This is a genomic window from Burkholderia sp. SJZ089 (assembly GCF_007828315.1).
GTDB classification, from domain to species: domain Bacteria; phylum Pseudomonadota; class Gammaproteobacteria; order Burkholderiales; family Burkholderiaceae; genus Burkholderia; species Burkholderia gladioli.
Window position 1 is genome coordinate 1 of record NZ_VIUM01000009.1, and the last position, 56,375, is coordinate 56,375.

The 56,375-nt window shown below is 70.2% G+C and carries 49 protein-coding genes, 1 pseudogene and 2 riboswitches (1 of these 52 running past the window's edge); of the genes and pseudogenes, 14 read left to right on the forward strand and 36 right to left on the reverse strand.

All coding sequences use genetic code 11. From position 1 onward, the window contains the following. A partial coding sequence (locus tag FB600_RS17775) for an IS3 family transposase (RefSeq protein ID WP_145768427.1) occupies window positions 1-687 on the forward strand: 687 nt, incomplete at its 5' end. A 129-nt stretch (window positions 688-816) separates the two neighbouring features. Further along, window positions 817-1,521, forward strand: a complete 705-nt coding sequence (locus FB600_RS17780) for a glutathione S-transferase N-terminal domain-containing protein (protein WP_025098776.1) — start codon at window positions 817-819, stop codon at window positions 1,519-1,521. Window positions 1,522-1,594: 73 nt separating this feature from the next. On the opposite strand, the gene cobM is transcribed toward FB600_RS17780, so the two are convergent. The 3 genes from cobM to cbiE all read right to left on the reverse strand — a co-directional run bounded on the left by cobM (window position 1,595) and on the right by cbiE (window position 4,342). After that, on the reverse strand, window positions 1,595-2,329 hold the full coding sequence (cobM, locus tag FB600_RS17785; RefSeq protein ID WP_013697919.1) for a precorrin-4 C(11)-methyltransferase: 735 nt from the start codon (window positions 2,327-2,329) through the stop codon (window positions 1,595-1,597). Window positions 2,330-2,399: 70 nt separating this feature from the next. Continuing rightward, on the reverse strand, window positions 2,400-3,125 hold the full coding sequence (locus tag FB600_RS17790) for a cobalt-precorrin-6A reductase (RefSeq protein ID WP_105851296.1): 726 nt from the start codon (window positions 3,123-3,125) through the stop codon (window positions 2,400-2,402). Next, entirely contained in the window at window positions 3,125-4,342 is a 1,218-nt protein-coding gene (cbiE, locus tag FB600_RS17795; RefSeq protein WP_145757218.1) for a precorrin-6y C5,15-methyltransferase (decarboxylating) subunit CbiE, read from the reverse strand. The genes FB600_RS17790 and cbiE overlap by 1 nt, the downstream gene beginning before the upstream one ends. A gap of 347 nt (window positions 4,343-4,689) precedes the next feature. On the opposite strand from cbiE, the gene cobG reads away from it, so the two are divergent. Genes cobG through cobJ form a run of 4 tightly spaced genes read left to right on the forward strand, consistent with a single transcriptional unit; the run spans window position 4,690 to window position 9,306 of the window. After that, a complete protein-coding gene (cobG, locus tag FB600_RS17800; RefSeq protein WP_145757223.1) occupies window positions 4,690-6,126 on the forward strand; it encodes a precorrin-3B synthase in 1,437 nt (478 codons plus the stop codon). A gap of 5 nt (window positions 6,127-6,131) precedes the next feature. Next, on the forward strand, window positions 6,132-6,758 hold the full coding sequence (locus tag FB600_RS17805; RefSeq protein ID WP_013697915.1) for a precorrin-8X methylmutase: 627 nt from the start codon (window positions 6,132-6,134) through the stop codon (window positions 6,756-6,758). Then, window positions 6,755-7,525, forward strand: coding sequence for a precorrin-2 C(20)-methyltransferase (locus FB600_RS17810; protein WP_145757217.1), 771 nt, complete (start codon window positions 6,755-6,757; stop codon window positions 7,523-7,525). Before FB600_RS17805 ends, FB600_RS17810 begins: the two co-directional genes overlap by 4 nt. Further along, window positions 7,513-9,306 (forward strand): precorrin-3B C(17)-methyltransferase, encoded by a 1,794-nt coding sequence (gene cobJ, locus FB600_RS17815; protein ID WP_145757216.1) that lies wholly within the window; start codon window positions 7,513-7,515, stop codon window positions 9,304-9,306. The genes FB600_RS17810 and cobJ overlap by 13 nt, the downstream gene beginning before the upstream one ends. A gap of 80 nt (window positions 9,307-9,386) precedes the next feature. Here cobJ and FB600_RS17820 read toward each other — a convergent pair whose 3' ends face one another. The 3 genes from FB600_RS17820 to FB600_RS17830 are packed head-to-tail and all read right to left on the reverse strand — an operon-like array spanning window position 9,387 to window position 11,967. After that, window positions 9,387-10,184 carry an ABC transporter ATP-binding protein gene (locus tag FB600_RS17820; protein ID WP_145757215.1) on the reverse strand — a complete coding sequence of 266 codons (798 nt, stop codon included), beginning with the start codon at window positions 10,182-10,184 and terminating at the stop codon, window positions 9,387-9,389. After that, the gene (locus FB600_RS17825) at window positions 10,181-11,305 is read right to left on the reverse strand and encodes a FecCD family ABC transporter permease (protein ID WP_098154091.1); all 1,125 of its coding nucleotides are present in this window, start codon (window positions 11,303-11,305) and stop codon (window positions 10,181-10,183) included. The genes FB600_RS17820 and FB600_RS17825 overlap by 4 nt, the downstream gene beginning before the upstream one ends. Then, window positions 11,302-11,967, reverse strand: coding sequence for an ABC transporter substrate-binding protein (locus FB600_RS17830; protein ID WP_261383413.1), 666 nt, complete (start codon window positions 11,965-11,967; stop codon window positions 11,302-11,304). Before FB600_RS17830 ends, FB600_RS17825 begins: the two co-directional genes overlap by 4 nt. Between FB600_RS17830 and FB600_RS17835 the strand changes: the two genes are divergently transcribed. Beyond that, on the forward strand, window positions 11,938-12,219 hold the full coding sequence (locus FB600_RS17835; RefSeq protein WP_227742989.1) for a sensor histidine kinase: 282 nt from the start codon (window positions 11,938-11,940) through the stop codon (window positions 12,217-12,219). The two genes, FB600_RS17830 and FB600_RS17835, sit on opposite strands and share 30 nt — an antisense overlap. Window positions 12,220-12,261: 42 nt before the next feature. Here the strand turns inward: FB600_RS17835 and FB600_RS17840 are convergent, their stop codons facing one another. After that, window positions 12,262-12,855 (reverse strand): YbhB/YbcL family Raf kinase inhibitor-like protein, encoded by a 594-nt coding sequence (locus tag FB600_RS17840; protein ID WP_098180883.1) that lies wholly within the window; start codon window positions 12,853-12,855, stop codon window positions 12,262-12,264. Continuing rightward, window positions 12,843-13,775 (reverse strand): MBL fold metallo-hydrolase, encoded by a 933-nt coding sequence (locus FB600_RS17845; protein WP_145757222.1) that lies wholly within the window; start codon window positions 13,773-13,775, stop codon window positions 12,843-12,845. Before FB600_RS17845 ends, FB600_RS17840 begins: the two co-directional genes overlap by 13 nt. A gap of 405 nt (window positions 13,776-14,180) precedes the next feature. On the opposite strand from FB600_RS17845, the gene FB600_RS17850 reads away from it, so the two are divergent. Next, window positions 14,181-15,284: an aminotransferase class V-fold PLP-dependent enzyme gene (locus FB600_RS17850; protein WP_096748985.1), complete on the forward strand. Its 1,104-nt coding sequence runs from the start codon at window positions 14,181-14,183 to the stop codon at window positions 15,282-15,284. A gap of 30 nt (window positions 15,285-15,314) precedes the next feature. Here FB600_RS17850 and FB600_RS17855 read toward each other — a convergent pair whose 3' ends face one another. Both FB600_RS17855 and FB600_RS17860 read right to left on the reverse strand, forming a co-directional pair. Further along, window positions 15,315-16,580, reverse strand: a complete 1,266-nt coding sequence (locus tag FB600_RS17855) for a styrene monooxygenase/indole monooxygenase family protein (protein ID WP_096748986.1) — start codon at window positions 16,578-16,580, stop codon at window positions 15,315-15,317. A 427-nt stretch (window positions 16,581-17,007) separates the two neighbouring features. Beyond that, the gene (locus tag FB600_RS17860) at window positions 17,008-18,207 is read right to left on the reverse strand and encodes a fumarylacetoacetate hydrolase family protein (RefSeq protein WP_145757214.1); all 1,200 of its coding nucleotides are present in this window, start codon (window positions 18,205-18,207) and stop codon (window positions 17,008-17,010) included. Window positions 18,208-18,341: 134 nt separating this feature from the next. On the opposite strand from FB600_RS17860, the gene FB600_RS17865 reads away from it, so the two are divergent. Further along, window positions 18,342-19,091: an IclR family transcriptional regulator gene (locus FB600_RS17865; RefSeq protein ID WP_098154096.1), complete on the forward strand. Its 750-nt coding sequence runs from the start codon at window positions 18,342-18,344 to the stop codon at window positions 19,089-19,091. A 51-nt stretch (window positions 19,092-19,142) separates the two neighbouring features. On the opposite strand, the gene FB600_RS17870 is transcribed toward FB600_RS17865, so the two are convergent. The 15 genes from FB600_RS17870 to cobW all read right to left on the reverse strand — a co-directional run bounded on the left by FB600_RS17870 (window position 19,143) and on the right by cobW (window position 38,182). Then, complete coding sequence (locus tag FB600_RS17870) at window positions 19,143-19,385, reverse strand: hypothetical protein (RefSeq protein ID WP_096748989.1); 243 nt, start codon at window positions 19,383-19,385, stop codon at window positions 19,143-19,145. 17 nt (window positions 19,386-19,402) lie between these two features. After that, the gene (locus FB600_RS17875; RefSeq protein WP_098154097.1) at window positions 19,403-20,791 is read right to left on the reverse strand and encodes an FAD-binding oxidoreductase; all 1,389 of its coding nucleotides are present in this window, start codon (window positions 20,789-20,791) and stop codon (window positions 19,403-19,405) included. A gap of 62 nt (window positions 20,792-20,853) precedes the next feature. Next, complete coding sequence (locus FB600_RS17880) at window positions 20,854-21,621, reverse strand: SDR family NAD(P)-dependent oxidoreductase (protein ID WP_227742990.1); 768 nt, start codon at window positions 21,619-21,621, stop codon at window positions 20,854-20,856. Then, a complete protein-coding gene (gene rpiA, locus FB600_RS17885) occupies window positions 21,618-22,382 on the reverse strand; it encodes a ribose-5-phosphate isomerase RpiA (RefSeq protein WP_227742991.1) in 765 nt (254 codons plus the stop codon). Before rpiA ends, FB600_RS17880 begins: the two co-directional genes overlap by 4 nt. Before the next feature lie 58 nt (window positions 22,383-22,440). Continuing rightward, window positions 22,441-23,286, reverse strand: coding sequence for a MurR/RpiR family transcriptional regulator (locus FB600_RS17890; protein WP_186467871.1), 846 nt, complete (start codon window positions 23,284-23,286; stop codon window positions 22,441-22,443). Continuing rightward, window positions 23,286-24,032, reverse strand: a complete 747-nt coding sequence (gene gph, locus FB600_RS17895) for a phosphoglycolate phosphatase (protein WP_145757212.1) — start codon at window positions 24,030-24,032, stop codon at window positions 23,286-23,288. Before gph ends, FB600_RS17890 begins: the two co-directional genes overlap by 1 nt. Continuing rightward, window positions 24,029-25,597 carry a xylulokinase gene (xylB, locus tag FB600_RS17900; RefSeq protein WP_145757211.1) on the reverse strand — a complete coding sequence of 523 codons (1,569 nt, stop codon included), beginning with the start codon at window positions 25,595-25,597 and terminating at the stop codon, window positions 24,029-24,031. The genes gph and xylB overlap by 4 nt, the downstream gene beginning before the upstream one ends. A gap of 13 nt (window positions 25,598-25,610) precedes the next feature. Continuing rightward, window positions 25,611-27,074 (reverse strand): aldehyde dehydrogenase family protein, encoded by a 1,464-nt coding sequence (locus FB600_RS17905; RefSeq protein ID WP_098180890.1) that lies wholly within the window; start codon window positions 27,072-27,074, stop codon window positions 25,611-25,613. Between the two features lie 49 nt (window positions 27,075-27,123). Then, window positions 27,124-28,191: an ABC transporter permease gene (locus FB600_RS17910; protein WP_145757210.1), complete on the reverse strand. Its 1,068-nt coding sequence runs from the start codon at window positions 28,189-28,191 to the stop codon at window positions 27,124-27,126. Between the two features lie 18 nt (window positions 28,192-28,209). After that, on the reverse strand, window positions 28,210-29,808 hold the full coding sequence (locus FB600_RS17915; protein ID WP_096748996.1) for a sugar ABC transporter ATP-binding protein: 1,599 nt from the start codon (window positions 29,806-29,808) through the stop codon (window positions 28,210-28,212). A gap of 102 nt (window positions 29,809-29,910) precedes the next feature. After that, on the reverse strand, window positions 29,911-31,020 hold the full coding sequence (locus tag FB600_RS17920; protein WP_096748997.1) for a substrate-binding domain-containing protein: 1,110 nt from the start codon (window positions 31,018-31,020) through the stop codon (window positions 29,911-29,913). A gap of 410 nt (window positions 31,021-31,430) precedes the next feature. Beyond that, window positions 31,431-32,027, reverse strand: a complete 597-nt coding sequence (locus tag FB600_RS17925) for a vWA domain-containing protein (RefSeq protein WP_096748998.1) — start codon at window positions 32,025-32,027, stop codon at window positions 31,431-31,433. 77 nt (window positions 32,028-32,104) lie between these two features. Continuing rightward, on the reverse strand, window positions 32,105-33,199 hold the full coding sequence (locus tag FB600_RS17930; protein ID WP_186097309.1) for an ATP-binding protein: 1,095 nt from the start codon (window positions 33,197-33,199) through the stop codon (window positions 32,105-32,107). Beyond that, window positions 33,196-37,095 (reverse strand): cobaltochelatase subunit CobN, encoded by a 3,900-nt coding sequence (cobN, locus tag FB600_RS17935; RefSeq protein ID WP_145757209.1) that lies wholly within the window; start codon window positions 37,093-37,095, stop codon window positions 33,196-33,198. The genes FB600_RS17930 and cobN overlap by 4 nt, the downstream gene beginning before the upstream one ends. 16 nt (window positions 37,096-37,111) lie before the next feature. Next, entirely contained in the window at window positions 37,112-38,182 is a 1,071-nt protein-coding gene (gene cobW, locus FB600_RS17940) for a cobalamin biosynthesis protein CobW (protein WP_013697899.1), read from the reverse strand. A gap of 241 nt (window positions 38,183-38,423) precedes the next feature. Then, a riboswitch (cobalamin riboswitch) is annotated at window positions 38,424-38,693 on the reverse strand. Window positions 38,694-38,834: 141 nt separating this feature from the next. Then, window positions 38,835-39,060, forward strand: a riboswitch (cobalamin riboswitch). Between the two features lie 145 nt (window positions 39,061-39,205). Here cobW and FB600_RS17945 point away from each other — a divergent pair. The 3 genes from FB600_RS17945 (at window position 39,206) to FB600_RS17955 (ending at window position 41,646) form a co-directional block, all read left to right on the forward strand. Next, the gene (locus FB600_RS17945; protein WP_098154104.1) at window positions 39,206-39,625 is read left to right on the forward strand and encodes a cobalamin biosynthesis protein; all 420 of its coding nucleotides are present in this window, start codon (window positions 39,206-39,208) and stop codon (window positions 39,623-39,625) included. 81 nt (window positions 39,626-39,706) lie between these two features. Beyond that, complete coding sequence (cobO, locus tag FB600_RS17950; RefSeq protein ID WP_036041171.1) at window positions 39,707-40,309, forward strand: cob(I)yrinic acid a,c-diamide adenosyltransferase; 603 nt, start codon at window positions 39,707-39,709, stop codon at window positions 40,307-40,309. Between the two features lie 14 nt (window positions 40,310-40,323). Further along, the gene (locus FB600_RS17955; RefSeq protein WP_098154786.1) at window positions 40,324-41,646 is read left to right on the forward strand and encodes a cobyrinate a,c-diamide synthase; all 1,323 of its coding nucleotides are present in this window, start codon (window positions 40,324-40,326) and stop codon (window positions 41,644-41,646) included. 96 nt (window positions 41,647-41,742) lie between these two features. Here the strand turns inward: FB600_RS17955 and FB600_RS17960 are convergent, their stop codons facing one another. From FB600_RS17960 to FB600_RS17970, 3 genes are all read right to left on the reverse strand, one after another. After that, entirely contained in the window at window positions 41,743-42,105 is a 363-nt protein-coding gene (locus FB600_RS17960) for a type II toxin-antitoxin system HigA family antitoxin (RefSeq protein WP_025098050.1), read from the reverse strand. A 5-nt stretch (window positions 42,106-42,110) separates the two neighbouring features. Next, window positions 42,111-42,413, reverse strand: a complete 303-nt coding sequence (locus tag FB600_RS17965) for a type II toxin-antitoxin system HigB family toxin (RefSeq protein ID WP_036051698.1) — start codon at window positions 42,411-42,413, stop codon at window positions 42,111-42,113. A 215-nt stretch (window positions 42,414-42,628) separates the two neighbouring features. Then, window positions 42,629-43,243, reverse strand: coding sequence for an RNA polymerase factor sigma-70 (locus FB600_RS17970; protein WP_046579456.1), 615 nt, complete (start codon window positions 43,241-43,243; stop codon window positions 42,629-42,631). A 471-nt stretch (window positions 43,244-43,714) separates the two neighbouring features. On the opposite strand from FB600_RS17970, the gene FB600_RS17975 reads away from it, so the two are divergent. Both FB600_RS17975 and FB600_RS17980 read left to right on the forward strand, forming a co-directional pair. After that, a complete protein-coding gene (locus FB600_RS17975) occupies window positions 43,715-45,028 on the forward strand; it encodes a M23 family metallopeptidase (protein WP_098154105.1) in 1,314 nt (437 codons plus the stop codon). 88 nt (window positions 45,029-45,116) lie between these two features. Continuing rightward, the gene (locus FB600_RS17980; protein WP_098154106.1) at window positions 45,117-45,860 is read left to right on the forward strand and encodes an SDR family NAD(P)-dependent oxidoreductase; all 744 of its coding nucleotides are present in this window, start codon (window positions 45,117-45,119) and stop codon (window positions 45,858-45,860) included. A 221-nt stretch (window positions 45,861-46,081) separates the two neighbouring features. Here FB600_RS17980 and FB600_RS17985 read toward each other — a convergent pair whose 3' ends face one another. From FB600_RS17985 to FB600_RS18015, 8 genes and pseudogenes are all read right to left on the reverse strand, one after another. Beyond that, window positions 46,082-47,386, reverse strand: a complete 1,305-nt coding sequence (locus FB600_RS17985; RefSeq protein WP_025098055.1) for an MFS family transporter — start codon at window positions 47,384-47,386, stop codon at window positions 46,082-46,084. A 278-nt stretch (window positions 47,387-47,664) separates the two neighbouring features. Beyond that, window positions 47,665-49,218 (reverse strand): annotated as a pseudogene (locus tag FB600_RS17990) (SpoVR family protein); the annotation flags it as partial. A gap of 135 nt (window positions 49,219-49,353) precedes the next feature. Next, entirely contained in the window at window positions 49,354-50,619 is a 1,266-nt protein-coding gene (locus FB600_RS17995; protein ID WP_013697887.1) for a YeaH/YhbH family protein, read from the reverse strand. Window positions 50,620-50,733: 114 nt separating this feature from the next. After that, window positions 50,734-52,656: a PrkA family serine protein kinase gene (locus FB600_RS18000; protein ID WP_013697886.1), complete on the reverse strand. Its 1,923-nt coding sequence runs from the start codon at window positions 52,654-52,656 to the stop codon at window positions 50,734-50,736. A 499-nt stretch (window positions 52,657-53,155) separates the two neighbouring features. After that, a complete protein-coding gene (locus tag FB600_RS37265; protein ID WP_145757208.1) occupies window positions 53,156-53,530 on the reverse strand; it encodes a hypothetical protein in 375 nt (124 codons plus the stop codon). A 23-nt stretch (window positions 53,531-53,553) separates the two neighbouring features. After that, window positions 53,554-54,495, reverse strand: coding sequence for a ribokinase (gene rbsK, locus FB600_RS18005; RefSeq protein WP_096749004.1), 942 nt, complete (start codon window positions 54,493-54,495; stop codon window positions 53,554-53,556). Next, entirely contained in the window at window positions 54,492-55,541 is a 1,050-nt protein-coding gene (locus FB600_RS18010; protein WP_036051707.1) for a LacI family DNA-binding transcriptional regulator, read from the reverse strand. The genes rbsK and FB600_RS18010 overlap by 4 nt, the downstream gene beginning before the upstream one ends. 22 nt (window positions 55,542-55,563) lie before the next feature. Continuing rightward, window positions 55,564-56,375 carry the 3' portion of an ABC transporter permease gene (locus FB600_RS18015; RefSeq protein WP_096749005.1) on the reverse strand. 220 nt of this gene lie beyond the right edge of the window, so only the last 812 of its 1,032 coding nucleotides appear in the window; the start codon falls outside the window, past its right edge; its stop codon occupies window positions 55,564-55,566.

The window sequence follows — 56,375 nt, forward strand, 5'->3', positions numbered from 1 at the left end:
CTGGGCACCCGCAAACTTCATCATCTACTCGCGCCGGTTCTGGGCGAGTGTGGCATCAAGCTGGGCCGAGACCGGCTGTTCGATGTCCTGCGCGCTGCTCGGCTGCTGGTCGTGCCGCCTCGGGCTTATCACAAGACCACCCACAGCCATCACCGCTTTCGGCGTCACCCGAATTTGCTGAAAGCCGGGCCAGAGCAAGTCGTGCCCCAAGCGCCCGAGCAGGTTTGGGTCGCGGATATCACCTATCTGCCCACGGCTGGACCCTTCGTGTATCTGAGCTTGGTCACGGATGCGTTCTCACGCAAGATCGTCGGCTATCACGTCCATGACAGCTTGCAGGCCGAACAGGTCGGCCAGGCGCTCCAGATGGCCCTGCGCACGCGTCGCAGTCGCGCCTCGCTTATCCACCATTCCGATCGCGGCATTCAATATTGCTCAACCTATTACCAGGAGATTCACCGGCGTCACGGCCTGCGCTGCTCGATGACGGATGGCTACGACTGCTATCAGAACGCGCTGGCCGAGCGGGTCAATGGCATCTTGAAAGGTGAATTCTTATTGCATCGCCCCGCCGACTTGGATCAAGCCAAGAAGATGGTCGAACAGTCGGTGCATATCTACAACCATGAGCGGCCACATAGCGCCCTCAAATACAAAACGCCCGATGCGGTGCATCGGGCGTTCTAGCGTCTAACACTGTCAACCTATTTCAGGACTTGACAGGTGCGGCAGGGATCGGCCGGTGCCCGTCCTCCCCGGCAACCCTCCGCGCTTCGGTATACCATCGCGAAACCGCTAAACCCCATGAGCCATCCCATGAGCGACCTGTCCGCCTTCCCGATCACGAAAAAATGGCCGGCGCAGCACCCCGACCGCATCCAGCTCTACTCGCTGCCCACGCCCAACGGCGTCAAGGCCTCGATCGCGCTGGAGGAACTGGGCCTGCCCTACGAGCCGCACCTGGTGCGCTTCGACACCAACGACCAGTTCTCGCCGGAGTTCCTGTCGCTGAACCCGAACAACAAGATCCCCGCGCTGATCGACCCGAACGGCCCCGGCGGCAAGCCGCTCGGCCTGTTCGAATCGGGCGCGATCCTGCTCTACCTGGCCGAGAAGACCGGCCAGTTGCTGCCGGCCGATCCGGCCGCGCGCTACCAGACCATCCAGTGGCTGATGTTCCAGATGGGCGGGATCGGGCCGATGTTCGGCCAGCTCGGTTTCTTCCACAAGTTCGCCGGGCGCGAGTACGAGGACAAGCGCCCGCGCGAGCGCTACGTCGGTGAATCGAAGCGGCTGCTCGGCGTGCTGGAGACGCGGCTGGCCGCCAGCACCTGGATCGCCGGCGACGAATACACCATCGCCGACATCGCCACCTTCCCGTGGGTACGCAACCTGATCGGCTTCTACGAGGCGCGCGAGCTGGTGGAGTTCGAGCACTTCCCGAACGTGGCGCGCGCGCTGGAGGCCTTCGTGGCACGGCCGGCCGTGCAGCGCGGCCTGACCATCCCGGCGCGCGACTGACACGCGCCCTGCCCGGCCGTCGCGCTCGCGGCGGCGGCCGGCGCTTCGGGCGGGCCCGGTGCCCGCCCCTCCATCATGGCTTCGAAGCCTTCGCGTAGAGCGTCGAATCGGCGAAGCGATCGGTGTCGAGCACACGCCCGATCAGGATCAGCGCGGTCCGCTCGATCGCGGTGCCGGCAATCTTTCCCACGATATCGGCCAGCGTGCCCGTCACGCGCGTCTCGTCCGGCCAACTGGCGCGATACACCACCGCGATCGGGCAATCGTCGCCGTAATGCGGGCGCACTTCCTCGACGATCCTCGCCAGATGGCGCACGCCCAGATGGATCGCCAGCGTCGCGCGATGCGCGGCCAGCCCGCCCAGCGCCTCGCCCTCGGGCAGGGTGGTCTTGCCCGCGTAGCGCGTCAGGATCACCGTCTGCGCCACCTCGGGCAGGGTCAGCTCGACGCCGAGCGTGGCAGCGCAAGCCGCCGTGGCCGTCACCCCCGGCACGATCTCGTAGGGAATCCCGAGCGCCTTGAGGCGCCGGATCTGCTCGCCGATCGCGCCGTACAGCGAGGGGTCGCCGGAATGCACGCGTGCCACGTGCTCGCCGCGCGCGTGCGCCGCGCCCAGCAGCGCGACGATCGCATCGAGATCGAGCTCGGCGGTATTGACCACCGTGTGGGCCTGATGGCCGTCGAGCACGGCCTCGGGCACCAGTGAGCCCGCGTAGAGGATCACCGGGCAACTGCGCACCAGGCGCTGGCCCTTCACCGTGATCAGCTCGGGGTCGCCCGGCCCGGCGCCGATGAAATACACCGTCATCTGTGGTTTTCTCCTTGGGTTCCTTCGCTTGTCGCAGCGCCGGCGCCGGTCGCGCCGCGCCGGCCTGGCTTCATGCCTGGCGCAGCGCGGCGAGCGCCTGTGCCAGCGCGGCGGGATCGTCGAAGGCGCGATCGGCCTCGGGCAGCGCGGGGCGCTCGATCATCAGCACCGGCAGGCGCCGCTCGCGCGCCACCTCGAGCTTGGCCTCGGTGGCCGCGCCGCCGCTCATCTTGCTGACCAGCACGTCGACGCCGAGCAGGGCGAACAGCGCGCGCTCGTCCTCGAGCTTGAACGGGCCGCGCGCCGCGATCACCCGCGCGCGCGCATTGCCCGGATGCGCGTCGAGGCAGCGAATCACCCAATGCTGATGCGCGGGGATCTCGTCGAGATGCGCGAGCGGCTCGCGGCCCAACGTGAAGAAGGGCCGCCGATACGGCGCCAGCGCGGCCGTCAAGGCGTCCCAGCCGCTGACCATGCGCCAGTCGTCGCCCTCGCGCGCCCGCCAGGCCTCGCGGCGCAGCGCCCACAACGGCGTGCCGGTGGCGCGGCAGGCCTCGGCCGCATTGGCGCTGATGCGCGCCGCATAGGGATGGGTCGCGTCGACCACCAGGCCGATGCCGGCCTCGCTCAGCCAGGCGGCCAGCCCCTCGGCGCCGCCGAAGCCGCCCACGCGCACCGCGCAGGCCAGGTCCTCGGGCACCTTGCCGAGCCCGGCGAGACTGTAGACGTCGGTGGCGGCCAGCGTGCGCGCGAGCTTGAGCGCCTCGCCGGTGCCGCCCAGCAGCAGCACGCGCATCAGGCAGCCTCCCCGATTGGCTTGCGGACCTCGTACAGCGTGACCGGCAAGGCCTGCCGCCAGGTATCGAAACCACCGAGCGGCGCCGCATTGGCCAGCGCGATACGCGTGAGCGCCCCGCCGTGCTGCTCGCGCCAGGCCAGCAGCGCGGTCTCGGCCTGCAGGGTCACCGCGTTCGCCACCAGCCTGCCGCCCGGTTTCAGCGCGGCCCAGCAGGCGGCCAGCACGCCCGCCTCGCTGCCACCCCCGCCGATGAAGATCGCGTCGGGCGCCGCCAGCCCGGCCAGCACCTCGGGCGCGCGGCCCGCGACGATCGCCAGGCCCGGCACGCCGAGCCGCTCGCGATTGAAGGCGATGGTCTCGCGGCGCTCGGCATCGGCCTCGATCGCGATCGCCGCGCAGGATGGATGCGCGCGCATCCATTCGATGCCGATCGAGCCCGAGCCGGCGCCGACATCCCACAGCAGCTCGCCCGGCGTCGGCGCGAGCCGCGCCAGCGTGATCGCGCGCATGTCGCGCTTGGTCAGTTGTCCGTCGTGTCGATAGGCCTCGTCGGGCAGGCCCGGCGTGAGCGGCAGCGGTGGCGTGTCGGCCGCGCGCACGCAATCGAGCGCCACCAGGTTCAGCGCGGCCACCGTCCCGGCGCGCCAGCCCTGGGCAAGCGAGTCGATGCGCCGTTCGGCCGGGCCGCCCAGGTGCTCGAACACGCTGAGCCGCGTGGCGCCGTAACCGGCCTCGGTGAGCAGCCGCGCGAGCGCGGCCGGCGTGTTGCCGTCGGCGCTGAGCACCAGCAGGCGCCGGCCGTGATGCAGTTGCCGCATGAGCGTGGCCAGCGGCCGGCCCACGCAGGACAGTACCTCCACCTCCTGCAGCGCCCAGCCCAGCCGCGCGGCCGCCAGCGAAACCGAGGACGGCGCCGGCAACACACGCAGTTCCTCGGCCGGCAGTTGCCGCGCCAGCGTCGCGCCGATGCCGTAGAACATCGGGTCGCCGCTGGCCAGCACGCAGGTGGGCTCGGGTCGCCGCGCCAGCAGCGCCGCGATCTCGAACGGCCTCGGCCAGGGCTCGCGGCGCGCGCGCAGGCAGCCCGGCAGCATCGCCAGGTGACGCTCGCCGCCGACCACCACCGCCGCGTCGATCAGCGCGCGCCGGGCCCGCTTGCCGAGTCCCTCGAAACCGTCGTCGCCGATGCCGATCACCGTCAGCCACGCCGTCATGCCCTGCTCTCCATGCCTGTCCCACCCTCGTCCGATCGCTGTCCCCGATACGCCCGGCCCGCCTCGCGCGGGCACGCGCGGCGTATCTCGGCCAGGTGAAAGCAGGCATAATACAGCCTCGTTCGCCGGCACCCAATCCGCCCGAAAGCAGCCTGACGAGCCCGATGGCTTGCCCGCCGGCGGTTTTCGACACGCTGCCCGGGCAAGGCGCGGCGTGCCTCGCGGCGCTGCCGCCGGCACGCGCCGCGAGTGCCCCGGCCCTTGCCGGCCCGGCATCGCGATTTGATCCGGTGCGCTTTTTTATCCGTTCCTTGCCGTCCCAGAGCCCGCCCCTTTCCCCCACCCCACTGCCTGCCGATCGGCCGGCCGGGCACGCGCGCGCCGTCGATGCGCCGGCCGGCCCGCGTCCGAGCGCCTGCCCGGGCCTGGTGCGGGTTGTCGCGACCGGCGACGGCGGCCTGTGCCGCGTGCGGCTGCCGGGTGGCCGGCTCGACGCGGCCGCGGCCCGGGCGCTGGCGGCAGCGGCGCGCGAACACGGCTCGGGCGTGCTCGACGCGACCAACCGCGCCAACCTGCAGATCCGCGGCGTGCGCGCCGGCCACGAGACGGCGCTGGCCGCCGCGCTGATCGAGGCGGGGCTGGGCCCGCGCGAGGACGACACCACGAACCCCGGCAGCCGTGCAGGCCAGCGGCCGGATCTCGCCGCCGCCGCGCTGCGCGACGACGTCCGCAATGTGATGCTGAGCCCTGCCGCCGGCCGCGATCCGGCCGCGCTGGCGGACACGCGCGCGCTCGGCGCCGCCCTGCTCGACCGACTGCAGGGCGAACCGCGTTTTGCCGCGCTGTCGCCGAAATGCTCGCTGTCGATCGACGGCGGCGAAGCCCTGGCCGAACTCGCGCATCCGCACGACCTGTGGTTCTCGGCCTATCGCGATGCGAGCGGCGCCCTGCGCTACGCCTTCGGGCTGGCCGGCCATGCGCCGGTGGCGGCCGACGACCCGCCGGCGCTGGCCTCGGTCGCGCCCGAACAGGTGGTGGACTGCGCGCATGCGCTGCTGCTGGCCTTCCTCGAACTGGCGCCGAAGGACGCCAGGCGGATCCGCGACGCGCTCGCGAGCCTGAGCGCCGAGCAGTTGCTCGCGCACGCCGCCGCGCGGCTGATGCCTGCCCCGCGGCACGACGCGGCGCTCAGGCAATGGCGCCGCGCGCCGGCCGATCTCGCTCGTCGCTTCGGCATCCACGACGAAATGAATGCCGCCACGCGCCAGCTCGGCGGCCAGGTTCCGCTCGGCCGGCTCGATGCGGCGACACTCGAGGCGCTGGCGGCACTCGCCGAGCGCGACGGCGACGGCACGCTGCGCTTCACGCCCTGGCAAGGCGTGCTGCTGCCGGCCGTGCGCGAGCCGGCAGCCGAAGCCGCGCTGGCCTCGCTGGCCGCGCTCGGCGTGGTCTGCACCGCCGACGCGCCGCTGGCGCACCTGGTGGCCTGCGCCGGCAGCACCGGCTGCGCGCGCGCCCAGGCCGACACCAAGGCCGACGCGCGGGCCCTGGCCGCGCGCCTGGCCGAACACGGCGCCGCGCCGCTGGAACTCCACCTGAGCGGCTGCCCGCGCGCCTGCGCGCAGCCCTGGCCCGCCGCCGCGACCCTCCTCGCGGTGGACCCGGGCCGCTACGACCTTTACCGGCGCGACGGCGGCAGCGGCTTCGGCCGGCTCGCCGCGCGCCATCTGACGATCGACCAAGCCGCCGCGATGCTCGCCGCATCGCCGCGCCATCAGGACTGAACCGAATGCTCGACTACCTTCGCGACGGCCAGGAAATCTACCGGCAATCGTTCGCGACGATCCGCTCGGAAGCCGATCTCTCGGCGATCCCCGCCGACCTCGAAAAACTCGCCGTGCGCGTGATCCATGCCTGCGGCATGGTCGACATCGTCGCCGACCTGCGCTTCTCGGCCGGTGCCGGCCAGGCCGGCCGGGACGCGCTGGCCGCCGGCGCGCCGATCCTCTGCGATGCGCGCATGGTGGCCGAGGGCATCACGCGCGCGCGCCTGCCGGCCGCCAACCCGGTGCGCTGCACGCTCGGCGAGGCCGAGGTGCCGGCGCTGGCCGCGCAACTCGGCAACACCCGCTCGGCGGCCGCGCTCGAATTGTGGCGGCCCTGGCTGGCCGGCAGCGTGGTGGTGATCGGCAATGCGCCCACCGCGCTGTTCCATCTGCTCGACATGCTCGATGCCGGCGCGCCGAAGCCGGCCCTGATCCTCGGCTTCCCGGTCGGCTTCATCGGCGCGGCCGAGTCGAAGGCGGCGCTGGCCGCCGACAGCCGCGGCGTGCCCTACGTGGTGGTGAACGGCCGCCGCGGCGGCAGCGCGATGGCGGCGGCCGCCGTCAATGCCCTGGCGACGGAGGTCGAATGAGCCACGGCGAGACTCGCTCCGCAGCGAGCCGGCAGGGCGCCGCGCACGGCCGCCTGTTCGGCATCGGCGTCGGCCCCGGCGACCCGGAGCTGCTGACCCTGAAGGCGGTGAGGCACCTGCGCGCCGCGCCGGTGGTGGCCTACTTCGTCGCCAAGGGCAAGAAGGGCAATGCCTACGGCATCGTCGAGGCGCATCTGCACGAGGCGCAGCTGCAATTGCCGCTGGTCTACCCCGTCACCACCGAGGCGCTCGAGCCGCCGCTCAGCTACGAGCGCGTGATCGCCGACTTCTACGACACGGCGGCCGAGGTGGTGGCCGCGCATCTCGATGCCGGGCGCGATGTCGCCGTGATCTGCGAGGGCGACCCGTTCTTCTACGGCTCCTACATGTACCTGCACGACCGGCTCGCGCATCGCTACGACACCGAGGTGGTGCCCGGCGTGTGCTCGATGCTGGGCGGCGCGGCCGTGCTCGGCGTGCCGCTGGTCTATCGCAACCAGACGCTCTCGGTGCTCTCCGGCGTGCTGCCCGAGGACGAGCTGCGCGCGCGGCTGGCCAAGGCCGACGCGGCGGTGGTGATGAAGCTGGGCCGCAATTTCGACAAGGTGCGGCGCGTGCTCGACGAGCTGGGCCTGGCCGGCCGCGCGCGCTACGTCGAGCGCGCCACCATGGCCAGCCAGCGCATCGTGCCGCTGGCCGAGGTCGATCCGATGGCCTCGCCCTACTTCTCGCTGCTGGTGGTGCCGGGGGAAAAATGGCAAGGCTGACGGTGGCGCCGGCGATCGTGGTGCTCGGCGCGGGCGCGCTGCCGGTGGCCGAGCGGATCCGCGCGCGCTACCAGGGCGCGACGATCCACGCGCTGGCGGGCCGCGCCGAGGGCGACGTGGCGTTCAGCGAGCTCGGCGCCCACCTGCGCGCGCTCTATGCGCGCGGCAACCCGGTGGTGGCACTGTGCGCGGCCGGCATCGTGATCCGCTGCGTGGCGCCCTGCCTGGCCGACAAGGGCGTCGAGCCGCCGGTGCTGGCGGTGGCCGAGGACGGCAGCGCGGTGGTGCCGCTGCTGGGCGGGCTGACCGGCGTGAACCTGCTGGCGCGCGAGATCGCCGAGACGCTCGGCATCGCGCCGGCCATCACCACCAGCGGCGAGCTGCGCTTCGGCGCCTGCGTGCTCAATCCGCCCGAAGGGTATGCGCTCGCCGATATCGGTGCCGGCAAGCGCTTCGTTTCCGATCTGCTGGCCGGCGCGAGCACGCGCGTGGACGGCGCCGCGCCCTGGCTCGAGGGCGTCGCGCTGCCGGTCGACGCGGCCGGCTCGCATGCGATCCGCGTCACGCCCCGACGCGCCGGCGGCGCCGGCTCCGGCGAGTTGCTGATCCATCCGCGCAGCGTGGTGGTGGCGCTGGCCGAAGGGTTCGCACATCAGGCCGAATCGCTCGCCGCGCCGGCCCGCGCCGATCACGAAGCCGGCAGCAATCCGCTGGCGCGCCGGATACTCGACGCGCTCGCGGCCGCGGATCTCTCGCCGCTCGCGCTGGCGGCGCTGGTCGCGCCGCGCCAATGCATGCGCGAGGCAGCGCTGGCGCGAGCCGCGCGCGAGCTCGGCGTGCCGCTGCGCTTCGTCGCCAGCGAGGCCGCCACGGCCGACGCCGCCGCCCTGCTCGGTGCCGCGCTCGCGGCCGGGTCGATCGACGCGAGCCCGGCAATCACACTCAGCGACGACGACGGCAAGCCTTCGACGTCCCTCGCGATCGCGATCGCCGAAGCCCCCGTCGACGCCAACCGGCTCGGCCAGGCGCGCGGCTCGCTGACGGTACTCGGCCTCGGCCCCGGCCGTGCCGACCTGCTGGCGCCGGCCGCGCGCCTCGCGCTGGCCGAGGCCACCGACATCCTCGGCTACGCCACCTACGTGCGCATGGCCGGTCCGTTCCGCGCCGACCAGCGCGTGCACGAAACCGACAATCGCGAGGAACTGCAGCGCGCGCGCCATGCCTTCGAGCTGGCCGCGCAGGGGCGCCGCGTGGCGATGGTGTCCTCGGGCGACCCGGGCGTGTTCGCGATGGCGGCGGCGGTGCTGGAAGCGCTCGACGGCGCCGGCGAGCCGGCTTGGGACGAGGTCGCGCTGGAGGTGGTGCCCGGCGTGTCCGCCGCGTTCGCCACCGCGGCCGAGGCCGGCGCGCCGCTCGGCCACGACTTCTGCGTGATCTCGCTGTCGGACAACCTCAAGCCCTGGGGCGTGATCGAGGAACGACTCGCGCTGGCCGCGCGCGCCGACCTGGTGATGGCCTTCTACAACCCGATCTCGAAGGCGCGGCCCTGGCAGCTCGATCGCGCCCTGGAGATCCTGCGCGAGATCCGCGCCGCCGACACGGTGGTGGTGCTCGGTCGCGACGTCGGCCGGCCCGGCGCGAGCCTGCGCAGCCTCACGCTGGGCGAGCTGCGCGCGGCCGACGTCGACATGCGCACCATGGTGATCGTCGGCTCCTCGAAGACGCGGCGCTTCGCCCGCGCCGAACGCGAGTGGATCTACACACCGCGCTTCTACGACTGAAACGATCGGCATGAAAAAACGGCCGGCGCCGCGCGATGCGGAGCCGGCCGTTGCTTTTCACGACGGCTTCGGGGCGCGCCTCAGGCGCCCGGCGCCAGCCCGTCGATCATCACCTGCCGATGCCCCTGCGAGCAGGGCTCGATCCGCGCCCTCACGCCGAACACCTCGGCCAGGCTTTCCGAGGTCACCACCTCGGCCGGTTCGCCGAAGCGCTCGATGCGCCCGCGATGCAGCAGCATGGCGCGATCGCAGGCGCGCATCGCCGCGTTGATGTCGTGCAGCACCACCACGGTGGCGATGCCGCGTTCGCGCGTGAGCTCGCGCAGCACCTGCATCACATGGAACTGGTGGTTGAGGTCGAGCGCCGACAGCGGCTCGTCGAGCAGCAGCACCTGCGGATCGCGCACCAGCGCCTGCGCGATGCCGACCAGTTGCCGCTGGCCGCCCGACAGCTCGTCGAGCGAACGCGCCGCCAGCGCGCCGATCCCGAGCCGCGCCAGCACCGCGTGCGCGATCGCCAGGTCGCCGGCCGGCGGCTGGCCGCGCAAGGCCGCGTCGCGCGTGGCGCGGCGCGCCACCAGCACCGATTCGAGCACCTGCAGGCGCACCCCGGCCGGCAGCGCCTGGGGCAGGTAGACCACGCTGTGCGAGCGCGCGCTGCGCGCCGACAGCGCCAGCGTCTCGCCGTCCAGCGTGAGCCGCCCGGCGCTGGGGGTGGTGAGCCCGGCCAGCACGCGCAGCAAGGTGGACTTGCCGCTGCCGTTGGGCCCCAGCAGCGCGGTGATCATGCCGCGCGGCAAGGGCCCGGCCGACAGCTCGCGCGGTACCTCGCGGCGGCCGTAGCGCACCGATACGCCGTGAATCGCAAGTCCCTTCATTGCGCGGCTCCCTGCGAACGCACCACGATCGCCAGGAACAGCGGAATCCCCACCAGCGCCGTGACGATGCCCACGGGGATCAGCACGCCCGGCACGATCAGCTTGGAGGCGATCGAGGCCAGCGACAGCATCAGCGCCCCGCACAGCAGGCTGCCGGGCAGGTAGAAGCGATGGTCCTCGCCGAACACGGTGCGCGCGATATGCGGCGCGATCAGGCCGACGAAGCCGATGGTGCCGACGAAGGACACCGCCAGCGCCGACAGCACCGCCACCCGCAGCAGGGTACCGAGCCGCAGGCGCCGCACGTCGATGCCGAAGCTGGCCGCGCGCTCCTCGCCCAGCCGCAGCGCGGTGAGCGCCCAGGCATTGCGCATCGACAGCGGCAGCGCCACGGCCAGCGCCGCCGCGAGCACGCCGATCTTCTGCCAGTCGGCGCGCGCCAGCGAGCCCAGCGTCCAGAACACCAGGCCCTGCAGCGCATCGGCCGAGGCGATGAACTGCATCAGCTCGACCAGCGCATGGAACGAGAACACCAGCGCGATCCCCATCAGCACCACGCCGGCCGTGCTCATGCCGCGCCAGCGCGCCACCAGGTCCAGCAGCATCGCCGAGCCGAAGGCGAACACGAAGGCGTTGGCCGAGATCAGCCAGGTCTGCGGGATGTGCGGCAGCGTCAAGTCGAGCACGATCGCCAGCGAGGCACCGAAGGCGGCCGCCGCCGACACGCCGAGCGTGTAGGGGCTGGCCAGCGGATTGTTGAGGATGGTCTGCATCTCCGCGCCCGACAGGCCGAGCGCGGCGCCCACCACCAGCGCCATCACCGCGTAGGGCAGGCGGATCTGCCAGACGATCACGAGGTTGGCCGGATCGGCCTGCGCGGGCGCGAACACGGTGCGCAGCAGCGTGGCCAGCGGCAGGCCCGAGGGGCCCGAGCCGAGGTCGAACAGCAGCGAGCCGGCGATCAGCAGGCTCACCGCCACCAGGCACAGCGCGCGGCGCCGCGTCAGGCGCGCGTAGGCGCGACGCGCCTCGCCGTGGTCGGGCACGGGCGCGTCGGCGGCGAGATGTTGCGAGCCGGCCGCGGCCGACGCCGCCGCCGCGCCCGGCGCGGGCGCGCTCATCGCGCCGCCTGCTGGCCGGCGGCCGGCAGCGGCGTGTCGACCCATTCGGTGCCCGTCACCGGCACCGCCAGGAAGCGCCGGTACAGCTCGGCCTGGGTCGCCTTGACGTCGAGCGCCTTGAAGCGATCCGGGTAGAACCACTTCGCGAAGGCCTCGATCGCGATGATGTTGTAGGGCGAGTCGTAGTAGTCGTGGGCGATGCCGTGCACGCGGCCCTCGTGGATCGCCTTGATGGTGTCGAAGCCGGGCCGCGCCACCAGTTGCGCGAGGCTGGCGCGCGCGTCCTGCTCGCCGGTCTGCGCGCCGAAGCGCAGCGAGGCCAGCCCCGGCTTGGTGCGCGAGCCGGTGGCGATATAGACGTCGGGCCGCGAGGCGATGATCTGCTCCATGCTCAGGTCGCCGAGCACGCCGGGCAGCAGGTCCGCCGCGATATTGCGGCCGCCCGCGGCACTGATGAATTCTCCGAAGTTGCCCTTGCCGGCGGTGTGGCAGCAGCCTGCATCCCACACGCCCGCCAGCATGTCGATGAACACCTTGGGCCGCTGCGCCTCGGGAATCGCGCCGACCACCTGCTGCACGCGCGCCAGGTGCTGCTGGTAGAAGGCGAGGTAGTCGCTGGCGGCCTGCTCGCGATGCAGCACCTGGTCCACGTCGACGAGCACGGCGGCTCGCTGCGCATCGTGATTCGGGATGGCGGGCCGGGCTTGCCGGACCCGGCGCTGCTCGAGCGCGTGTTCGAGCCTTACTTCCGGGCGGGCGGCCGCGAAGGTCGGCCGGCGCCGGAAGGTACCGGGCTGGGGCTGACCATCGCGCGCGGCATCGCCACCGCGCATGGCGGCACGCTGGCGCTGAAGAATCGCGTCGAAGACGGGCGGATCGCGGGGCTCGACGCGGCGCTGGTGTTGCCGAGGTAGCCGGCTCGCACCAGCGCCGCGATTCGCTAGCGTCGAGCGCCCTCAATCGCCGGTCGGCGCGCGACGGTACCTGGCCACATACTTCGCCTGGGCAATGACTTTCCCATGCATCTGATAGGCGACGACAGCGGGACTCGCCGCCGGAGCCACATCGATTCGCGCCACGTCGAGCGCGGACGCCGTCACGACATATCGATGCGATTCCCCCTTGGGCGGGCACGGTCCACCGTATGCGGATTCGCCGAAATCCGTCAAGGTCTCGACCGCGCCCGCCGGCAAACGCTTCGGATTGCCGGAAGCACCGCTTTCGAGCGACGATTCGGAAGGCGGGATGTTGACGACCGCCCAATGCGTCCAGCCCAGTCCTCCGGTCGGCGCATCGGGGTCGAAAATCGTCACGACCAGGCTCTTCGTGCCGCGCGGAACGTGAGCCCATGAAATGCGTGGCGATACGTTCTCCCCGTGACAGCCGAAACCTCCATACACCTGCTGATTCGAAAAGTACCCGTCGCGCAGGCCGTCGACCTCGATCGTGAACGACTCCGCGCGGGCTGCCGCGGGGGTCAGCGCCAGCGCAACGAACGCGCATGCGATGACGGACAGGGAAGTCTTCGCTCTCACGGTCAGTAGTCCCATACCACCGGCACGAAATGGAAGCCCTGGCCCTGCCTGGCCACGTGACCGATGGAGGGGAACGCGACGTGCGCGGCGGCCAGCAGGGCGCCGGTTTCGGCGGCTTCGTCGAGTAGCGCGACACGCACCTGCGCCGCCTCTTCGGGATCGTGCTCGAAGCCGTTCTGCCAGTCGGGATGGTCGAAGTTGACCTGGAAGATCGCATCGCCGACGAACGTCAGTTTTTCGCCGCCGGATGCCACGTCCACCACGCAGTGCCCCGGCGTGTGCCCGCCCGTCACGCGCGCCGACACACCCTTGGCCACTTCCACCGCCTGATCGAACTGGACGATGTTTTCGCCGTAGATCTCCACGAAGGTCGCGGCCGCCTTGCGCAGGGCGGGAGGCACGGTCTCCGGCATCACCGTCTTGCTGAAGTCCGGATCCTGCCAGAACGCCACTTCCCTGGCCGACACGTGAATGCGAACGTCCGGGCGCAGCCTGGCCTTGACGCCGGCAACGTTCAGGCCGCCGACGTGGTCCATGTGCATGTGCGTGATCACGATGTCGGTAATCGCGGCCAGGTCGATACCGGCCGATTCCAGGCGCATCACCGCCCGGCCGGCGCGCGTGAAATAGTCGAAACCGTCGCCCACGCCGGAGTCGATCAGGATCAGCCGGTCGCCGCTGCGCACCAGCGCGATATTCAGCGCCCAGTCGAACATGTCACGCTGCAGGAAACGGCCGTCGAACCATGCGTTGCGCTCGGCTTCGCCGACGTTGGTCGACATGGTGGAGGTGGGCAGCGGCAGGACGCCGTCGCTGATCAGCACGACGTCGAGCTCGCCCACGCGCACGGCGTAGCGGGAAGACACGAGCTCGCCTGCCTCTTGCCCGCCGAGCCTGGCGATGACCGGCCGCACATTGCGAATTGTTTCGCTCATTTTCAATCGTCCAGTTGAGTCGTTACGGTGAGCCGCGCTGCACCGCGCGATGCGCTTCGCCGGCACGGCCACGAGTGTCGCGCGCTTCGTTTTCCTGCTTGTCGAAAGCGCGCGTGACAGATAGTAGTCAGCGGGAGCGAACGCCAGTAGCACCGCGAATGCCCACCCGACGTTGTCCGGACGACAACAATCCACCGTGGATGGACGCAGGCGCCTGAGGGTCGATCTCGCTGCCAGCTTGCGAGTTCGCCGCCGACGCAGGACGCCCCAACTTCGCATCGACGCTACTGGCTGCGCGCCGCGCCTCGAGCGCGGCGCCCGGCGTGTCAGACTGATCGATTCCCGGCGTGTGCCGCGCCGGACCTGTCCATCACGGGCCGCCCGCGCCCCGCTCTCGCGCTCGCCATGATTCGCCTCGATTCCCATCTGCTGCTCGATCCGCCGCCCTATCCGGACCACGGTTACGCGCGGCTCGCCGATCGTCTCAAGCACCTGCTCGCCACGCGCGGCGACCTGCTGTTCATCCAGGCCGAGGCGATGCTCGCGCTGGAGGCGGTGGCGACCAGCCTGGCGCGGCCCGGCCTGGTGGCGCTCAATGTCGTCACCAGTCCCTACGGCGCCTGGTTCGGCGCGTGGCTGCGGCGCGGCGGCGCCAGCGTGCACGAGGTCGCGGCGGAAGCGGGACAGGCGATCGAGATCGAGGCCGTGGCGGCCGCCGCCGAGGCGCTCGGGCACATCGACCTGCTGGCCGCCGTGCATGCCGAATCGTCGACGGGCGCGCTGAACCCGCTCGCGGCGCTGGCCGCGCTGGCGCGTTCGCGCGATGCGCTGTGCGTGGTGGATGCGGTGGCCTCGGTCGGCGGCCACGAGCTGGCACTCGACGCGCTGGGGGTCGATATCGCCGTGATCGGCCCGCAGAAGGCGCTGGCCGGGCCAGCCGGCATCTCGGCGGTGGCGCTCAACGCGCGCGCCTGGGAGCGGCTGGCCGCGCCCGCCGATGCGGCGCCTTCCAGCCTGTCGCTGGCCGGGCTGCGCCGCGACTGGCTCGACCGCGGCCGCGGCGCGCTGCCGGGCACGCCCGCGCCGCTCGAATTCCATGCACTGGAAGCCGCGCTCGACCGGATCGAGGCGGAAGGCATCGCGCAGACCGTCGCGCGTCATGCACGGGCCGCGCGCGCCTGCCGCGACGCATTGCGCGCGCTCGGCGTGAGGCCCTGGATCGCGCGCGACGAGGCCGCCTCGGCGCTGGTCACCACCGCGCCGGTGCCGCCCGGCATCGACGGCGCGCTGCTGATCTCGCATGCGCGCCGCCACGGTGTCGAGCTCACGCCCGGCGTCGGCGAGATCGCCCCGCGCGTGCTGCGCCTGAACCACACCGGCCTGCGCGCGACCGAGGACGCCGTGCACGCGAGCATCGTCGCCTACGGCAGCGCGCTCGAACAGCAGCGGCATCCCGTCGATCTCGACGCGGCGGGCCAGGCCATCACCGAGGCCTACGCGGCCGCGTGAGCACGACGCTCGACGTCGCCCCCGCCCTCGTCAGGCCCCCACTGAATAACGCAAGGCATCGCAGGCATCGGGATCGGTCCAGGCCGGAAACAGGCTGGACGGGTCGTCGAAGCCGTCGGCGATGCGCGCGGCCAGCGCGGGGTTGCGCTGGGCCGCGCCGAACAGGCCCAGCACGTGCGGCGCCGGCGCCATCAGCAGGGAATTGCTCCACTGCACCGTGTAGACGGCCTCGCGCCAGTAGGCGGCGAACGTCGACAACATCCAGTCATGGCCGAACGGCAGGCTGCCGCGCGCGCTGATCGAGGCCACGTAGCTCGCGCTGCACTTGACCGCGCTGTTCGCGCCCTGCCCCGTGATCGGATCGTGCAGCACCACCGCGTCGCCCATGCCGAGCACGGCGCGCCCGGAAGGCAGGATGGCGATCGGATGACGCACGGTGGGCGTGACCGAGCCGGTCAGCGTGCCGTTCGCGTCGGTCAGCTCGACATAACGGCAGGCATCGAGCTCCCAGGGCGTGAAGCGCCGCAGCAGTTCGAGCGAACGGCTCAGGTGGGCGGTGGCCGAGCGCACGTCGCGCCAGCGGTCCAGCGGGCCGCCCGGCACGGCCTCGAACACCGCCACGTGGCAGGGCCCGGAATGCGTCAGCGCCGGCATCACGAAAATCTCGCCGGCCCCCGGCACGACATTGAAACTGACCGCGTCGGCGGGCCCGACGCGGCCGTCGCAATGCAGGAAGGTCAGTGCGAGCGAGCGCTGCGGCCCGCGGAACACCGAGCGCACCGCGTCGCGCTCGAACAGTTGGCCGAGCTCGCCCTTGCCGGTGGCCACCAGCACCAGCTCGTGCGAGGCGGCCAGCTCCTCCAGCATCGCCACGTCGGCGGTGGCGATGCGCACCTCGGCCCCCTTGGCGCGCACGCTGCGCAAGGCGGCGGCGAACTTGATGCGCTGGTCGATCGCGGCCGCACCGCGCGTGAGCGCCCCGCGCCAGGCGATCGCCTTGCCGTTCGGGCTGTGTGGATCGGCCACCGCGAAGCCGATCGCGTTGATCGGCGGACAGGCGTCGCGGCCATGCTCGATGCCGGCCTCGCGCTCGAGCCGCAAGGCGCTGCCGAACAGGCACTGGCTCGACATCACGCGGCCGCGCTCGACGTCGTCCGCATCGCGCTCGGCCACCAGCGTGACCGCGTGCCCGCGCGCGAGCAGCGCCAGGCTGGTCTGCAGGCCCGCCTGCCCCGCACCGACCACCGCGATCCTGCGGCTGGCTCCCGCGGGCAGGGGCTTGTCCACTTCCTTCATTCCATGACTCCGTCTCTTCGTTCAGCGGCGGGCGCCATGCCCGACCTTGCGGGGGCGTCGCGCGCTGGTGTTGTTGCGTGTACCTGATGCTGAACACGCGAGAGCCGGCGATTATTCCGCTCGATCGGCAGAATTCGGAACAGCGGTTCGAAACGGAAAGGACGACAGCAGGGAAGACGGAAGGCGCGGCGGGAAGCGAGGGAAAGCGAGGGGAATGGTCAGCGGATTGCCCGGCTCATCGTCGCGGCATCGGCGATGCTTCGGATACCGATGTGCTTCGACGAAGCAGGATGGCTCGGTTCGAGGTCCGCGCCGGCTAGCACCGCGCCGGTGCGGCGTGCCGGCGTGGACGAACCGGGCAGGCGGCGGCATGCATCGCGCGCCGCCGCCAGAGGGGAAGCCAACAAGGAAGCGGGGAAAAGCCGGCTCAGCGCACCAGGCCGCGCGCGGCGAGATTGCGGAACAAGGCGCGCGTGCCGAATTCCCAGGGCGCGACCTCGGTGCACAGCGAGACGCGATTGACCAGCGCGCCCAGCGAGGCCGTCGAGATCCGCACGCTGTCGCCCAGGTGGTGCGTGAAGCCGGCACCGGCCTGGTCGCGATCCTGGATCGGCGAGAACATGGTGCCGAGGAACAGCATGAAGCCGTCCGGGTATTGATGGTGCGTGCCGCAGGTCTGCGCGACCAGGTCGAGCGGATCGCGGCTGATCTCGGACATGTGGCTCACGCCGTCGAGCACGAAGCCGTCCTCGCCCTCGATGCGCAGCGCGACCGAGGCCTGGCGTACCGTGTCGATCGTGAAGCGCGTGTCGAACAGGCGCACGAAGGGGCCGATCGCGCAGGAGGCGTTGTTGTCCTTGCACTTGCCCAGCAGCAGCGCCGAGCGGCCCTCGACGTCGCGCAGGTTGACGTCGTTGCCGAGCGTGGCGCCCACCGCCGCGCCGCGCGCATTGACGGCCAGCACCACCTCGGGCTCGGGGTTGTTCCAGGTCGAAATCGGCAGCAGCCCGACCTCGCTCGCGAAGCCGACCGCCGACATCGGCTGCGACTTGGTGAACACCTCGGCGTCGGGGCCGATGCCGACCTCCAGGTATTGCGACCAGACGCCCCGCGCCTGCAGTTCGCGCTTGAGCTTCATGGCCGCCTCGGAACCGGGCACGACCTGCGAGAGATCGGTGCCGATCGCATGCTGGATGGTGGCGCGCACTTCCTCGGCGCGGCTCGCGTCGCCGGCCGCCTGCTCCTCGATCACGCGCTCGACCAGGCTGACCGCGAAGGTCACGCCGCAGGCCTTGATGGCCTGCACGTCGCAAGGCGCGAGCAGACGCAGCGCGGGCGACGCCCCGCCATCCAGATGCGCGGCCAGCAGCTCGCGCGCCGAACCGAGCGACTCGCCCTCGGCCTGCCGGGCGTAACCGGCCGGGTCCGCCTGGTCGAACAGGTCGGCCGTGGTCGGCGCCGCCGCCGTGATGTCGAACAGCTCACCGCCGCGCACCACCACCACGCTGGGGCCCTCGAAGGCCGCGGTCTTGCGCCAGACACGGCCGACCAGCAGCGCGTCGTCGAGATCGGCGGGCAGCAGGGCGTCGATCGTGTGGGCTTGGGTCGAGGGGATCGGGGCGTTCATCGATGTCTCCAGTTTGGGATGCGCACGATGCTACGGGCGCCCTGCCAGGCTGTCCAAGGGGCCGGCGTATAATCCAGCCCACTGGACACATCGACCGGCGTCGCCAGCCGGCGCCCGCCAACGACGAGGCCGCGATGCCCGACAAACCGACCGACGTGCCCGCCATCGCGCGGGTCCACGACATCCTCGAGGCGCTCAAGACGAGCCGCCGCCCCACTTCCGCGAAGGACCTGCTGGCGCTGACCGGCATGCCGCGCAGCACGCTGTACCTGACGCTGGAGGCGCTGGAGCGGCGCCAGTGGCTGGTCAAGATCGGCGACGGCTACGCGATCGGCGTGGCCCTGTTCGAGATCGGCAGCACCTACCTGCTGGCCGACTTCACGCTCGACGCATTCCGCCGCGAGGCCGCCTGGTTCGTGGCGAAGCACAACGAGGCGGTGCAGATGGCCGTGCTGGATCGTGCCGAGGTGGTCTACCTGGCGCGAGAGGATCCGTCGCGCGCGGTGCGGTTGGTCTCCGACATCGGCTCGCGGCTGCCGGCGCATTGCTCGGCGCTCGGCAAGGCGCTACTCGCCAGCCTCGACGACGAAACCGTGCAGATGATCATGCCGACGCGGTTGCGCGCGCTGACCGAGCAGTCGCTCACGCGCCGCGCCGACCTGCTGGCCGCGCTGGCCGAGGTGCGCGAGCGCGCCTACGCGATCGAGCGCGAGGAAGCCTGCACGGGGCTGGCCTGCCTGGCCGTGTTCGTGGGCGTGTCCTCGGCGGGCAAGCGGATCGCCGTCAGCACCAGCGTGCCGGTCGACCGGCTCACGACGCAGCGCGAGACGCGGCTGCTGGTCGACCTGACCACGCTCGCGCAACGCGTGGCGCGCGGGCTGTGACGACGAGCTGCCCGTCAAGGCCGCCACCAGCGAGCCCGCCCGCCGCCCCGCCTAGGCCGCCCGGCGCCGCCTGGGCTCGCGCCCCGCGGCCAGCCGCGCCTCGCGCACCGCGCGATCGAAACTCTCCTCGGTGGCGACGTGCCGGTGATCGACGCTGACCAGCCACTGGCCGCCCGCCTGGCACCAGCGGATCCGCCGCTCGTCCACCAGCAGGGAGAACCAGCGCCACAGATCGGCATCCTGCGCGTTCGCGTCGGTGGCGGCGTGGCGACGCGCGTGATCGAACCCGTTCATCCCATCAGGCTCGCCGGCTAGAAGATCTTGCCGGGATTGAGCAGGTTGCGCGGGTCGAGCGCCTGCTTGATGGCGCGCATCGCGGCGATATCGGTCTCGCGCCGGCACTGCCCCAGGTACTCGCGCTTCTTGGTGCCGATGCCGTGCTCGGCCGAGATCGAGCCGCCGAACTCGCCGGTGATGGCGTAGACGATCGCGTCGATCTCCTCGTGGCGATGCCTGGCCATGCCCGGCACGTCCACCACGACATGGATGTTGCCGTCGCCGAGATGCCCGTAGGTCATCACCAGCGCGTCGGGCCAGCGCGCGCGCAGCCCCGCCTCGAGCCGCTGGGCGGCCTCGCCGACCTGGGCGATCGAGAAACTCACGTCGTAGGCGGCGTGATCGGGAATGAAACGCGGGTACTCGCCCGGCGCATCGCGGATCGCCCAGAAATCGCGGGCATGCGCCTCGGACGAGGCGATCGCCGCATCGGCCACGACCCCCTCCTCGAGCATCGCGCCGAGGAACTCGACGAAGCCCTCCTCGTGCCGCGCCGGATCGGTGCCGACGCTTTCCAGCAGCACGTAGAACGGATGCGCGCCCGCCAGTGGCGCGCGCAGGTTCGGCAGATTGGCGAGCACCGCGTCGTGATAACCGGCCCACATCACCTCGAAGGCCGACACGCCGGCGGCGAGCCCCGCCTGGGCGCGCGCCAGCAGCGTGGTGACCGCCGCGAAACCGGGCAGCCCGCACCAGGCGGTGGCCACCGCGGTGGGCCGGGGCCGCAGCCGCAGTACCGCGCGCGTGATCACCGCCAGCGTGCCCTCGCTGCCGATCAGCAGGTGGCGCAGGTCGTAGCCGCTGTTGTTCTTGATCATCTTGTCGAGGCCGCCCACCACCTCGCCGCTGGCCAGCACCGCCTCCAGGCCGAGCGCCTGGTCGCGCATCATGCCGTACTTGATGACGCGATTGCCGCCCGCGTTGGTGGCCAGATTGCCGCCGATCGTGCAGCTACCGCGCGCGCCGAGGTCGAGCGGGAAATAGAAGCCGGCCGCGGCGGCGGCGTCCTGCACGGTCTGCAGCACCGCGCCGGCCTCCACCGTCATGGTGCCCGACACGGCATCGATCTCGACGATGCGGTTCATCCGCTCCAGGCTCAGCGCCACTTCGCCGCCGCGCGCGTTGGCGCTGCCGACCAGCCCCGTCAGCCCGCCCTGGGTGACGACCGGCAGGCCGTGCCGCGAGCAGATCGCCAAGGCCCGCGATACCTCCTCCGTGCCGCGCGGACGCAGCAGCGCGCGCGGCCGCGCCCCGCCGATGCCGCTCCAGTCCTCCACGCGGCGATCGCCGAACTCCTCCGGCAGCGCGACGATCTGCGCGCCGAGCGCGTCGCGCAACGCGGCGACGCCTTCCTCGATGGTCATGATGGTTCTTTCCGCAATTGAGTCGATGGGTCGATACGATTTCCGGCTGCGCTGCCCTGCCCTCACCAGACCGTGTAGCCGCCGTCCATCACCAGGTCCGTGCCGGTCACGAAGGCGCTCGCGCGCGAGGCCAGGAAGATCACCCCCGGCGCGATCTCCTCGGGCCGCGCCATGCGAGCGAGGGGCGTGCCGCCGAGCCATTGCTCGCGCCAGGCTTCGTTGTCGAAGCCGCGCTGGGTCAGCTCGGTGCCCACGTAGCCGGGCGAGATGGAGTTGACGCGAATGCCGTCGGCGGCCCATTCGGCGGCCAGCGAGCGCGTCAGGTGGATCACGCCGGCCTTGGAGGCGTTGTAGGACGCCTGCGGCTGCGGCTTGTTGACGATCGAGCCGCTCATGCTGGCGATATTGACGATGCGCCCCGAGCGGCGCGGCAGCATGTGGCGCGCCGCGCTGCGCGCGCAATAGAACACCCCGTCGAGATTGACGGCCAGCACCGCGCGCCAGGCCGCGTCGTCGGTGTCGAGCGCGGGCGCGTTGCGCACCACGCCGGCGTTGTTGACCAGCACGTCGAGGCGCCCGTGGCGCGCCACCACCGCGTCGAAGGCGGCATCGACCGAGGCCGAGTCGGTCACGTCGAGCTGCACGAAACCACCGCCGATCTCGTCGGCCGCGTGCTGGCCGAGCGCGGCGTCGCGATCGGCGATCACCACCGTCGCGCCGGCCTCGGCCAGGCCGCGCGCGATGGCGCGGCCGATCCCCTGGGCGCCGCCCGTCACCACGCAGATGTCGCCGTCGAGCCGGAAGCTGTCGAGCATCGCGGGCCCGCTCACGACGCGCTCCCGGCGAAGCGCACGATCTCGGCGCGGCCGTCGGCGTAGCCGACGATCATCTCGCTGGCGATGCCGACGAACAGGCCGTTCTCGACCACGCCGGGAATCGCGTTGAAGCGCGGCGCGAGCGCGCGCGGCTCGGCGATCGCGTCAAGATGGCAGTCGAGGATCCAGTTGCCGCTGTCGGTCACCACCAGCTGCCCGTCGCGCATGCGCCGCTCGATCCTCACCCCGGGCGCGAAACCGGCCGACACGAACAGTTCGCGCAGCAGCCGTTCGGTGCTCTGCCAGCCGAACGGGATCACCTCGATCGGCAGCGGGAACCGCCCCAGCGTGTCGAACACCTTCTTGTCGTCGACCACCGCCACCATCTTGCGCGAGGCCGCCGCGACGATCTTCTCCCACAGCAGGCAGGCGCCGCCGCCCTTGATCATGCTGCCCTCGCGGTCGATCTCGTCGGCGCCGTCGATGGTCACGTCGAGGCGGTCGATCCGGCCGAGGTCGGTGAGCGGCACGCCGAGCTCGAGCGCCAGCTCGCGGGTGGCGTTCGAGGTCGGCACGCCGACGATCTCCAGGCCGTCGCGCACGCGCGGCGCGAGCGCGCGCACGAACCAGTGCGAGGTGGTGCCCGAGCCGAGCCCGACCTTCATGCCGGATCTCAGGTAGTGGTCGACGGCCTTGATGCCCGAGACCAGCTTGGCCTCGTCCTGCCTGGTGGCGGGCTGCAGGTGGGCATAACCCGGTTCGATGTGCGTGCTCAATCTCGTCTCCGTTCTGAAGGGTCGGCGGATCTCGCCGGCGCCATGCGCGGCGCCGGGCTCAGTCCATGAATTTGTCGGTGAACCAGGGGTCGAGCGCGGCCAGGTTGTCGGGCAGCTCGCGCCCTTGCCTCAAGCCCAGCATCGCCACCAGCATGTTGACCACCAGCAGGTGGTTGATGCGCGCGGTCAGCGGCGTGTACAGCTCGGTGTTCTCGTAGGCCGGCACCGCGATGGTCAGGTCGCAGGTCTGCGCCAGGCGCGAGCCGGGCGCGCAGATCGCGATGGTCACCGCGCCCCTGCCCTTGGCCATCGCCGCGGCCATCACCAGCGACTTGGTGGAGCCCGAATGCGAGAAGAACACCGCCACCTCGTCGTCGCGCAGGGTGGGCGCGAGCAGCAGCTGGCGCTGGCTCTCCAGCACCACGCGGCAATGCAGGCCGAGCCGGAAGAACTTGTGCTCGGCGTCGAAGGCGATCGTCTCGGAGATGCCGAGCCCGAACAGGAAGATTCCCTTGGCGGCGATCAGGTGCGTGACGGCGCGCTCGATGGCGGCCGAATCGACGTCCGAGGCGAAGCGCTGGATCGCGTGCAGCGAGTTGTTGACGATCTTGCCGCAGACGTCGGCCGGCGTGTCCTCGCCGGTGATCGCCTCGTAGTCGAACGGCGCCTGCGGAATCAGGCCCTGGCCGAAGCGGACCTTGAAGTCCTGGTAGTCGGCGCAGTCGAAGCGGCGGAAGAAGCGCACCACGGTCGGGTCGCTGGTCTGCGCGGCCTCGGACAGCTCGGCCATGCTCATCTTGAGCGCCGCCTCCGGCGCGTTCAGCAGCACGTCGGCGATGCGCATGGTGGCGCCCGTCAGCGACGGACGTTCCAGCGCGATGCGGCGCAACAGGTCGTTTTTCATCAGGCTCCCGGCACGCGCGCGGCATTGAGCGCCGCGCAGCGTGTCACAAGTTCGGTAAAGGATTCGAGGCGCGCGCCGGCCGCCACCGGCACACCGGAGCCGGTGCCCCAGTTGACGATCAGGCAGCGCACGCCGGCCGCGTCCGCGCATTGCGCGTCGATGCGGGTGTCGCCCACGTAGAGCGTGCGCGAGGGCGAGGCCTCGAGCTGCTCCAGGGTGGCGAGCAGGTGGCGCGGATGCGGCTTGCGCTCGGCGAGCGTATCGCCGCCCACCACGGCTGTGAAGTATCGCGCGATTCCGAAGTGTTCGAGCACGGCCAGCGCCAGGCCTTGCGCCTTGTTGGTACAGATGCCCAGCCGCAGGCCGGCCGCGTGCAGGGCCGGGATCGCCGCCAGCGCGTCGGCGTAGACGGTGGCATGCGCCACCGGATGGCGCCGGTAGATCGCCAGGTAGGTCTCGACGTCGGCCGCCACGCGCGCCGGCTCGAAGTGCAGGCCCAGGCCCCGGTAGAGCTTGTCGATCAGGCCGAACGAGCCCTCGCCGATGAACTGCTCGACGAAGCGGACCGTCTGCGGCGGCAGGCCGTGGGTGGCGAGCAGGCGGTTGACCGCCGCGGTGATGTCGGGCGCCGTGTCGACGAGCGTGCCGTCGAGGTCGAACACCACGGCCTCGACACCGGCCTGGCGGTCGAGCGGGTCGAGCTGGACGGGCGGCTGCCCGAGCGGGCGGCTGGCGGAACGGGTCATGGGCGCGTGGCCTCCGGTGAGGGCCGGCCGGGGTCGCGGCCGCCGAGGGATGCGGGCGGAGCGGGCTCCGCGGCGATCTGCTGGAACACGGGGCGCAGCGTGTCGTAGAGCGTGCGCAGCGTGTCGAAACGGGCGTCGTAGAGCGCGCCGAGCCTGCTGTCGGGCGCCACGCGCGAGGTCACGGCCAGCGCGCCGGCCGCCTCGTCGAGCGAGGCCCACCAGCCCGCGCCGACCCCGGCCGCCAGTACCGCGCCATAGGCGCCGCCCTCGGCCGCGCCGGTGACGGTGGCCACCTCGCGCTGCAGTACATCGGCCAGCAGCTTGAGCCAGAACGGCTCGGCGGTGGCCCCGCCCGAGACGCGCAGCTCGTCGCAGCGCAGGCCGGCGGCGGTGCCGAGCGTGGCGATCGCGCGCAGGTTCAGCAGCACGCCCTCCATCACGCTGCGCACCAGGTGGCGCGCGTCGTGGCGCGGCGTCAGGCCGATCCAGGCGGCCCGGCCGTCGGCGGCCACGTGCGGACAGCGCTCGCCGAGCAGGTAAGGCAGGAACAGCAGGCCTTCCGAGCCGGGCGGCGCCGCCTTGGCGAGCGCGATCATGCGCGCGAAGTCCAGCTCGGGTTCGAGCGCGGCCAGCGCGCCGCGCAGCCATTCGAAGGCGCCGCCGGCCGACAGCGTCACGCCCATCACGTGCCAGCGCCCCGGCGCGTTGCCGCAGGAGATCTGCAACTGGCCGGTGGGCGCCGGGCAGGCGCGCATCGCGCCGGCCACGATGCCGGCGGTGCCGATCGTCATGCCGAGCGGGCCGCTGTCGATCACTCCCATCGAGGTGGTCTGGATCACCGAATCGCCGCCCCCGCCATACACCGGCGTGCCGGCCGGCAGGCCCCAGGCCTCGGCCAGCTCGGCGCGCAGCGTGCCGGCGCGCGCGGTGGATTCGAGCGCCTCGGGCACCAGATCGTCAGGCAGGTCGAGCAGGCCCAGCATCTCGCGCGACCAGGCCCGGGCGCGCACGTCGAACAGGCCGGTGCCCGAGGCATCCGAGACATCGGTCAGGTGTTCGCCGGTGAGCCGCAGGCGCAGGTAGTCCTTGGGATTGAGCATGCGCCGCATGCGCGCGTACAGCTCGGGCTCGTGCTCGCGCATCCACAGCAGCTTGCCGGCCGTGAAGCCCGGCAGCATGCGGTTCTGCACCTTGGCCAGCAGGCCCTCCAGGCCGCCGGCCAGCGCGGTGATGGTCTCGCATTGCGGCGCGGCGCGCTGGTCGCACCAGAGCAGCGCGGGACGCAGCACGCGGTCCTGTGCATCGAGCGCGGTCAGCCCGTGCATCTGGCCCGACAGGCCGATGCCGCTGACCGCGCATCGGTCCGGCAGGGCCGCCAGCACCTCGGCCAGCGCCCGCTGCGCGCCCTGCCACCACTGCTCGGGCTCCTGCTCGGCCCAGCCGGCGCGCAGCGAGATCACCGGATAGGCGGCCAGCGCCTTCGCGGCGACGCGCCCGGCTTCGTCGACGGCGATCGCCTTGCAGGCCGAGGTGCCGATGTCGAGTCCCAGAAGATAGCGTTCCATGGCCGCTCCCCGTTCAGGCGCCGTGCCTGAGCCGCACGTGCTTCAGGTGCAGGTAGCCTTCCATGCCCTCGCGGCCGTGCTCGTAGCCGCTGCCGCTTTGCTTGCGGCCGCCGTAGGCGGCGTTCATGATGCCGGCGTCGACGTTGTTGATCGCGACATTGCCGAAATCGAGCTCGCGCGCGAGCCGGAAGGTTTCGTGGACGTGCTCGGTGTAGGCATAGGCCGCCAGCCCCGCCGGCGTGCCGTTGGCCGCCTCGATCGCCTGGTCGAGCGAGTCGTAGGCGCTCACGCCGATCACCGGGCCGAAGGTCTCCTCGTGCATCACCAGCATCTCGGGCCGGCAGTCGACCAGCACGGTGGGCGAATAGAACAGCCCCGCCGCCCCGGCCTCGGGCGCCGCGGCCGTATCCGGCCGAGCACCGCCGCACAGCAGCCGCGCGCCGCGCTCGCGCGCATCGTCGACGTGCCGCCGTACCTTGTCGAGCCCGGCGCGCGTGGCCATCGGGCCGACATCGGCGCGCGGGTTGGCGAGGCCGTCGGCCACCACCAGCCGGCGCGCGCCCTCGGCCAGCTTCTCGACGAAGCGATCATGGACACTGGCCTCCACGTAGGCGCGGTTGATCGAGATGCAGATCTGCCCGGCATTGCGGAAGGCACGGCGCAGGGTGCCGGACACCGCGCGCTCCAGGTCGGCGTGGGCGGTCACGATCAGCGGGCAACTGCCGCCGAGTTCGAGCGACAGGCCCGTGATGCCGCGTACCGTGCGATAGATGTCCTCGCCGGCCGGCCCCGAGCCCGTGAAGGCGACCTTGTCGATCGCCGGATGGCCGACCAGCCGCCGCCCCGCCTCGCGCGCGCCCATCACCAGGTTGGCGACGCCCGCCGGCAGGCCGGCGCGATCGACGCAGCGGAACACCGCCTCGGCGCTCGATGGCGTGTACTCGGAAGGCTTGACCACGATGGTGCAGCCGGCGGCCAGCGCGGCAGCCAGCTTCCAGCCGATCAGCTCGACCGGGTAGTTCCACGGCGCGATCGCGGCCACCACGCCCACCGGCTCCTTCTCGACGAAGCTGGTGTAGCCGTCCTCCTCGTTGGGCACGGTCTCGCCGAAGATCCGCACCGCCTCCTCGGCGTAGTAGTGGAAGGCCTTGGCGAGCTTGCGCGCCTCGCCCTGCGCCTCGGCCAGCGGCTTGCCCATCTCGATGGTGATCGCCAGCGCGATGGCCTGCTCGTCGCGGGCCAGCTCCTCGCCAATGGCATGCAGCAGGCGCGAACGCTCGAACGGATTGCTGCGGCGCCAGCCGCGCAGGGCGCGCGAGGCCGCGTCCACCGCCGCGTCGATCAGGTCCTGGCCGGCGTCGGGCGCCTGCGCCACCACCTCGCCGCTGGCGGGATTGCGCACCTCGATCCAGTTCGCGACGCCCGCCTGCGTGAAGCGGCCGTCGATATACAGTGCGCAGCGTGTCGGTTGGTTCATCGGGTTACGGGTTCCGGAAGTCGGGAATGGGCTCGGGCGGCGGCAGCCGTCATTGCGAGACGAAGTTCACGCGGATCGCGTCGACCGCCACGGCGATGAAGATCAGGATGCCGCCGATCATCTGCACGTAGAACGAGGGCACCTCGGTGATCGCCAGGCCGACGTGGATCACCGTCAGCAGCAGCACGCCGCCGAGGATGCCGAGCGCGCCGCCGCGTCCGCCGAACACGCTCACTCCGCCGATGATCGGCGCGGCGATCGCGTAGAGCAGAAAGCCCTCGCCCTGGTCGGAGGTGATCGCCATCTGCCAGGCCGCGAGCAGGTAGCCGGCCACGCCCGAGAGCAGCCCCGAGAGCGTGAAGGCGACGATCTTGATGCGGTTCACGCGGATCCCGGCCGCATTGGCCGCCAGCACGTTGCCGCCGGTGGCGTAGAGGCAGCGGCCGAGCACGGTGCGGCGCAGCAGGAAGCCCATGCCGAGCAGCGCGACCAGGAACACCAGCGGCATCACCGGCCAGTTGCCGAGCGTGAACTGGCCGATCCAGATATAGGCGTCGGGCATGTCCGAGATGGTGTTGCCCTGCGTGACGGCGAGCAGCGAACCCTGCAGCACGATCATCACCGCCAGCGTCTGGATCAGCGAAACCATCTTGAGCCGCGTCACGCACAGCCCGTTGAAGAAGCCGATCGCGGTGGCCGCCGCGATGCCGGCCGGCACGCCGATAGCCGGCGACAGCCCCAGGCGCGTCGACAGGATCGCGCCGATCGCCGCCGAGAACCCCATGTTGCTGGCGATCGACAGGTCGATCTCGGCCACCATCAGCGGCAGCGACACGGCCAGCGCGAGCAGGCCCAGCACGGTGGCCTGCACCAGCACGTTCTGCAGGTTCGACAAGGTGAAGAAGAACGGGTTGAGCACGCCGAACACCAGCACCAGCGCCGCCAGCCACAGCCAGACCACGTTCTGGAACATCCACTGCAGGCCGCTGCGCGAAGGCCGCGCGGCCGATGCGCCCGCGGCGCCGCCCTGGCCGCCCGCGCCGACCCCGCCGCCCTGCGCCAGTGCCGCCGCGCCGGGCGCCGCGGCGCCCGCCTGAATCTCGCTTCTCGATTGCATGAGCTTGTCTCCTGTCGTTCAGATCACGGGCGCGGCGCCGAACGCCGATTGCAGGATCGCGTCCTTGCCGATCCGCTCGCCCCGGTATTCCTGTTCGATGCGTCCGCCGACGAACACGCAGACGCGATCCACCAGCCGCACCATCTCGTCCAGGTCGCTGGTGATGACGATCACCGACAGCCCGGCCCGGGTCAGTTCGTCGACGATACGGTGCACCTCCTCCTTGACGCCGACGTCGATGCCGCGCGTGGGCTCGTCGAGGATCAGCAGGCCCGGCGCGGTGGCCAGCACGCGGCCCAGGCAGACCTTCTGCTGGTTGCCGCCCGAGAGCGTGCCGAGCAGCACCTCGGGCGTGGCGGCCTTGACGCGGAAATGCTCGAAATAGCGGCGCACCAGGCCCTGTTCGGCGCGCCGGTCGATCACGCCGCCGCGCGAGATGTCGGCCAGGCTCGACAGCGTGATGTTGTGCGCGATGCTCTGCAGGCCGACCAGCCCGTCGCGATGACGGTCGTCGGACAGGTAGGCGATGCCGCGCCGGAACGCGGTGCCGGGATGGTCGGGCAGCGCGTGGCTCGCGCCGTCGTGCCAGAGGCGCCCGCGACGCGCGCGATTCAGGCCGAACAGCGCCAGCGCGAAGGCCTTGGCGCCCGAGCCCGGCAGGCCGGCGAAACCGACGATCTCGCCGGGCGCGATCTCGAAGCTCGGCACCTCGATGCCGGGCGCGACCAGGTCCTCGACGCGCCAGGCGGTGGGCGCGCCGGTGCCCTTGTTGATGCCCTTGCTGGTGCCGCCGGCGGTGGTCGCCGTATCCGGCGCCGCATCGGCCGAGCGCGCGGCGCGCGCCGAGGCGGCTTCGCGATCGCGATGGAACAGCGGCACGTCTCGGCCGATCACGAGCTCCGACAAGCCGTCCGAATCGATCTCGCCCAGATCGTCGTGCTCGCCGGCCAGCCGACCGTTGCGCAGCACCGAGACGCCGTCGCAGATGTCGAGGATCTCCTCGTTGTAGTGCGAGATGAACACGAAGCTCACGCCGCGCGCACGCAGCTCGCGCATGAAGGCGAACATCTGCTCGCGATCGGCCAGCGTCAGCGCGGTGGTCGGCTCGTCGAGGATCAGCAGCTTGCCGCCGCTGTGCAGGGCCCGCAGGATGTTGAGCTTGCGCCTGGCCACCGCGGACAGGAAGCGCGCCGGCATGCGCGGGTCGAGCCCGGTGCCGGCCAGCGCGGTCTCGACGCTCCCGAGCAGCGCGCGCTGGTCGACCTGGCGTGTCCAGCCGCGCTTGAGCGGCCAGCGGCCGAGCATCAGGTTGTCGGCAACCGACATCGAATCGACGATCATCGGCTCCTGCGTGACCAGGAACACGCCGAGCGACTCCATGCGCCGCACGTCGCTGCCCTGCACCTCGGCGCCGTCGAACACGATGCGCCCCTCGCTGGGCGCGGTCTGCCCGGAAATCAGCCGCACCAGGGTCGACTTGCCGGCGCCGTTCTCGCCGAGCAGGCCGTGGATGGTGCCGCGCCGGATGTGGATCGAGACCCGGTCGAGCGCGACCAGGGCCTTGTAGCGTTTGACGACGTCGCGCGTCCTCAGGATGTAATCGCTGCTGCTGTCCATCACGAAAAACCTCGATCGACGGGTGCTGCCGATGAAATGCGCCTGGCGGGAGACGATGGCGGCGGCGCCTTGACGGCGCCGGAGAGTGCCACCCCAGCCCGCTCAGCTGTAGCGCAGGCCCCATTCGTTGTAGGCGATGTTGCCCCACTGGCGCTTGTCCTTGACCGAGCCGCCGTCCACCACGAAGGGTGGAATCACCAGGCTCGCGCCGGTATCGGACTTGGTGATCTGCGCCTTCTCCCAGAAGTACTGCTTGTTCTCGTAAGGCCCGAGCGGCACCGGCTGGCCCTTGAGCGAATAACGGTCGAGCATCTCGACGGTGATCTGCGCGTAGGCGATCGGATCCTGCGAGACCACCGCGTCCATGTAGCCGTCGCCGATCCACTGCAGCGCCGCCGGCTCGCCGTCGATGTTCACGAAGATCACGTGCCCCGGCTCGCCCACCTTCTTCCACTTGCCCTTCTGCTGCAGCGCCGTGACGATGCCGCGCGCCGGCGAATCGCTGGGCGCGTGCACGGCGTCGAGCGCGGGATATTCGGACAGCGTGTCGAGCGTGACCGACAGCATGTTCTTGAGCAGCCCCTCGGTAGGACGACTGATCAATTTGATGTCGGGATACTGCTTCATGGTGGCCTCGAAGCCCTCCTTGCGCAGGCGCCAGGCCACCGACTGCAGCGCGCCGTAGCAGTTCAGCACGGTGCCCTTGGCGCTGCCGTAGCGCTTCTTCAAGGCCGCCACGATGGTTTCGGCCGCCATCACGCCGCCCGCGCGATTGTCGAAATCGACCGTGATCGCCACCTCGCCGCCGAGCGCCGGCGTATCGATGATGCCGACCGGGATCTTCTTGAAGTTGTACTTCTTGATCACGCTGACGATCGCCTGGCTGTCGATCGGGTCGGCGATGATGGCCGAGGGATTCTTCAGCAGCAGGCTCTGCCACTGCTGGAGCTGGGTGGTGGTGCTGAAGTTCGCGTTGACGGCCTGGAAGGTCCAGCCCTTGGCCTGGACCGCTCGCTTCACGGCTTCCTGCTGGGTGGCGAAGAAGTAGTAGTCGAGGCTCTTGTTGCTGAACGGCACGAACACCTTCTGCTGGGCGCGGGCCACGCCCGGCAGCGAGGACAGCGCGAGCGTGCCGGCCGTGGCGGCCAGCCCCGCGAGAAACCGTCTGCGTGATCCGACCTCAGCGACGTCGGTGACTCCGGTGTCTTCCATAGTGTGTTGTCTCCTCAACATCGACATGGACAGCGAAAGCCTGCTGACAGTCCAGCAGGGTGTTAGTAAAACTCTGCTTTTCTTGTAGTGTTGCGACGAAATTTAGCGCTAGCGAGGCAGGCCGGCAATCTAGGGTTTACGCCCGAGAGTGCTTTAAATTCGCTTTATTCCATAACATTCAAGGAATTAATCATTTTCTCCAGTGCTTGTCGGCAGCTACATCCCGAGGACAAGAAACGTAGTTTTACTAACATCGAAAGCGATAATTCGCGGATGTCGCGATGCCGAGGAGATGGCGGGCGCGCGTGGAGAAGTTGGGCAGTTATCGCCGCGGCCCTTGCCGAACCTGAATCGGGAAGGCGGTGGCAGAAGGATGAGGTGGAATTGTCAGGGTCTGGCCGGGCAGACCGTTAGTTGCGATCGATCCGGGAAATCAAATCCTCGGGCCGGCGGCACGAAGCCTCCCACCGGCGCGCCAGCCGCTGCGCCCTGCCCAGCCGCACGGCGGCATCGTCGAAGTCGACGAGGTGGATCTCGTCGGCCTGGGCAGGCCGCGAAGGCATCTCGTCGGTGCGCATGTCGCTCAGCAACCAGAGCGTGCGTGGCGCGCCGGGCCGGCGCCGCGCGATCCGCGCGAGCAGGGATTGCGCCATCGCGATGCCGGCCGACAAGGGCGTGCCGCCCCCGCCCGCCACCGGTTCGAGCCAGCGCGCGTTCCACCAGCGCGGCACCGCCGGCCCGAAACGCCGCTCGGCGCCGCGGCCGCCGAAGCCGATCAGCGCCACCTCGGCGCGCTCGCGCGCCGCCGCGTCGAACAGCGCCACCAGCAGGCCCTTGGCGAGCGCCAGGCGAGCGCCATCGAGCATCGAGGCCGAACAGTCGAGCACGAAGCAATGGAAGGCGCGCGGCTCGCCCGAGCGCGGCCGAAAGCGCAGATGCGCGGCCTCGAGCGGGCCGCCGCGCTTGGCGGCCAGCGTCGCCGGCCACGCGATGCGCGCGCCGGGCAGGCCCTGCCGGGCGGGAAGCTTGCCATGCGGCCATCGAACCCCGCTGCCTGGCGCGGCGGGGGCAGTCGCTCGATGGCTCAGCGTTTTTTTGAGGGCAGCGGGATCACGCCCTTCACGGCCGTGAGGCCCGCCGGTACGGGCGGCAGGTAGCCCCAGTCGCCGTCCCGCGCGCCGCCGTCGCCGGCTGGCGCCTCGTCTCGCGCGATCGACGAGGCATCGCCGCCGCGCGGCGGCGGGGTGGTGCCGTGAGCCGGCGGATCGGTTTGCCGAGCCGTCGTGGGCGGCGACGGCTCGGCGGCCGACGCCTGCGTGCGGCGATGGCGCAGCACGTCGGCGGCCACGCGCTCGACCTGCGCGGCGCTCACCGCCGCCGCGCCCTCGAAGGCGGCCAGCGCCCGCGCGGCGCGCAGCATCACCAGGTCGGCGCGCAGCCCGTCGACGGCCGCCTCGATGCAGAGCCGGGCAACCTGCTCGTGCACGCTGTCGTCGACCTGCACGCTCGCCAGCGCTTCGCGCGCGCGGCCGATCCGCTCGGCCAGCGCGGCCAGTGCCCCGGCATGCCCGGCGCGGAAGCCCGCCGGATCGAGATCGAAGGCCAGCCGCGCCTTGACGATGCGCTGCCGCTCAGCGATGTCGCGACAGTTCTCGAGTTCCACCATCAAGCCGAAGCGATCCAGCAACTGCGGACGCAACTCGCCCTCTTCCGGATTCATGGTGCCGACCAGCGCGAAGCGCGCCGCGTGCGTGTGCGAAATGCCGTCGCGCTCGACCGTGTTGACGCCGCTCGCGGCCGCGTCGAGCAGCACGTCGACCAGGCCGTCGGGCAGCAGGTTGATCTCGTCGACATAGAGGACGCCCAGATGCGCGCGCGCCAGCAGCCCCGGCGAGAAACGCACGGCGTTCTCGCCGAGTGCGCCGGCCAGGTCCAGCGTGCCGGTCACGTGCTCGTCGGCGGCGCCCAGCGGCAGCGTCACGAAGCGGCCTCGCGGCAGCAGCTCGGCCAGCGCGCGCGCCGCCGTCGATTTCGCGGTGCCGCGCGGCCCGCTCACCAGCACGCCGCCGATCGAAGGATCGACGGCCACCAGCAGCAGCGCCTGCTGCAGCGCGGCCTGGCCGATCAGCGCGGAAAACGGAAACGGCGGCAGGCCGCCGCTCGGGTCGTGCGGGTTCATCGCCGGGTTCCTTCCAGATGCTGTTCGACGGCGAGCAGGCGTGCCTCGAGTTGCTCGCGATAGGCGCCGGGTCGTTGCCAGAGGCCGCGCTGGATCGCTTCGAGCAGACGCTCGCAGATGCCGTGCAGCGCATGCGGGTTGTGCCGCTCGAGGAAGTCGCGCGTGTCGGCGTCGTTGACGTAGGCGTCGGTGACCAGCGCGTATTGATGATCGGCCACCACGCGCGCGGTGGCGTCGTAGCCGTAGAGATAATCGACGGTGGCGGCCAGCTCGGCCGCGCCCTTGTAGCCGTGACGCTTCACGCCGTCGATCCACTTCGGGTTGACCACGCGCGAGCGGATCACGCGCGCGATCTCCTCGCCGAGCGTGTTCATGCGCGGCGTGTCGGGGCGGCTGTGGTCGCCGTGGTAGAGCGCCGGCTGGCGCCCCGACAGATGGCGGACCGCGGCCGCCATGCCGCCCTGGAACTGGTAGTAGTCGTTGGAGTCGAGCAGGTCGTGCTCGCGGTTGTCCTGGTTCTGCACCACCGCGTCGATGCTCGCCAGCCGCGCGCCGAAGGCGTCCTGCGCGGCCTCGCCGGCGCTGCCCTGCGCGTAGGCGTAGCCGCCCCAGGACTGGTAGGCCCGGGCCAGGTCGGCGTCGCTCTGCCAGTTGCGCTGGTCGATCAGCTCCTGCAGGCCGGCGCCGTAGCTGCCCGGCCGCGCGCCGAACACGCGCCAGCCGGCGCGTCGTCGCGCCTCCTCGGCGCTCGCGCCGCGCTCGACCAGGGCCGCCGCGTCGCGCCGCACGCGCTCGCGGATCGGGTTCAGGTGGGCCGGCTCGTCGAGCTCGGCGACCGCCTGCACGGCCGCGTCGAACAGGTGCATCAGGTTGGCGAAGGCGTCGCGGAAGAAGCCCGAGACGCGCAACGTCACGTCGATGCGCGGGCGATCGAAGATCTCGATCGGCAGGATCTCGAAGTCGGTCACGCGGTGGCTGCCGTGCGCCCACTTCGGGCGCACGCCGATCAGCGCGAAGGCCTGGGCGATGTCGTCGCCGCCGGTGCGCATGGTGGCCGTGCCCCATACCGACAGGCCGACCGCGCGCGGATAGTCGCCATGCTCCTGCAGATGCCGCTCGACCAGTTGGTGCGCCGACTTCATGCCGAGCGACCAGGCTGCCTGGGTCGGCACGGCGCGCGTGTCGACCGAGTAGAAGTTGCGGCCGGTCGGCAGCACGTCGGGGCGGCCGCGGGAGGGCGAGCCGCTCGGCCCGGGCGGCACGAAACGGCCGTCGAGGCCGCGCAGCAGGTGACGCAGCTCGTCGGCGCCGCAAGCGTCCAGGCGCGGCGCGAGATCGCGCGCGACGCGTTCGAGCACGGCCAGCGTGGCCGGCCAGCGCCCGGCGTCGGCGCGCAGGCGACGCAGCGCGAGCACGTCGGCCGCGTCGTCGGGCGCGTGCCGGGGGGCCAAGCCTTCGGCTACACGGTCGCCCTCGCTCCCGCCCTCGCCTTCGCCCTTGCCGCCCTCGCCGGCCAGCCCCGCGACGAGCCGCTGCGCCAGCAGTTCGAGCCGCTCGCGGGTGTCGCCGGCATGCCGCCACGGCGTCGCGTCGACCTCGTTCAACTCGGCCGGGCGCGGCCCCTGCCAGGGCGCGGCCCAGTCGGCCGCGAGCGGATCGAAACCGGCGCCGAGCTGGAGATCGCGCGCGAGCGCGGCGATCAGGCCGGCGTTCGCGCCGAGCCCGTCGCCGACCGGGAAACGCGCCAGCGCGAGCAGCGTGTCGCGGCGCTGGCGCGCCTCGGGCGAGCGGCCGAAGACATGCAGGCCGTCGCGGATCTGCGCTTCCTTCAGTTCGCAGAGCCAGGCGTCCACGCGCGTGAGCAGCGCGTCCTCGTCGTCGCGGCCGCTGGGCTCGGCCAGGCTCAGTTCCTCGTGCAGCCGGTGCTCGACGATGGTGTCGAGGATACTCCGGCGCAGCAGCTTGGCGCGGCGCGGATCGACCATCAGCGCGTCGTAGTATTCGTCGACCTGCCGCTCCAGGTCCTGCAGCGGGCCGTAGTTCTCGGCGCGCGTGAGCGGCGGCATCAAGTGGTCGACGATCACCGCCTGGGCGCGGCGCTTGGCCTGGCTGCCCTCGCCGGGATCGTTGACGATGAACGGGTACAGATGCGGCAGCGGCCCGAGGATCAGGTCGGGCCAGCAGGCCTCGGACAGCGCCACGCTCTTGCCCGGCAGCCATTCGAGATTGCCGTGCTTGCCGACGTGCACGATCGCGTCGATCGCGAATGCGTCGCGCAGCCAGAAGTAGAAAGCGAGGTAGGCGTGCGGCGGCACGATCTCGGCATCGTGATAGCTCGCGTAGTCGTTCGCCTCGCGCGTGCGCGCCGGCTGGATCCCGACGAACACCTGCCCCGCGCGCCAGCCGGCGATCGGGAAACGTCCGTGGCGCAGCGTCGGGTCTTGCTCGGGCTCGCCCCAGCGCGCCTCGATCGCCTCGCGCGCGGCCGCCGGCAGCCGCGCGTAACGGCGCCGGTAGGCGTCCATCGCGAGACTCTGGAAGGCCGGGCGGATCGCCTGCGAGCTCGGATCGTTGGTCACGCCCTCGGTGAGTCGCGCGATCAGCGCGTCGCCCGTCTCGGGCAGCGCGCCGGCCAGCGTGTAGCCGGCCTCGCCCAGCGCGGCCAGGATGCCGAGCGCCGAGGCCGGCGTGTCGAGCCCCACGCCGTTGCCGATACGCCCCTCGCTGGTCGGGTAGTTGGCCAGCACCAGCGCGAGCCGCTTGCCCGCGTTCGGCTCGGTGCGCAGCCGGCACCAGCGGCGGCTCAGCTCGGCGACGAAGGCGATGCGCTCCGCGTCGGGCTGGTAGCGCACCACGTCGACCTCGGTGTGCGGGCAGCGATAGGCCAGCCCCTTGAAGCTGATCGCGCGCGTGACGATGCGCCCGTCCACCTCGGGCAGCGCCACGTGCATGGCGATGTCGCGCGCGTGCAGGCCCTGGGGATCGGCCAGCCAGGCCTCGCGGTTGCCGCCCGAGAGGATCACCTGCAGCACCGGCGCGTCGCCGGCCAGCTCGACGGCCGAGGGCGCGTCGATCGCGCCGGCCGCGAAGGCGGTGGTGTTGAGCACCAGCGCGACGCGCTCCGAGGCGACCAGCCGCGCGATCACCTCGCGGCTCGCGGCGTCCTTCAGCGAGGTGACGGCGATCGGCAGCGGATTGAGCCCCTCGCGCTCGAGCGCCTCGATCAGCGCGTCGAACACGGCCGTGTTGGCGGCCTGCCAGTGCGCCTTGTAGAACAGGATCGCGACCACCGGCGCGCCGCTGGTCCAGCGTGCGTGCCAGTCTTCCACCACGGCCGGCTCGCGCATCGGGTGATAGAGCGCGGCGGCCGGCAGCGGACGCGGCGGCGACGGCGCCTCGCCGACGCCGAGCGCATGGAAGGCGATGCTGCGCAACAGCGCCTGCGCGTTCCAGGCGCCGCCCTCGCGCAGGTAGCGCCACCACTGCCGACACAGCGCCGGGTCGACGGTGCTCCTGGCGACCAGGTTCGGATCTTCCTGCAGGTCGCCGGAGAACATCGCCAACTGCTGGCCGCGCCGTTCGGCCAGCGCGACCGCCTGCTCGATCCCGTAAGGCCAGTAGGCCTCGCCGCCGAGATGGTCGATCACCACCACGCTGGCGTGCTGCAGCACGTCGTCGATATAGAAGTCGACCGAGGCGGGCTGGCGCAGGAAGCTGACGTTGGCCAGCCGCAGGCTCGGGAAACCCTCGCCGAGCAGCGGTACCGCGCTGGCGAGCAGGGACAGCGTGGTGTCCGCCGAGCTGAGGATCACGATCTCGGCGGGACGCTGGTCGATGCGGATCACGCCCTGCGTGTCGTCGACGAAACCGCCCGGCGTGGTGCGCAGCAGATGCATCGGGAGCCTTCGCGCCTCAGGCCGCTTGCACGGCGTCGCCGAGCGCGGCGAGGAAGGCCGCCTGCAGCGCGGCCGCGTCGAGGTCCTCGCCGATCAGCACGAAACGGCTGGTGGCGCCGTCCGCCTCGGTGAGGCGCCGGTCGAAGTAGCTGTCGAAACGCCCGCCCACGCCCTGGATCACCAGCCGCATCGGCGTGGCCGGCAGCGCCGCGAAACCCTTCACGCGGTAGATCGTGTGCGCGTCGACCAGCGCGCGCAGCGCGGCGATGGTCGCCTCGCGCGAGCTCACGCGCGCCTCGACCACCACCGAATCGAATTCGTCGTGGTGATGGTCGGCATCCTCGGCCGAGCCGTGATGATCGTGACGCAGGTGGATGGTTTCCTCGGAGGCCGCGTTCAGGCCGATCAGGGTGGCCAGGTCGAGCTCGCCGCGCTGCGCGCGCACGATCTTCACGTGCGCCGGGATCTCCTCGCGGATCGTCGTCTCCACCGCGGCGAACTGCGCCGCGTCCAGCAGGTCGGTCTTGTTGACGATCACCAGGTCGGCCGAGGAAAGCTGGTCGGCGAACAGTTCGTGCAGCGGCGATTCGTGGTCGAGATTCGGATCGGCGCGGCGCTGCGCGTCCACCGCCTGCACGTCCTCGGCGAACTGGCCGGCCGCGGCGGCCGGGCCGTCGACCACCGTGATCACGGCATCGCAGGTGAAGCTGTTCTTGATCGACGGCCAGTTGAAGGCCTGCACCAGCGGCTTGGGCAGCGCCAGGCCGGAGGTCTCGATCAGCACGTGGTCGATCTGCTCGCGGCGCTCCACCAGCGCCTCCATCACCGGGTAGAACTCCTCCTGCACCGTGCAGCACAGGCAGCCGTTGGCCAGTTCGTAGAGCTGGCCGGCCGCTTGCGCGCCTTCCTCGCAGCCGATGCCGCAACCCTTCAGGATCTCGCCGTCGATGCCGAGCTCGCCGAATTCGTTGACGATCACCGCGATCCGACGGCCCGAGGCATTTTCGAGGATGTGGCGCAGCAAGGTGGTCTTGCCGCTGCCGAGGAAGCCCGTGACGACGGTCACGGGGATTTTGCGCATTTGCATGGAATTCGCCTGTCGGTGAGTCGGTGGATGATGCCATCGCGGCGTCGGCACGACGCGCGGGCGGCCTGCCGGTCGTCATGCCGGCCGCCCGGGGACGACGATCATCGACGATGGACTGGCCGGCCGACGCGCCCAGGGCGCGGCCGCGAGGCTGCACGGGAACCCGCGCCGCCACCCGCGACGCTTCCCTGCGGATTCGCCGCCGCGCGCCGCAGGGCCTGGCCCGGGGCTCGCGCACGACTGGCGCTTCCGTGGTTCTGGCCGGTATCCGGGCTGGCGACAGCGCCGCTTCGCCTTCCCGGACGCGTCTCGCGTCCAGTGGCCGGGCCGCGCGCCCGAGCGACTCGGGGCGCGGTGAAGCGGGGCTCGCATCGCTTGCGCGATGCATGCGCTTACCGTTGCGGGGGCAGCACAGGTTGAGGTCGTCCGCGGCGCGGTGAGCTTCCCTGTTTCCCGTTCAACTGCGTGCCAAGAGAATCCGCACGCGAGCACCAAAACGCGTGCGAGTGTAGGCGCGGCGTCCAGACGCGTCAAGGCGGCGCGGCCGGCCGCGGCGCGCGCTCGGCGCCGCGGCTCTTTTTGTGTGCCCGCACCACCGACGCGCCTGCCCGGCAAGCCCCGGCGAGCGCCCTTCCGGCCCCGTCCGCTGTGCTATCGTATGCGCGCGTTCGGTGCCCGCAGTCGCATTCGCGACGGCGGTTAAACGGGAAACAGGGAGCGGCGCGCCGCCAGCCTGTGCTGTCCCCGCAACGGTACGCCGCCGGCGGATCGCGCAAGCGCGACGCGCAGGCCGACTCGAGCCACTGCCGATCGCGGCGGGAAGGCGTCGGCATGACAGGCGGCCAGCCCGGATACCGGCCGACGCAGACGGCGAGCCCGGCTCGCCGGACATGGCACCCGCGTGGGACGGGCGCCATGCGAAATCCGCATCGAGGCACGAAGCGTCGTCGACACCGTGGTTCGCCGTTTTTTTGCCCGCTTGCTTGCACGTTTGTTCGCTCGTTCACCACTCGTCCGCCCAGCATGACCTGCATCGCTCCGGATCGCATCGCCGCGCCGCGCATCGTCGTCGGGGTCGGCTGCCGCGCCGGCAAGTCGCCCGAGGCGATCGAGGCCGCCATCGCCGCCGCGCTCGCGCGCCGGCCCGGCCTCGCGCTGGCCGATATCGTCCGCGTCGCGACGCTCGACGCCAAGGCCGCCGAACCCGGCCTGGTGGCCTGCTGCGCGCGCCATGGCTGGCCGCTGGTGGCGATCGCGCGCGAAGCCATCGCCCCCGATGCGCCGCCGGGGGATGGCACGGCCCCGAGCTCGGCCGCCTTCGCGCGCTTCGGCGTCGAGGGCGTGTGCGAGCCCTGCGCGCTGGCTGCCGCGCCGCACGGCCGGTTGCTGGTGCCGAAGACGATCGTCGACGGCGTGACCGTGGCGATCGCCGGGCCCGCCTGAACGCGCGATCATGCCGCCGCCCTGCCCGATGCCCCGATATTTTCCTGCCCGCTTTCCCGTATCCCGAGGACTTCCGACCCGATGAAAACCGATCCCGAATCGCATCAGCGCATGACCGAACGCCGACGCGCCGGCCATGAAAAGAAACAGGCCGCGGCGACCGTCGAGAAGGGCCTGCTGATCGTCAACACCGGCAACGGCAAGGGCAAGAGCACGGCCGCCTTCGGCATGGCGGTACGCGTGCTCGGCCACGGCATGAAGCTGGGCGTGGTGCAGTTCATCAAGGGTGCGCTGCACACGGCCGAGCGCGACCTGCTCAACGCCTTCGCGGACTGCGATTTCGTGACGATGGGCGACGGCTACACCTGGAACACGCAGGATCGCGAGGCCGATATCGCGACCGCGCGCAAGGGCTGGGACGAGGCGCGCCGGATGATCGAGAGCGGCGAGTACCAGATGGTGATCCTCGACGAGCTGAACACGGTGCTGAAGTACGACTACCTGCCGCTCGACGAAGTGCTGGCCGTGCTGGCCGCGCGCCCGGCGGCGCTGCACGTGGTGGTGACGGGGCGTCACGCGCCCGACGCGCTGGTGGAGGCAGCCGACCTGGTGACCGAGATGCGGCTGGTCAAGCACCCGTATCGCGAGCAGGGCGTGAAGGCCCAGCGCGGCGTGGAGTTCTGAGCGTGTCGGCAGGCGTGCTGCGTTGCCCGGCGCTGCTGGTCGGCGCGAGCGGCTCCGGCCAGGGCAAGACCTCGGTCACCGCGGGGCTGGCGCGGCTGCATCGGCGGCTCGGCCGGCGCGTGCGCGTGTTCAAGACCGGCCCGGACTTCCTCGATCCGATGATCCTCGCGCGCGCCAGCGGCGCCGAGGTGCATTCGCTCGATCTCGGCATGGTCGGCGAGGACGGCTGCCGCGCGCTGCTGGCGCAGGCCGCCGCCGAAGCCGACCTGATCCTGATCGAGGGCGTGATGGGCCTGTTCGACGGCACGCCGAGCAGCGCCGATCTCGCCTGCCGCTTCGGCGTGCCGGTGGCCGCGGTGATCTCGGGGAAATCGGTGGCGCAGACTTTCGGCGCGCTGGCCTTCGGGCTCGCGCGTTTCCGGCCGGGGCTGCCCTTCCATGGCGTGCTGGCCAATCGGGTCGGCTCCGAGCGGCATGCCGCGCTGCTGCGCGCCTCGATGCCCGAGGACATCCGCTGGCTCGGCCATCTGCCGGCCGACCCCGGCATCGCGCTGCCGGAACGGCATCTCGGCCTGCACCAGGCCGCGGACATCGCCGACCTCGACGCGCGGCTCGAACGCGCGGCCGATGCCATGGCGCGGACCTCGCTGGCCGAGTTGCCGCCGGAAGTGGCATTCGCGTCGCCCGCGCAGCCAGCGCCCTTGCCGCGCTGGCTGGAGGGCCTGCGAGTGGCGGTGGCGCGCGATGCGGCCTTCTCCTTCCTCTACCCGGCCAACCTGGCGCTGCTCGAAGCACTCGGCGCCAGCCTGGGCTTTTTCTCGCCGCTGGCCGACGAGGCCTTGCCCGATTGCGACGCGCTGTACCTGCCGGGCGGTTATCCGGAACTGCATGCGGCACGGCTCGCCGCCAACCGGCGCAGCGCCGCCGGCATCGCCTCGCATGTCGCCACCGGGCGGCCGGTGCTGGCCGAGTGCGGCGGCCTGCTCTATCTCTGCGAGACGCTGGGCACGGCGGACGGCACCGTCACGCCGATGCTGGGCCTGTTGCCCGGCGCCGCCACCATGCAGCGCCGCTTCACCTCGCTCGGCATGCAGCGGCTCGACACGCCGGCCGGGCCGATGTCGGGCCATACCTTCCATTATTCGAGGCTGCAGACGCCGCTGGCGCCCTCGGCCGTCGCCGTGCGGCCCGACGACGGCACGCCGGGCGAGGCCGTCTACCGGCACGGCTCGATCGTCGCGACCTACATGCATGCCTATTGGCCGTCGAATCCGCGGGCGCTGGCCGACCTGCTGCTCGGGGCATGGCCGCCGGCCAGCGCGCTCGCGGCCGGCTAGGCGCGCTCGCCGGACCCGGCGCGACGCGGCGCGCAAGGTCGCGCCCGAAACCGGCGCGACGTGCCCGCACCAAGGCGGGAGCCGGCCGCCGCCCGCTCAGGCGACGCCGATCAGCACGTCGGCGGGAATCCGCAGCCCCTGGTGCAGCCGGCGGATCATCGCCAGGCTCAGCGGGCGCTTGCCGTTCAGCACTTCGTAGACACGATTGGTATTGCCGATATAGGGCTTGAGGTCGGCGACCGTGAGGCCGCCCTGCTCCATGCGGAACTTGATCGCGGCGATCGGATCGGGCGCGTGCAGGCGAAAACGCGCGTCCTCGTAGCGCTCGACCAGGAACGACAGGATCTCGAGCTTGTCGCCCTCGGGCGTGCCGGGCGCGGGATCGGCATCGACCAGGGCCGAGACTTCGGCGAGCGCCGCCTCGTAGTCCTGCTCGCCACGGATCGGGCGAATCGTAATGTCCATCAGTTCATCTCCACGGTAGCCGCATCCACCCTGTCATATTCCGCGTGCGTGCCGACGAACTTCACGTAGACGACGCCGACCTGCCAGGCAATCGCGACGATCAGCCGATAGGCGTTGCCATGCAGCTTGAACACCACGCGATTGCGCCCGACGAAGCTCGCCGAGGCATAGGCCGCGCGGATCTGTTGCGGCGTGGTCCATCTCGACTTGTCGGCGTCGGCGCACCACGCCAGCATCGACTGGCGCGCCTGCGGATGACGGATGACGAAGGCCTGCAAGGTTCGCTTGGCAACGATACGCATAAGGATGCAGTGAGGATCCATGGTAGTCCCGAAGTGGGACTATTTCAACGCGAATCCGGCGCTGCGTCCATTCGACCAAATGGCCTGCCATTCCCGTCCCTTGTCGGGACGGCCCCTTGCAGCAAGGCTTTGCCGCGTCGTCGTGCCGGCCGGGCATGGGCAGGCGCGACGCAATGCCGCTCGCGGAAACGCGGCCCGGAGCAGCGCGCCAGCCCCTAGCGTCGGCGCGAGGCCGCCGCGAAGGCCGGCGGCGCCACGCCGCGATCGAGGGCGGCGAGGCATTCGGCGCAATGACGAACCACGTCGCGCACCATGAAATGCACCAGCGTCGGCGACACGTCGAGCGCGTCGGCCGCGGCCGCCAGCGTCTCCTCGCGCACGCGCACCATCTCGAAGGCGGTCCGGCTGCGCACCGGAACCTCGGTCAGGACCGCGCGCATCCGTTCGAGGGCGTCGCGCGTCAGCGCGATCGCCTCGGGCGTGGGCTCGGGCGACGGCACGTCGAGCCCTGCCTCCGCCTCGGCATGCCAGTGGGTTTCGAGCGACTGGCGGCGACAGACGTCGATCGAGGCATTGCGCACCATGCGCGTGACATAGGCGAGCGGCTGCCGGATCGCCTCCTGGTTCGGGAAATCGACCAGCCGCAGCAGCACGTCGTGCACCACGTCCTCGGCACGGCTGGCGCAGCCGGTCACCCCCTGCGCGACCTTGACCAGCATCGCGCGATGACACACCAGCGTCTCGACGAGCGCACCGCGGCCGCGCGCCGCGTGCCTGGCGGCCAGGCGCGGCGACATGCGGGCGGATGCGGCGAGGGTCGGTTCCGACATCAGGCATCTCCGTATCGTGGTGGGTTCGGGAAAATCGACTGCGTTGAATTTAATGCAAACGCAAATCATTCTCAATCGTATCGAGAGATTTTTCACGATCCGAAGTCCTATACGAGGGCAAAGCGAGGGCAAGCGGCAAGCGCCGTGCATGACACGCAAGTTTGGCGATTCCACTCGCATCCTCCGCGATCCGAAATCGATCCCCATATAAAAGTCAAAAATTGTCGGAACGCTGGCGACATGGTGCTGTCATCTTTCTCAGCGTCGATTCTCACCGCAGGGTTCCACCCCGCATCGATGGATCATCGTTCGGAGCGGTGTTACCCCGCGTCCCTGGGCCGAACGGAACGTATCGGGCCGCCGCGCGTGTCCCGCCGTCGTACGCCAGAGTGCTGCCGGCCGTGCCGTGTCGCGCGGTTTTCGCGTAGCCAGCCTTTCCCCACCCCTTGCCCTGAACCTGCCTTTTTGAGGATGTGGAGTCCGTTGAACCCAATTCCCGAAGTTTCGCTTGTCGCCGGCGACCGACACGCCCGCCGGCCCGCCACACCGAATCCTCCCGCGCGCCCCTTCATGCGCCTGCTTCCCGCCGCCGCGGCGCTTGGCGCGATCGCCGCGTTCAGTCTCGCGGTGACGCTGCCCGCGGTCTCGAACACGCCCTCGCCGACCACGCTAGGCGCGGCCAGGACCCCGCAGCAGGTATTCGCCGCCACGCCGTTCCCGAGCGCGCAGCGCTTCGTCACCGATCAGCTGGAGGCCGCGATCGCCTCGCGCGACATGCGTCCCGGCCGCTTCGCCTCGCGCTTCGCCGCGGGGCGCAGCCTGCTCGGCGACGGCAGCGAACTGTTCTCGCTCGCCGCGCCCGCGTTCGGCATGGGCGAGCCGCCGCTCGCCACCGGCCTGCGCACCGGCGTCATCACGCATTCCTTCGCGCAGACCCTGCAGCAGCTCGATATCCCGCCCGAGGTTCGCATCCAGGTCGGCGACCTGGTCGCCGCGCAGTTGCGCACCCACGCGGCCGCGCAGACCGGCGACCGCTACCGGATCGCCTACGAGACCACCCACGAAGGCCCGCGCCTGACCGCGATCGAGGTGCGCGCCGCCGGCAAGCGCTTCGGCGCGATGTGGTTCCGGCCGCCCGGCGCCGAGCACGGCGCCTTCTACACCTTCGACGGAGCACCGCTGGAGGCGGCGGCGCTGAGCATGCCGGTGCTGGCCACGCGCATCAGCTCGCCGTTCGGCGAGCGCATCCACCCGATCTCGCACCTGCGTTCGCTGCATACCGGCGTCGATCTCGCGGCCCCGCGCGGCACCCGCGTCAACGCGGCGGCCGACGGCGTGGTCGCCTTCGTCGGCGTGGATCCGCACGGCTACGGCCGCTATGTCGTGATCGACCATCCCGATCACTATTCGACGCTCTATGCGCACCTGTCCGCCTATGCGCCGGGGCTCAAGGTCGGCATGACGCTCGCGCAGGGCCAGCGTGTCGGCGCGGTCGGCATGACCGGCGCCGCCACCGGCCCGCACCTGCACTTCGAGGTGCGCATCGCCGATACGCCGGTCGATCCGATCGTCGCGCTGGCCGACGCGAGCAATACGCTCTCGCCAATGCAGCTCGACGCGTTCCGGCGCGACCTGGTCGATGTGCGCACGCAGTTCGCGGCGGCGGCCGGCCCGAACGTCGGCATCGCGATGCTCGATGCCGCGCCGGCCGGCGCCGGGCTCTCGACGCTCGATCCGACGCTGCGCACGCTGTTGCAGACGCCGCAGGTGTCGTCGGCGTCGTGAGGCTTGTGGGAAGCGCAGTTCCCGATCGACAATCGCCAGCTCCGATCCACGATCAAGCTGGCCGACTCAATCCGGAATCCCCCTCGCCATGACCTCCACCCCGCCCGTCGCCCTCGTCACCGGCTCCACTTCCGGCATCGGCGCCGCAATCGCCCGCCGGCTCTCGCGGGATGGTTACGCGATCGTCCTGCACTCGCGCGGTTCGGCCGCCGCAGGCCAGGCCCTGGCCCGCGAACTCGGCTCGGCCGTCTACCTACAGGCCGACCTGGCCGACGATGCCGCGCGCGTGCGACTGGTGCGCGAGGCGATCGCCGCCTGGGGCCGCCTCGACGTGCTGGTCAACAATGCCGGGATCAGCCGCGTGATCCCGCATGCGGACCTGGCGGCGGCCACGCCCGCGATCTGGCAGGAGCTGCACGAGGTCAACGTGGTCGCGCCGTTCCGGCTGGTCAGCGAGGCGCAGGCGGCGCTGCGCGAAGCCGCCGCGCGCGGCAGGCCCGGCTGCGTGGTCAATGTCAGCTCGCATGCCGGCGTGCGCCCCAAGGGCGCCTCGATTCCCTATGCCGCGAGCAAGGCGGCCCTGAACCATGTCACGCGCCTGCTCGCGCTGTCGCTGGCACCGGAGATTCGCGTGAACGCGGTCGCGCCGGGCCTGGTCGACACGCCGCTGACGGCCGACTGGACCCAGGCCCGGCAGCTCTGGAAGGAGCGCGCGCCGATGCGGCGCGCCGCCAGCCCCGAGGACATCGCCCAGGCGGTGGCCATGCTGGTCGCCTCCGACTACCTGACCGGCGAGATCCTGCTCTCGGACGGCGGCCTCAACCTCACCTGAGCAACCGTCACGGGCCGCAGTTCGAGCTTCGCGGGACGAAAAAAAGCCCGCCGTGAAGGCGGGCATCAATCCCAGTCAAGGAGGTGTCACACGAACTACGGGCTCAGAGTAAGCGGCCCGCCTGGCGTGGACAACCAAGCATTTTCGATATCCTTATCGCGCGCCGGCCGCTAAGCACATGGTGCCGCCGGCGCGTCGCCGATGCCGACCGGATTCAGGGCTCAGGGCTCGTGGCGCAGGTAGCCTTCCTTGGCCGGTTCACGCATCCGGAACGAGACGATGAAGGAAATCGCGCAGAGCGCGGTCACGTACCAGTAGAAGGTCGACTCGCTGCCGGCCTGCTTGAACCACAGCGCCACGTATTCGGCGGTACCGCCGAACAGCGCGTTGGCCACCGCGTAGGACAGGCCCACGCCCATCGCGCGCACCTCGGGCGGGAACATCTCGGCCTTGATCAGGCCGCTGATCGAGGTGTAGAAGCTGACGATGGCCAGCGCGATCGTGATCAGCACGAAGGCCGTCACCGGGCTCGTGGTACCGGCGATCGCATGCATCAGCGGCACCGTGCCGATCACGGCCAGGCCGCCGAAGAACAGCATCGAGGTACGCCGGCCGATGCGATCCGACAGCGCGCCGAACAGCGGCTGCAACAGCATGTAGACCAGCAGCGCCGCCGTCATCACGTTGCTGGCCGTCTTCGCGTGCATGCCGCTGGTGTTGACCAGGTACTTCTGCATGTAGGTGGTGAAGGTGTAGAAGATCAGCGAGCCGCCGGCCGTGAAGCCGACCACGGTGAAGAACGCGCCGCGATGCTGCATCACGCCGCGGATCGTGCCGGCATCGCGCGCGCGGCGCGACTCGGTGGTCGAGGTCTCGTCGAGCGACTTGCGCAGCCAGAGCGAGACCAGCGCGGCCAGCGCGCCGACCAGGAACGGGATCCGCCAGCCCCAGGCGCGCAGCTCCTCGGTGCTCAGGAACTGCTGCAGGATCACCAGCACCAGCAGCGCGCAGAGCTGGCCGCCGATCAGCGTCACGTACTGGAACGAGGCGAAGAAGCCGCGCCGCCCCTTCAACGCCACCTCGCTCATGTAGGTCGCGCTGGTGCCGTATTCGCCGCCCACCGAGAGGCCCTGGAACAAGCGCGCGATCAGCAGCATCACCGGCGCCAGCGCGCCGATCTGGTCGTAGGTCGGCATCGCCGCGATCACCAGCGAGCCGCCGCACATCATCAGCACCGAGATCATCATCGCGGTGCGCCGGCCGCGCCGGTCGGCGATCCGGCCGAACAGCCAGCCGCCGATCGGGCGCATCAGGAAGCCGGCCGCGAACACGCCGGCGGTGTTCAGCAACTGCGTGGTGGGATTGCCGCTGGGAAAGAAGGCATGCGCGAAATACAGCGCACAAAATGAATAGACGTAGAAGTCGAACCACTCGACGAGATTGCCCGACGAGGCGCCGACGATCGCGAGCACGCGCCGCCGGGTGTCGTGGGGGGCCATGCTGGCCTGATCGGTGAGGTCGGTCATGTAGGTTTGTTTCCTCGATTAGCCTGTGGTGCCGATGACGGCCGCGTCCTGCCGCGCCCGCGGGCAGGACGCGGCGTCGCGCGGCGCCATTCTATCGAAATGAAAGCTTCGGCACCTTCAGGACTGTCCCGAGGTTCGCGCCCGCCTGACGATCGGGCGACAAATGGCGAACGATTGCCCTCCAGGGCCGGATTGCGTCGCCGCCGTCGATAATGACCGGCCAAGAAAAAACCAGCCCTCGGGCTGGCTTTTTCTTGGCGGGAGTCGAGGCGGCCGACTCAGACGCGCACCTCGGGCGGCCGGTAGCGGCACTCGTAGCGCTTGCGCACCGTGCCCGACTCGTCGACGCTTTCCAGGAACACGTCGAACTGCCAGAGCCGCGCCATGTGCTTGAGCACCTCGTCGCTGTCGTTCGACAGGTGCCGGTTGTCGGTCATGAAGTGGCGCAGCGTGAGGCTGCGGTCGCCGCGCGTGTTGACGGCCCAGACCTGGATGTTCGGCTCGCGATGGTGGATGTCGTATTGCCGGGACAGCGCCTGGCGCACGTACTGGTAGCCGCTGTCGTCGTGGATCGCCGACACCTCGAGCGAGTCGCGCATGTCGTCGTCGAGCACCGAGAACAGGCGCATCTCGCGGATCAGGTGGGGCGACAGGTACTGCGCGATGAAGCTCTCGTCCTTGAAGTTGCGCATCGCGTAGTGCAGCGCCGGCAGCCAGGGGCTGCCCGCCAACTCGGGGAACCACCGGCGGTCCTCGTCGGTGGGGTTCTCGCAGATGCGCCGGATGTCGCTCATCATCGAGAAGCCCAGCGCATACGGGTTGATGCCGCTGTAGTAGGGCTTGGTGACGGGCGGCTGGTAGATCACGTTGCTGTGCGAATGGAGGAATTCCATCATGAAGCCGTCCTCCAGCTTGCCCTGCTGGTAGAGCGTATTGAGCAGGGTGTAATGCCAGAAGGTGGCCCAGCCCTCGTTCATCACCTGGGTCTGCCGCTGCGGATAGAAATACTGGCCGATCTTGCGCACGATGCGGATCACCTCGCGCTCCCAGGGCTCCAGCAGCGGCGCGTTCTTCTCGGCGAAATACAGCAGGTTCTCCTGCGGCTCGGGCGGGTAGCGGCCCTCCACTTCCTCGTCGGCCAGCTCGGGCTTGCGGCCCGGCAAGGTGCGCCACAGCTCGTTGACCTGCGACTGCAGGTAGGCCTCGCGCTCGCGCCGCAGCGCCGCCTCCTTGGACAACGAAGGCTTCTGCGGACGCTTGTAGCGATCGACGCCGTAGTTCATCAGCGCGTGGCAGGAGTCGAGCAGTTCCTCGACCCGGTCGAGCCCGTAGCGCTCCTCGCACTCGGCCACGTAGTTCTTCGCGTAGACCAGGTAGTCGATGATGGCGTGCGCATCGGTCCACAGCCGGAACAGGTAGTTGCCCTTGAAGAAGGAATTGTGGCCATAGGCGGCATGCGCGATCACCAGCGCCTGCATGGTCAGCGTATTTTCTTCCATCAGATACGCGATGCAGGGGTTGGAGTTGATCACGATCTCGTAGGCCAGGCCCATCTGGCCGCGCCGGTAGCTCTTCTCGGTCGACAGGAAATGCTTGCCGAAAGACCAGTGGCGATAGTTGACGGGCATCCCGACGGACGCGTAGGCGTCCATCATCTGCTCGGCGCTGATCAGCTCGAGCTGGATCGGATAGACGTCGAGCTCGTATTGCTCGGCGACCTGCGCGATGTGCGTGTCGTACTCCTCGATCAGCTCGAAGGTCCAGTCCGACGGGCACGGCAGCGGCTTGCGTTCGGCGACGTTCATGCGCCCTTCCTTCTGCCCGGATTCGGGCATTACCGGGAGCGGCGACGATGCCTCGGCCGCCGCGTCCGATTCCTCGGGCCGGCGTTCGGGCGCATCGTTGCCCGTGTGGCGCGCCTGGTAACCGCGCGCTTCGTTGTGCAAATGGCGTGTCGTCATACGGCGTTACGTTTCCACATGCTTTTCGAACAGTTCGCGGAACACCGGGTAGATGTCCGCGGCGGACTCGACCTTCTTCATCGCCATATGCGGCTGCGACAGCGCGAGCTGGGCATATTCGAGCCAGAGGTTCTGCTCCTCGGGCGTGACCTGGATATAGGCGAAGTAGCGGGTCTTGGTCAGGATGTCGTTCTCGAGGATCTTGCGGCACTTCGGCGAATCGTCGGTCCAGTTGTCACCGTCCGAGGCCTGCGCACCGTAGATGTTCCACTCGCTGGGCGAATAGCGCTCGTCCATCACCTTGCGCATCAGCTCCAGCGCGCTCGACACCACCGTGCCGCCGCTTTCGGTCGAATGGAAGAAGGTGTCCTCGTCGACTTCCTCGGCGCGCGTGTGGTGGCGGATGAACACCACCTCGATGCGCTCGTAGTTCCGCTTCAGGAACAGGTAGAGCAGGATAAAGAAGCGCTTGGCGAGATCCTTGCGCTGTTCGTCCATCGAGCCCGACACGTCCATCAGGCAGAACATCACGGCCTGGCTCGAGGGTTGCGGCTGCTTCACGCGATTCACGTAGCGCAGGTCGAACGGGTCGATGAAGGGGATACGCCAGATCCGTCCGCGCAGATGATGGATCTGCGCCTCGAGTTCGGCGATCTCGACGCGGCGATCGGCGGTATCTGCCTTCAGCTCCTCGAGCTGCGCCTCCAGCACACGCAGCTCGTTGACGAGCGGCGAGCCGAGCGCGATGCGCCGGCCCAGCGCGCTGCGCAGCGAACGCACCACGTCGATGTTGTTCGGCGTGCCCTCCGCGGCCCAGCCGGCCCGCACGCTCTTCCAGCTCGGCACGGTCAGCAGGTGCGTCTTGACCAGCCGCGGCAGTTCGAGATCGTCGAAGAAATACTGCATGAACTCGTCGCGGCTCAGCTCGAAGACGAAATCGTCCTGCCCTTCGCCCTCGTTGCTGGCCTGGCTGCCGCCACCGCCCGAACCGCCGGGCGGGCGCGGGATCTTGTCGCCGCGGATGTAGTCGGAATTGCCCGGATGCACGTATTCGCGCCGCCCGCCCGACGTGTGACGGAAGGTCGGCTCCGCGATGTCCTTGCGCGGAATGGTGATGCTCTGGGTGCTTTGGATGTCCTTGATGCTACGGTCGCGCACGGCGTCGGACACCGCGCGGCGAATGTAGTTCTTGACGCGACGCAGAAAGCGTTCGCGGTTTGCAATGCTCTTGTTCTTGCCGGCAAGCCTGCGGTCGATGATTTGATGAAGCACTCCCGGTCTCCCGCTCGAAAGTCGATACGCCGGGACGTGCCGCACGATCCGCCGTGCGGCGCGTCGCTCAGGGTGCCCGCGCGCCGCCGGCGCGCGGGCGATGCATCGTGCGTGTCATGAGGACTTGCGCACGCGCAGATACCAGTCGCACAGGAGCCGTACCTGCTTCGGCGTGTAGCCCTTGGCGACCATCCGGTTCACGAAGTCCTCGTGCTTGCGCTGCTCCTCCGCCGATCCCTTGGCGTTGAAGGAGATCACCGGCAGCAACTCCTCGGTGTTCGAGAACATCTTCTTCTCGATCACCACGCGCAGCTTCTCGTAGCTGACCCAGGCCGGGTTCTTGCCGCCGTTGGCCGCGCGCGCCCGCAACACGAAGTTCACGATCTCGTTGCGGTAGTCCTTCGGATTGCTGATGCCGGCCGGTTTCTCGATCTTCTCGAGCTCGGCGTTCAAGGCCGCGCGGTCGAAGCTCTCGCCGGTATCGTGATCGCGGAACTCCTGGTCCTGGATCCAGAAGTCGGCATAGGTCACGTAGCGATCGAAGATGTTCTGGCCATACTCGGAATACGACTCGAGGTAGGCCGTCTGGATCTCCTTGCCGATGAACTCCGCGTAACGCGAGGCCAGCAGGTCCTTCACGAAGGACAGGTACTTCTGCTCGGTTTCCGGCGGGAACTGCTCGCGCTCGATCTGCTGTTCGAGCACGTACATCAGGTGCACCGGATTGGCGGCCACCTCCGAGGTGTCGAAGTTGAACACGCGCGAGAGGATCTTGAAGGCGAAACGCGTGGACACGCCGTTCATGCCTTCGTCGACGCCGCCGTAGTCGCGATACTCCTGGTAGGACTTCGCCTTCGGATCGGTGTCCTTGAGGTTCTCGCCGTCATACACCTGCATCTTCGAGAACAGGCTGGAGTTTTCCGGCTCGTGCAGCCGCGTGAGCGCCGAGAACTGCGCCATCATCTTCAGCGTGCCGGGCGCGCAGACGGCTTCGGCCAGCGAGGAGTTGCGGATCAGCTTCTCGTAGATCTTGATCTCTTCCGACACACGCAGGCAGTACGGCACCTTGACGACGAAGATCCGGTCCAGCAGGGCTTCGTTGTTCTTGTTGTTGCGGAAGGCCTTCCACTCCGACTCGTTCGAGTGGGCGAGGATCACACCGTCGAACGGGATCGCGCCGAAACCCTCGGTGCCCTTGAAGTTGCCTTCCTGGGTGGCGGTCAGCAGCGGATGCAGCACCTTGATGGGTGCCTTGAACATTTCGACGAATTCGAGCAGGCCCTGGTTGGCCAGGCACAGGCCGCCCGAGTAGCTGTAGGCATCGGCATCATCCTGCGCGAACTGTTCGAGCTTGCGGATGTCGACCTTGCCGACCAGGGAGGAGATGTCCTGGTTGTTCTCGTCGCCCGGCTCGGTCTTGGCGATGCCGATCTGGCGAAGGATGGAGGGATAACGGCGCACCACGCGGAACTGGCGGATATCGCCGTTGTACTCGTGCAGGCGCTTGACGGCCCAGGGGCTCAGGATGCTCTTGAGGTAACGACGCGGAATGCCGTACTGCTCTTCCAGGATCGGGCCGTCCTCGTCGTAGTCGAACAGCCCGAGCGGCGATTCGTTGACGGGCGAACCCTTGAGCGAATAGAACGGCACGCGTTCCATCAGTTGCTTCAGGCGCTCGGCGATCGACGACTTGCCGCCGCCCACCGGCCCGAGCAGGTAGAGGATCTGCTTCTTCTCCTCGAGACCTTGCGCTGAGTGGCGGAAGTACGCCACCACCTGCTCGATCACCTCCTCCATCCCGTAGAACTCGCGAAACGCGGGATAGACCTTGATGACCTTGTTCGCGAAGATCCGCGACAGACGCGGGTCGTTTCGCGTATCGACCTGCTCCGGTTCCCCGATGGCTGCCAACATGCGTTCGCCTGCGGTGGCGTACGCCGATGGATCGTTCTTGCAGAGCGCGAGATACTCTTCGAGCGAGAACTCCTCCTCCCGGGTTTTCTCGAAGCGGTTCGCGAAGCTGCTGTAAATATCCATGCTACCTCCTCGCCTGTGTCTGAAGACGATCTTGCCTTCGTGAGATCACGCCGAAGCAGGACCGTTCAATTTCATCCTAAACCCAATTGCTTTTTTTTTCACGAACAAACTTCAGTCGGAACGTTGTTGTTCGACACTCAGAAAAACCCCGCTTGGACGAGGCATTTTGACTGCCATACAATGTTCCTCCCGATCTTCGCAACGTTGCACACGCGCCCTCTCCTGCTGCAACGAATCCGCTCCTGCATCGGACACGTTCCCCCCTGTTTTCCTATACGGCCGAGCCGGCATTTCGGACGACAGAACGATCGCTTTCGTTACAATTTTTTGCGATTCGGCCCGTCGCTGCGTGATCGCGCGATCGATGCGCTGGTCCATCCGCAGATGACGACATCGTCATGCTGCGCCGCGCATCGCGCGCCACCTTCGCGAGATGAGAAAAATCCGTCGTGCGATGCGCGCTTGCCCTCGTTCGCGCATGTGTCTCGAGCACTGCATTTCACATCGTCACGTCACGGGCATGAAGGTGAACAAAGGTGACATCGAAAGCTTGTGTCCTCGTCGCGTATGACGGCGTGCTCGGGTAGGTGACCGGTCGGTGGTCGTCCCGCTTTCCCGAATTCCGGGTTTCCGGATTGCCTCCATCGGCGATGGAATCATTGGCACGCCACGGCGAACGATCGGCTGCCGTCGCGAGCGATTGTCGAACGAGGCGGGACATCCTCATGACGAGGATTCGGGAGATGGCCGGATGCACCCGAAATGGGCATGCATGAAAAACGAAGGCGCGGGATGCGTGTCGGCGATCTGCCCCGATAAATATCGTGGCGACCATGAAAAAATCCGGCACGAGGCCGGATTCGGGAACAGGCATTGTGCCGAGCGATGCGGGCCGCGCTAGCCCTGCACTTCCGCGAAGCTCGGAATCGAGGGCTGGGCGCCCGCGCGCGTCACCGACAGAGCGGCGGCCCGCTGGGCGAAACGGATCGCCGCGTCGGGTGCATCACCCGCCGCCAGCCGTGCCGACAAGCCACCGATGAAGGTATCGCCGGCGGCCGTGGTATCGACCGCCTCGACCTTCGGGGCCGGATAGTGGCGCGCCGTGCCATCGGCCAGCGCGGCGAACGCGCCTTGCGCGCCGAGCGTGACGATCACGTTGCGCGCGCCGGCTTCCCGCAGCTGCCCTGCCGCGGCCTGCGCATCCTCGGGCGTCGCGATGGTCATGCCCGTCAGCGCGGCGGCCTCGAGCTCGTTCGGGATCAGCCAGTCGACCAGCGGCAGCCAGCCGTCCGGCAAGGGACCGAGCACGGGGGCCGGATTGAGCACCACCACGCGGCCATGGCGCCGCCCCGCCTCGAGCGCGGCCTTCACGGCCGGCAGCGGCGTTTCGAGCTGACAGACCAGCACGTCGGCGGCCGCGATCATGGCCTCGTGCCCGGCGATGCCGGCCGGCGTCACCTCGCCGTTGCCGCCCGCCACGATCACGATCGCGTTCTGGCTCGCGTCGTCCACCACGATCAGCGCCACGCCGGTGGCCACGCCCTCGCGGGCGGTCGCCAGCGCGGCGCAATCGATTCCCTCGGCCTCCAGCGCGCCGCGCAGGGCCGCGCCGTTCGCGTCGTCGCCGACGCAGCCGAGCATCGCCACGCGCGCGCCGAGCCGGGCGGCCGCCACGGCCTGGTTGCCGCCCTTGCCGCCCGCCGCCTGCGCATAACCGTGCCCGCTCAGCGTCTCGCCCGGCTTGGGCAGGCGCGGCGCGCGCACGATCAGGTCCATGTTGAGGCTGCCGACCACGGCAACGTTTCCGCGCGCGGAGGTCGAAATCGGCGTACCGCTCATGCCTGCCCTCCACCGGCCGCCGCGGGCACGGCGCCGGACGCGCCGCCATAAGGCGCGGTCGATTCGCGCAGCACCAGGCGCGGCGACACCACGCGGCGACGCTTGGCCGGCGCCGAGGCACCCGCCGAGATCCGCTCGATCAGGGTCTGCGCGGCGATCTCGCCGAGCGCGCGCACCGACTGGCCGACCGTGGAGAGTGCCGGATAGGTGTAGCTCGACATCTCGATGTCGTCGAAGCCGATGATCGAGCAGTCGGTCGGCACGCGCAGCCCGCGCTCGGCGGCCGCGCGCAGCGCGCCGATCCCCATCAGGTCGTTGCCGGCGAAGATCGCGCTCGGATGCAGCGCGTCGATCAGCTCGGCCGCCGCGCGATAGCCGCCCAGGCAGGAGAAGTCGCTTTCGGCGATCGCGCCCGGGATGATGTCGATGCCGCGTTCGGCCATCGCGCGGATGAAGCCGTGCACGCGCATCGCGCTCACCGCCGTGTCGACCGGGCCCGTGATGCAGCCGATCCGCGAATGGCCGAGCTCGATCAGGTGGCGCGTGGCCAGGTAGGCGCCGCGTTCGTGGTCGATCTGCACCAGGTCGGCGGACAGCCCCTCGATATTGCGGTCGACGATCACCAGCGGCTCGCGCGAATCGGCCAGGGTCTGTGCCAGCACCGTGTCCTCGCCGGCCGAGGCGATGATCAGCCCGTCGATGCGCTTTTCCTGCAGCACGCGCAGATAGTTTCGCTGCTTGATGGGATCGTCGTCGGAATTGCAGAAGAACACGCAATAGCCGCGCGCCGCGCATTGGTCCTCGATGCCGCGCGCCAGTTCGGCGAAATACGGGTTGGTGCTGTTGGGCACCACCAGGCCGATGGTGGCCGTCGAGCGCGCCTTCAGGGATCGCGCCACAGCCGACGGGACGTAGTTGAGCTGGACGATCGCCCGCTCCACCTTGGCCCTCACGTCGGCCGACACCGGCCGCGAATTGTTCACCACGTGCGACACCGTCGTGAACGATACGCCGGCCATGGCCGCCACATCCTTGATCGTCGCCATTCTGAATCCCTCTGGTCTGTCTTTAAGTGCGCGTGCGGCGGCTGCGATAGGTGTCGAGCACGACGGCAACGACGATCACGGCCCCGGTAATGATGCGCTTGGTCGGTTCGTTCGCGCCGATCTGCGCCAGCCCCGCGGCCAGCACCGAGATGATCAACACGCCGAAGAAGGTGCTGATCACCGAGCCGCGCCCGCCCATCAGGCTCGTGCCGCCGATCACGACGGCGGCGATGACCTGCAGTTCGAGCCCGACGCCGGCATTCGGATCGGCCGCTTCGAGACGCGAGATCTGGAACAGCGCCGCAAGCCCCGCGAGCGCGCCCATCAACGCAAACACAATGATTTTATACGGACGGGGGTTCACTCCGGCAAGCCTTACCGCCTCTTCGTTGGTACCGATACCAACCAGATAGCGTCCGAACACGGTGCGGGTCAGCACGAACTGGGCCACGATCATCACCAGCACGGCGATCACGAAGGCCGGCGAGATGCCGAACGCGAACGGATTGGAGAGGAAATCGAAGGCGTCGCCGATATAGGCGGTGCGCGAATTGGTGAGCTGGTAGGCCAGGCCGCGCGCGCCTTCCAGCACGCCGAGCGAGACGATGAAGGACGGAATCCGCCAGCCCACCGTGACCGCGCCGGTCAGCATGCCGGTCACGGCCGCCGCGGCGATCCCGAGCAGCGCCGAGGGCAGCGGCCCCCAGTGCCATTTCAGGGCGGCCACGCTGACGAAGGAGGCCGCCAGCGCCAGCACCGAGCCCACCGACAGGTCGATGCCGGCGATGATCAGCACGAAGGTCATGCCGACCGACATCACCACCAGGTCGGGAA

Excerpts from the sequence above, each read along its gene's own strand:
- FB600_RS17780 (WP_025098776.1), top strand. The coding sequence starts at position 817 with ATGAGCGACCTGTCCGCCTTCCCGATCACGAAAAAATGGCCGGCGCAG.
- cobM (WP_013697919.1), bottom strand. The coding sequence starts at position 2,329 with ATGACGGTGTATTTCATCGGCGCCGGGCCGGGCGACCCCGAGCTGATC.
- FB600_RS17790 (WP_105851296.1), bottom strand. The coding sequence starts at position 3,125 with ATGCGCGTGCTGCTGCTGGGCGGCACCGGCGAGGCGCTCAAGCTCGCG.
- cbiE (WP_145757218.1), bottom strand. The coding sequence starts at position 4,342 with ATGACGGCGTGGCTGACGGTGATCGGCATCGGCGACGACGGTTTCGAG.
- FB600_RS17805 (WP_013697915.1), top strand. The coding sequence starts at position 6,132 with ATGCTCGACTACCTTCGCGACGGCCAGGAAATCTACCGGCAATCGTTC.
- FB600_RS17810 (WP_145757217.1), top strand. The coding sequence starts at position 6,755 with ATGAGCCACGGCGAGACTCGCTCCGCAGCGAGCCGGCAGGGCGCCGCG.
- cobJ (WP_145757216.1), top strand. The coding sequence starts at position 7,513 with ATGGCAAGGCTGACGGTGGCGCCGGCGATCGTGGTGCTCGGCGCGGGC.
- FB600_RS17820 (WP_145757215.1), bottom strand. The coding sequence starts at position 10,184 with ATGAAGGGACTTGCGATTCACGGCGTATCGGTGCGCTACGGCCGCCGC.
- FB600_RS17825 (WP_098154091.1), bottom strand. The coding sequence starts at position 11,305 with ATGAGCGCGCCCGCGCCGGGCGCGGCGGCGGCGTCGGCCGCGGCCGGC.
- FB600_RS17835 (WP_227742989.1), top strand. The coding sequence starts at position 11,938 with ATGCAGCACCTGGTCCACGTCGACGAGCACGGCGGCTCGCTGCGCATC.
- FB600_RS17840 (WP_098180883.1), bottom strand. The coding sequence starts at position 12,855 with ATGGGACTACTGACCGTGAGAGCGAAGACTTCCCTGTCCGTCATCGCA.
- FB600_RS17845 (WP_145757222.1), bottom strand. The coding sequence starts at position 13,775 with ATGAGCGAAACAATTCGCAATGTGCGGCCGGTCATCGCCAGGCTCGGC.
- FB600_RS17850 (WP_096748985.1), top strand. The coding sequence starts at position 14,181 with ATGATTCGCCTCGATTCCCATCTGCTGCTCGATCCGCCGCCCTATCCG.
- FB600_RS17855 (WP_096748986.1), bottom strand. The coding sequence starts at position 16,580 with ATGAAGGAAGTGGACAAGCCCCTGCCCGCGGGAGCCAGCCGCAGGATC.
- FB600_RS17860 (WP_145757214.1), bottom strand. The coding sequence starts at position 18,207 with ATGAACGCCCCGATCCCCTCGACCCAAGCCCACACGATCGACGCCCTG.
- FB600_RS17865 (WP_098154096.1), top strand. The coding sequence starts at position 18,342 with ATGCCCGACAAACCGACCGACGTGCCCGCCATCGCGCGGGTCCACGAC.
- FB600_RS17870 (WP_096748989.1), bottom strand. The coding sequence starts at position 19,385 with ATGAACGGGTTCGATCACGCGCGTCGCCACGCCGCCACCGACGCGAAC.
- FB600_RS17875 (WP_098154097.1), bottom strand. The coding sequence starts at position 20,791 with ATGACCATCGAGGAAGGCGTCGCCGCGTTGCGCGACGCGCTCGGCGCG.
- FB600_RS17890 (WP_186467871.1), bottom strand. The coding sequence starts at position 23,286 with ATGAAAAACGACCTGTTGCGCCGCATCGCGCTGGAACGTCCGTCGCTG.
- gph (WP_145757212.1), bottom strand. The coding sequence starts at position 24,032 with ATGACCCGTTCCGCCAGCCGCCCGCTCGGGCAGCCGCCCGTCCAGCTC.
- xylB (WP_145757211.1), bottom strand. The coding sequence starts at position 25,597 with ATGGAACGCTATCTTCTGGGACTCGACATCGGCACCTCGGCCTGCAAG.
- FB600_RS17905 (WP_098180890.1), bottom strand. The coding sequence starts at position 27,074 with ATGAACCAACCGACACGCTGCGCACTGTATATCGACGGCCGCTTCACG.
- FB600_RS17910 (WP_145757210.1), bottom strand. The coding sequence starts at position 28,191 with ATGCAATCGAGAAGCGAGATTCAGGCGGGCGCCGCGGCGCCCGGCGCG.
- FB600_RS17915 (WP_096748996.1), bottom strand. The coding sequence starts at position 29,808 with ATGGACAGCAGCAGCGATTACATCCTGAGGACGCGCGACGTCGTCAAA.
- FB600_RS17920 (WP_096748997.1), bottom strand. The coding sequence starts at position 31,020 with ATGGAAGACACCGGAGTCACCGACGTCGCTGAGGTCGGATCACGCAGA.
- FB600_RS17930 (WP_186097309.1), bottom strand. The coding sequence starts at position 33,199 with ATGAACCCGCACGACCCGAGCGGCGGCCTGCCGCCGTTTCCGTTTTCC.
- cobN (WP_145757209.1), bottom strand. The coding sequence starts at position 37,095 with ATGCATCTGCTGCGCACCACGCCGGGCGGTTTCGTCGACGACACGCAG.
- cobW (WP_013697899.1), bottom strand. The coding sequence starts at position 38,182 with ATGCAAATGCGCAAAATCCCCGTGACCGTCGTCACGGGCTTCCTCGGC.
- FB600_RS17945 (WP_098154104.1), top strand. The coding sequence starts at position 39,206 with ATGACCTGCATCGCTCCGGATCGCATCGCCGCGCCGCGCATCGTCGTC.
- cobO (WP_036041171.1), top strand. The coding sequence starts at position 39,707 with ATGAAAACCGATCCCGAATCGCATCAGCGCATGACCGAACGCCGACGC.
- FB600_RS17965 (WP_036051698.1), bottom strand. The coding sequence starts at position 42,413 with ATGCGTATCGTTGCCAAGCGAACCTTGCAGGCCTTCGTCATCCGTCAT.
- FB600_RS17970 (WP_046579456.1), bottom strand. The coding sequence starts at position 43,243 with ATGTCGGAACCGACCCTCGCCGCATCCGCCCGCATGTCGCCGCGCCTG.
- FB600_RS17975 (WP_098154105.1), top strand. The coding sequence starts at position 43,715 with ATGTGGAGTCCGTTGAACCCAATTCCCGAAGTTTCGCTTGTCGCCGGC.
- FB600_RS17980 (WP_098154106.1), top strand. The coding sequence starts at position 45,117 with ATGACCTCCACCCCGCCCGTCGCCCTCGTCACCGGCTCCACTTCCGGC.
- FB600_RS17985 (WP_025098055.1), bottom strand. The coding sequence starts at position 47,386 with ATGACCGACCTCACCGATCAGGCCAGCATGGCCCCCCACGACACCCGG.
- FB600_RS18000 (WP_013697886.1), bottom strand. The coding sequence starts at position 52,656 with ATGGATATTTACAGCAGCTTCGCGAACCGCTTCGAGAAAACCCGGGAG.
- FB600_RS37265 (WP_145757208.1), bottom strand. The coding sequence starts at position 53,530 with ATGCCTGTTCCCGAATCCGGCCTCGTGCCGGATTTTTTCATGGTCGCC.
- rbsK (WP_096749004.1), bottom strand. The coding sequence starts at position 54,495 with ATGAGCGGTACGCCGATTTCGACCTCCGCGCGCGGAAACGTTGCCGTG.
- FB600_RS18010 (WP_036051707.1), bottom strand. The coding sequence starts at position 55,541 with ATGGCGACGATCAAGGATGTGGCGGCCATGGCCGGCGTATCGTTCACG.